General features: G+C 52.3%; 55 protein-coding genes. 33 read left to right on the top strand and 22 right to left on the bottom strand.

What is annotated here, in order from left to right:
- Window positions 1-555: 555 nt before the first annotated feature.
- The 3 genes from ACYVGR_RS30595 to ACYVGR_RS30585 all read left to right on the top strand — a co-directional run bounded on the left by ACYVGR_RS30595 (window position 556) and on the right by ACYVGR_RS30585 (window position 3707).
- Window positions 556-1341 (top strand): Fic family protein, encoded by a 786-nt coding sequence (locus ACYVGR_RS30595; RefSeq protein WP_460963765.1) that lies wholly within the window; start codon window positions 556-558, stop codon window positions 1339-1341.
- 81 nt (window positions 1342-1422) lie between these two features.
- Complete coding sequence (locus ACYVGR_RS30590) at window positions 1423-2622, top strand: tyrosine-type recombinase/integrase (protein ID WP_460963764.1); 1200 nt, start codon at window positions 1423-1425, stop codon at window positions 2620-2622.
- A gap of 464 nt (window positions 2623-3086) precedes the next feature.
- On the top strand, window positions 3087-3707 hold the full coding sequence (locus ACYVGR_RS30585) for a hypothetical protein (RefSeq protein WP_460963763.1): 621 nt from the start codon (window positions 3087-3089) through the stop codon (window positions 3705-3707).
- A 106-nt stretch (window positions 3708-3813) separates the two neighbouring features.
- Here ACYVGR_RS30585 and ACYVGR_RS30580 read toward each other — a convergent pair whose 3' ends face one another.
- Entirely contained in the window at window positions 3814-8946 is a 5133-nt protein-coding gene (locus tag ACYVGR_RS30580) for an Eco57I restriction-modification methylase domain-containing protein (protein WP_460963762.1), read from the bottom strand.
- A 382-nt stretch (window positions 8947-9328) separates the two neighbouring features.
- Here ACYVGR_RS30580 and ACYVGR_RS30575 point away from each other — a divergent pair, with 382 nt between their 5' ends.
- Window positions 9329-9604: a hypothetical protein gene (locus ACYVGR_RS30575; RefSeq protein WP_297369816.1), complete on the top strand. Its 276-nt coding sequence runs from the start codon at window positions 9329-9331 to the stop codon at window positions 9602-9604.
- 14 nt (window positions 9605-9618) lie between these two features.
- Here ACYVGR_RS30575 and ACYVGR_RS30570 read toward each other — a convergent pair whose 3' ends face one another.
- The 6 genes from ACYVGR_RS30570 to ACYVGR_RS30545 all read right to left on the bottom strand — a co-directional run bounded on the left by ACYVGR_RS30570 (window position 9619) and on the right by ACYVGR_RS30545 (window position 16148).
- Window positions 9619-10128: a hypothetical protein gene (locus tag ACYVGR_RS30570; RefSeq protein WP_460963761.1), complete on the bottom strand. Its 510-nt coding sequence runs from the start codon at window positions 10126-10128 to the stop codon at window positions 9619-9621.
- A 95-nt stretch (window positions 10129-10223) separates the two neighbouring features.
- Entirely contained in the window at window positions 10224-10439 is a 216-nt protein-coding gene (locus ACYVGR_RS30565) for a hypothetical protein (RefSeq protein ID WP_460963760.1), read from the bottom strand.
- 412 nt (window positions 10440-10851) lie between these two features.
- Entirely contained in the window at window positions 10852-12864 is a 2013-nt protein-coding gene (locus ACYVGR_RS30560) for a heavy metal translocating P-type ATPase (RefSeq protein ID WP_460963759.1), read from the bottom strand.
- Window positions 12865-12871: 7 nt separating this feature from the next.
- Window positions 12872-13498 carry a hypothetical protein gene (locus ACYVGR_RS30555; RefSeq protein ID WP_460963758.1) on the bottom strand — a complete coding sequence of 209 codons (627 nt, stop codon included), beginning with the start codon at window positions 13496-13498 and terminating at the stop codon, window positions 12872-12874.
- 14 nt (window positions 13499-13512) lie between these two features.
- The gene (locus ACYVGR_RS30550; RefSeq protein ID WP_460963757.1) at window positions 13513-15720 is read right to left on the bottom strand and encodes a TonB-dependent receptor; all 2208 of its coding nucleotides are present in this window, start codon (window positions 15718-15720) and stop codon (window positions 13513-13515) included.
- A 71-nt stretch (window positions 15721-15791) separates the two neighbouring features.
- Window positions 15792-16148 carry a hypothetical protein gene (locus tag ACYVGR_RS30545; protein ID WP_460963756.1) on the bottom strand — a complete coding sequence of 119 codons (357 nt, stop codon included), beginning with the start codon at window positions 16146-16148 and terminating at the stop codon, window positions 15792-15794.
- 702 nt (window positions 16149-16850) lie between these two features.
- Between ACYVGR_RS30545 and ACYVGR_RS30540 the strand changes: the two genes are divergently transcribed.
- Entirely contained in the window at window positions 16851-17909 is a 1059-nt protein-coding gene (locus tag ACYVGR_RS30540; protein ID WP_460963755.1) for a sialidase family protein, read from the top strand.
- Window positions 17910-17970: 61 nt separating this feature from the next.
- Here ACYVGR_RS30540 and ACYVGR_RS30535 read toward each other — a convergent pair whose 3' ends face one another.
- Complete coding sequence (locus ACYVGR_RS30535; RefSeq protein ID WP_460963754.1) at window positions 17971-18339, bottom strand: four-helix bundle copper-binding protein; 369 nt, start codon at window positions 18337-18339, stop codon at window positions 17971-17973.
- Window positions 18340-18518: 179 nt separating this feature from the next.
- On the opposite strand from ACYVGR_RS30535, the gene ACYVGR_RS30530 reads away from it, so the two are divergent.
- The 16 genes from ACYVGR_RS30530 to ACYVGR_RS30455 all read left to right on the top strand — a co-directional run bounded on the left by ACYVGR_RS30530 (window position 18519) and on the right by ACYVGR_RS30455 (window position 34790).
- Entirely contained in the window at window positions 18519-18965 is a 447-nt protein-coding gene (locus tag ACYVGR_RS30530) for a hypothetical protein (RefSeq protein ID WP_460963753.1), read from the top strand.
- Window positions 18966-19191: 226 nt separating this feature from the next.
- Window positions 19192-20283, top strand: a complete 1092-nt coding sequence (locus tag ACYVGR_RS30525) for a YncE family protein (protein WP_460963752.1) — start codon at window positions 19192-19194, stop codon at window positions 20281-20283.
- Window positions 20284-20296: 13 nt separating this feature from the next.
- On the top strand, window positions 20297-21160 hold the full coding sequence (locus ACYVGR_RS30520) for a DUF2911 domain-containing protein (RefSeq protein ID WP_460963751.1): 864 nt from the start codon (window positions 20297-20299) through the stop codon (window positions 21158-21160).
- A 3-nt stretch (window positions 21161-21163) separates the two neighbouring features.
- Window positions 21164-21823 carry a class I SAM-dependent methyltransferase gene (locus ACYVGR_RS30515; protein WP_460963750.1) on the top strand — a complete coding sequence of 220 codons (660 nt, stop codon included), beginning with the start codon at window positions 21164-21166 and terminating at the stop codon, window positions 21821-21823.
- A gap of 20 nt (window positions 21824-21843) precedes the next feature.
- Window positions 21844-22287, top strand: a complete 444-nt coding sequence (locus ACYVGR_RS30510) for a 5-fold beta-flower protein (RefSeq protein ID WP_460963749.1) — start codon at window positions 21844-21846, stop codon at window positions 22285-22287.
- A 70-nt stretch (window positions 22288-22357) separates the two neighbouring features.
- A complete protein-coding gene (locus tag ACYVGR_RS30505; protein WP_460963748.1) occupies window positions 22358-23074 on the top strand; it encodes a DUF2231 domain-containing protein in 717 nt (238 codons plus the stop codon).
- A 6-nt stretch (window positions 23075-23080) separates the two neighbouring features.
- A complete protein-coding gene (locus ACYVGR_RS30500) occupies window positions 23081-23860 on the top strand; it encodes a hypothetical protein (protein ID WP_460963747.1) in 780 nt (259 codons plus the stop codon).
- 38 nt (window positions 23861-23898) lie between these two features.
- Window positions 23899-24375: a DUF3347 domain-containing protein gene (locus ACYVGR_RS30495; protein WP_460963746.1), complete on the top strand. Its 477-nt coding sequence runs from the start codon at window positions 23899-23901 to the stop codon at window positions 24373-24375.
- A gap of 54 nt (window positions 24376-24429) precedes the next feature.
- On the top strand, window positions 24430-24996 hold the full coding sequence (locus ACYVGR_RS30490; RefSeq protein WP_297369287.1) for a helix-turn-helix domain-containing protein: 567 nt from the start codon (window positions 24430-24432) through the stop codon (window positions 24994-24996).
- Between the two features lie 229 nt (window positions 24997-25225).
- Window positions 25226-25456, top strand: coding sequence for a heavy-metal-associated domain-containing protein (locus ACYVGR_RS30485; protein WP_012931250.1), 231 nt, complete (start codon window positions 25226-25228; stop codon window positions 25454-25456).
- Window positions 25457-25575: 119 nt separating this feature from the next.
- Complete coding sequence (locus tag ACYVGR_RS30480) at window positions 25576-26979, top strand: efflux RND transporter permease subunit (RefSeq protein ID WP_460963745.1); 1404 nt, start codon at window positions 25576-25578, stop codon at window positions 26977-26979.
- A 4-nt stretch (window positions 26980-26983) separates the two neighbouring features.
- Window positions 26984-28927 (top strand): efflux RND transporter permease subunit, encoded by a 1944-nt coding sequence (locus ACYVGR_RS30475; protein ID WP_297369311.1) that lies wholly within the window; start codon window positions 26984-26986, stop codon window positions 28925-28927.
- Window positions 28914-30239, top strand: a complete 1326-nt coding sequence (locus ACYVGR_RS30470; protein WP_460963744.1) for a TolC family protein — start codon at window positions 28914-28916, stop codon at window positions 30237-30239. Before ACYVGR_RS30475 ends, ACYVGR_RS30470 begins: the two co-directional genes overlap by 14 nt.
- Window positions 30217-31674 (top strand): efflux RND transporter periplasmic adaptor subunit, encoded by a 1458-nt coding sequence (locus ACYVGR_RS30465; RefSeq protein ID WP_297369294.1) that lies wholly within the window; start codon window positions 30217-30219, stop codon window positions 31672-31674. Before ACYVGR_RS30470 ends, ACYVGR_RS30465 begins: the two co-directional genes overlap by 23 nt.
- Window position 31675: 1 nt before the next feature.
- Complete coding sequence (locus ACYVGR_RS30460; protein WP_460963743.1) at window positions 31676-33544, top strand: efflux RND transporter periplasmic adaptor subunit; 1869 nt, start codon at window positions 31676-31678, stop codon at window positions 33542-33544.
- A gap of 37 nt (window positions 33545-33581) precedes the next feature.
- A complete protein-coding gene (locus ACYVGR_RS30455) occupies window positions 33582-34790 on the top strand; it encodes a glycosyltransferase family 61 protein (RefSeq protein ID WP_460963742.1) in 1209 nt (402 codons plus the stop codon).
- Between the two features lie 410 nt (window positions 34791-35200).
- On the opposite strand, the gene ACYVGR_RS30450 is transcribed toward ACYVGR_RS30455, so the two are convergent.
- From ACYVGR_RS30450 to ACYVGR_RS30440, 3 genes are all read right to left on the bottom strand, one after another.
- Complete coding sequence (locus tag ACYVGR_RS30450) at window positions 35201-35812, bottom strand: transposase (protein ID WP_460963741.1); 612 nt, start codon at window positions 35810-35812, stop codon at window positions 35201-35203.
- A 48-nt stretch (window positions 35813-35860) separates the two neighbouring features.
- Window positions 35861-36322 carry an IS110 family transposase gene (locus ACYVGR_RS30445; RefSeq protein ID WP_460963740.1) on the bottom strand — a complete coding sequence of 154 codons (462 nt, stop codon included), beginning with the start codon at window positions 36320-36322 and terminating at the stop codon, window positions 35861-35863.
- Window positions 36323-36977: 655 nt separating this feature from the next.
- Window positions 36978-37583 (bottom strand): YceI family protein, encoded by a 606-nt coding sequence (locus ACYVGR_RS30440; protein WP_460963739.1) that lies wholly within the window; start codon window positions 37581-37583, stop codon window positions 36978-36980.
- A 114-nt stretch (window positions 37584-37697) separates the two neighbouring features.
- Between ACYVGR_RS30440 and ACYVGR_RS30435 the strand changes: the two genes are divergently transcribed.
- The 6 genes from ACYVGR_RS30435 (at window position 37698) to ACYVGR_RS30410 (ending at window position 42202) form a co-directional block, all read left to right on the top strand.
- A complete protein-coding gene (locus ACYVGR_RS30435) occupies window positions 37698-38084 on the top strand; it encodes a hypothetical protein (protein WP_460963738.1) in 387 nt (128 codons plus the stop codon).
- Between the two features lie 96 nt (window positions 38085-38180).
- Entirely contained in the window at window positions 38181-39404 is a 1224-nt protein-coding gene (locus ACYVGR_RS30430) for a di-heme oxidoredictase family protein (RefSeq protein WP_460963737.1), read from the top strand.
- A gap of 34 nt (window positions 39405-39438) precedes the next feature.
- Window positions 39439-39912: a QcrA and Rieske domain-containing protein gene (locus ACYVGR_RS30425; RefSeq protein ID WP_460963736.1), complete on the top strand. Its 474-nt coding sequence runs from the start codon at window positions 39439-39441 to the stop codon at window positions 39910-39912.
- Window positions 39912-41252, top strand: a complete 1341-nt coding sequence (locus ACYVGR_RS30420) for a hypothetical protein (RefSeq protein WP_460963735.1) — start codon at window positions 39912-39914, stop codon at window positions 41250-41252. The genes ACYVGR_RS30425 and ACYVGR_RS30420 overlap by 1 nt, the downstream gene beginning before the upstream one ends.
- Window positions 41253-41340: 88 nt before the next feature.
- On the top strand, window positions 41341-41718 hold the full coding sequence (locus ACYVGR_RS30415; RefSeq protein ID WP_460963734.1) for a hypothetical protein: 378 nt from the start codon (window positions 41341-41343) through the stop codon (window positions 41716-41718).
- A gap of 259 nt (window positions 41719-41977) precedes the next feature.
- Window positions 41978-42202, top strand: a complete 225-nt coding sequence (locus ACYVGR_RS30410; RefSeq protein ID WP_460963733.1) for a hypothetical protein — start codon at window positions 41978-41980, stop codon at window positions 42200-42202.
- An 83-nt stretch (window positions 42203-42285) separates the two neighbouring features.
- On the opposite strand, the gene ACYVGR_RS30405 is transcribed toward ACYVGR_RS30410, so the two are convergent.
- From ACYVGR_RS30405 to ACYVGR_RS30355, 11 genes are all read right to left on the bottom strand, one after another.
- Entirely contained in the window at window positions 42286-44274 is a 1989-nt protein-coding gene (locus tag ACYVGR_RS30405; protein WP_460963732.1) for a heavy metal translocating P-type ATPase, read from the bottom strand.
- 6 nt (window positions 44275-44280) lie between these two features.
- Window positions 44281-44907 (bottom strand): hypothetical protein, encoded by a 627-nt coding sequence (locus ACYVGR_RS30400; protein ID WP_460963731.1) that lies wholly within the window; start codon window positions 44905-44907, stop codon window positions 44281-44283.
- A 33-nt stretch (window positions 44908-44940) separates the two neighbouring features.
- Entirely contained in the window at window positions 44941-45192 is a 252-nt protein-coding gene (locus tag ACYVGR_RS30395) for a hypothetical protein (RefSeq protein ID WP_460963730.1), read from the bottom strand.
- A gap of 348 nt (window positions 45193-45540) precedes the next feature.
- Window positions 45541-46140: a D-sedoheptulose 7-phosphate isomerase gene (lpcA, locus tag ACYVGR_RS30390; protein ID WP_460963729.1), complete on the bottom strand. Its 600-nt coding sequence runs from the start codon at window positions 46138-46140 to the stop codon at window positions 45541-45543.
- A gap of 35 nt (window positions 46141-46175) precedes the next feature.
- Window positions 46176-46829, bottom strand: coding sequence for a DUF1345 domain-containing protein (locus ACYVGR_RS30385; protein WP_460963728.1), 654 nt, complete (start codon window positions 46827-46829; stop codon window positions 46176-46178).
- A gap of 8 nt (window positions 46830-46837) precedes the next feature.
- Window positions 46838-47218, bottom strand: a complete 381-nt coding sequence (locus tag ACYVGR_RS30380) for a SpoIIAA family protein (RefSeq protein WP_460963727.1) — start codon at window positions 47216-47218, stop codon at window positions 46838-46840.
- Between the two features lie 29 nt (window positions 47219-47247).
- Window positions 47248-48015, bottom strand: coding sequence for a ZIP family metal transporter (locus tag ACYVGR_RS30375; RefSeq protein ID WP_460963726.1), 768 nt, complete (start codon window positions 48013-48015; stop codon window positions 47248-47250).
- A gap of 36 nt (window positions 48016-48051) precedes the next feature.
- Window positions 48052-48402 (bottom strand): hypothetical protein, encoded by a 351-nt coding sequence (locus ACYVGR_RS30370; RefSeq protein WP_460963725.1) that lies wholly within the window; start codon window positions 48400-48402, stop codon window positions 48052-48054.
- Complete coding sequence (locus ACYVGR_RS30365) at window positions 48392-49657, bottom strand: efflux RND transporter periplasmic adaptor subunit (protein ID WP_460963724.1); 1266 nt, start codon at window positions 49655-49657, stop codon at window positions 48392-48394. Before ACYVGR_RS30365 ends, ACYVGR_RS30370 begins: the two co-directional genes overlap by 11 nt.
- The gene (locus tag ACYVGR_RS30360) at window positions 49657-54111 is read right to left on the bottom strand and encodes a CusA/CzcA family heavy metal efflux RND transporter (RefSeq protein ID WP_460963723.1); all 4455 of its coding nucleotides are present in this window, start codon (window positions 54109-54111) and stop codon (window positions 49657-49659) included. Before ACYVGR_RS30360 ends, ACYVGR_RS30365 begins: the two co-directional genes overlap by 1 nt.
- A gap of 109 nt (window positions 54112-54220) precedes the next feature.
- Entirely contained in the window at window positions 54221-54499 is a 279-nt protein-coding gene (locus ACYVGR_RS30355; RefSeq protein WP_460963722.1) for a DUF6660 family protein, read from the bottom strand.
- 260 nt (window positions 54500-54759) lie between these two features.
- Here ACYVGR_RS30355 and ACYVGR_RS30350 point away from each other — a divergent pair, with 260 nt between their 5' ends.
- The 6 genes from ACYVGR_RS30350 (at window position 54760) to ACYVGR_RS30325 (ending at window position 57671) form a co-directional block, all read left to right on the top strand.
- Entirely contained in the window at window positions 54760-54999 is a 240-nt protein-coding gene (locus ACYVGR_RS30350) for a transposase (protein WP_460963721.1), read from the top strand.
- A complete protein-coding gene (locus ACYVGR_RS30345) occupies window positions 54899-55288 on the top strand; it encodes a transposase (protein WP_460963720.1) in 390 nt (129 codons plus the stop codon). Before ACYVGR_RS30350 ends, ACYVGR_RS30345 begins: the two co-directional genes overlap by 101 nt.
- Window positions 55289-55597: 309 nt before the next feature.
- Window positions 55598-55837 (top strand): hypothetical protein, encoded by a 240-nt coding sequence (locus ACYVGR_RS30340; protein ID WP_460963719.1) that lies wholly within the window; start codon window positions 55598-55600, stop codon window positions 55835-55837.
- 238 nt (window positions 55838-56075) lie between these two features.
- Window positions 56076-56333, top strand: coding sequence for a transposase (locus ACYVGR_RS30335; RefSeq protein WP_460963718.1), 258 nt, complete (start codon window positions 56076-56078; stop codon window positions 56331-56333).
- A 240-nt stretch (window positions 56334-56573) separates the two neighbouring features.
- Entirely contained in the window at window positions 56574-57281 is a 708-nt protein-coding gene (locus tag ACYVGR_RS30330; protein ID WP_460963717.1) for a low molecular weight phosphatase family protein, read from the top strand.
- Window positions 57282-57344: 63 nt separating this feature from the next.
- Entirely contained in the window at window positions 57345-57671 is a 327-nt protein-coding gene (locus tag ACYVGR_RS30325; protein ID WP_460963716.1) for an ArsR/SmtB family transcription factor, read from the top strand.

Raw genomic sequence — 57671 nt, 5'->3', positions numbered from 1 at the left:
TGAGAATTGACATAATAAATCTATCCCCTAACATTGGAGAAATAATTGGGTGTTAGTTTTAACGCTTTGTGTCGTAAATCTTGCGTGCTTAGTGTCGCCAGCTATAACGAATAATAGAACCACGATACTGATTCATTGAATTAGCTAACTGAGTCTTCTTGCTTGGCAAACAGCTCATGCCAGTTCATGGAGGGCCAGGCCGGTGAATGACGATTTCGGCGTTTCCCTAACCGGTGTTCAAGCCCGGCTTGCTCAAGCCACCTCCGTGCTAGGGGCCACAGGGTGGCCCAATCCGTTTCGATAAACAATGCACAATAACCCGTTTCATAAATAATAAGAAGACAAATTTGTTCACCATTACACAAAGGATTATTTGTGTAAATTGGTGAATTCCATTAATGTTGTAAGTTGCAACCCGTATCAGGTATGATACTGAATGCGACATTCCCACAGTAAATGAGGCACTTTGGAATTCACTTTAGCCAATGTTCAATACTCGTTGCACTTTAAGACGTACTGATACCTGTACATCGACACTTGTTCACGTTTGTCTCTATGCCCTCATCCCAATCATCGAGCCTGACCTTACCCGCCTTGCTGAGCTGGTATCGTGACCTGACCAGAGACTCGCTTCCGGTGGGTAGTCACTACGGGTTGATTCACATCTATCACTCGGTCGCTATTGATGGCTGTAGTCTGACGCTTGCCGAAAGTCTGGCCTTGCTGGGGAAAGGGGCAACCACCGACTCGAAACCAGCCCCCCATCATTGGATGCTGCTCGATTATCAGCAAGCCCAGCAACAGATGCTGGCCTGGGCCGCCGACCGGGAACCCTTGAATCGCGCTCGGCTTCAATCCATTGCCGCAACTCTGATGCGACGGACGGGTGGGCCCCTTCACACATTACTGGGTAGTTATGACTCCAGCCAGGGCGAATTCCGGCTGGCCAGCCCCATGACGGCCCAGCGTAAGTTAATTGACGCGCAAAAACTACCCGCCGCCGTGGATAAACTGCTGAGACAGCTTAACACAGACCTGGCCGCCACGAAAACCATGCGTCAACTTTATGATCTTTCCTTTAAAGCGCACTACGACCTGCTCTGCCTACAGCCCTTTGGGGAGGGAAATGGCCGGGTAGCTCGCCTGCTTATGAATTACGTACAGCACTACCACAATCTACCCATTAGTTTAGTGTACGCCGTTGATCGTCAGGCCTACCGGCGGGCTTTGGATCAACCTCACGCGCCGTCCGTTGCCCCGCCCATCATGGACTTCATGTATACCCAACTCATCACCTATTTACAGGCTGAGTGTGAACGCATCACCCGGGAACCGTTCTAACGAGGGTCCTCCCGGTGGATAAGCTTGCCCCACCAAGATGTCCGCACTTGACCTATTTAATGACTATTGACTACCACTTGAATGCCACTACCTGCCAAACGTCCCGACGATCAGCCCCAATCACCGGCCTCCGCCCCGGGGAGCTATACTGTATCGCGCCTGATCGCCTATTTTGCCACTACGCTTTCGGCTTCCAGTAACTATCCCCGTCATGCCAGGGCCTATCTCGACTACTGCTTACAGCAGGGGTATGGCGTAGATCGGTTTAGCCTGGGTATATACACGGCTGGTTTTCGGCCCAATCGCATCTCGCCCCTGCGCAAGTTTCTTTTCTTTTATCAGCAACTGGGCTATCCGCTGATCGTGGCGGACCCGCCCAGAAAAGAGATCTCTCCCGCAGCCAACGAACTGATCCTGCGCTTTATTCGGGAGCACAAAGGATTGAAAGGGGAGCGTTCGAAACAGACCTATACCCAGGCATTGAATGCTTTTTTTCACTACATCGACGCGCAGCTGCAGCAGGGCCGGCAAGCCTCGCTGACGGGTATAACGGTCAATGACTACATTACCCAGCTCAACCAGCAGGGAAAGTCACCCTTCACCATCAACGTCTACCTGTCAACGGTGAAGCAACTTGCCGCCTGGTGCGTGCTCAAGCGAAAGGATCTGGCCCTTACCCCCGATCAGGTCGATGCCCTGCAGGAGGTGCAGGCCGTGAAAGGGTTTACCGTGGAGCGTCGCTTTTACAAAGAGAGCCTGGAAGCCGGGGAGCGAACCGACTTGCTGGCCTCGGCCGCCTCGCCCCGCGACCGGGCTATTCTGGCCCTGTTAAGCCTGGAGGGATTACGTACCGTTGAGATCACGCGTCTCCTATTGTCCGACGTGGATGTCGAGCGTCGCCTGCTTCATGTGCTGGGAAAAGGGAAAAGCACCAAAAAGCCCATTAAGCTTTTCGAGGCCTGCCTGGAGCCGCTGGCGGATTACCTGCGGAGTATCCAGCAGTGGCCGCTGCCCGAACAGGATCAGAAAACACCTTTATTTACTAATCTGACCACGGCTCAGATTCGCTACATAACCAACAAGCACCTGCGAATAAATGGGCTTAAAAAGAAAGGCATGTCGGCGCACAGTCTTCGGCATACGACGGCCCAACTCCTGCTGGATGAGGGCGTTGAGTTAGTGTACGTTCAGCAGCATCTGCGCCATGAATCCATTGAAACGACGCAGTTTTATACCTTGAAACAAACCCTGAAAACGTACTTTCAGAAACTTCCGAACTAGGCAAAGGCGTGTATATTCCTTAGGCCTTACTGAAGTGTTTTAACCAATTGATTCATTAGGAGGCCAGTATCATCAACAAGACCAACAGGAACGAACCCATTGTCGTCCCAACTAACAAATCCATCAGCGTTCTGGTCAATGGAGAGTACTGTTTTCGGCGCAGAAGGAGGAACATGAGGAGTATTCCGACCAGGCCGACCGCTAGTAATTTAATCACAAACTGGCTATTTGTCATACTTGCCCCTTGCTGCTAACTGACTGGATTTACTTGGGACGAAAATAGCCAATATTCATGTAGACCTGCCTTACCAGTCGTTTTTTGGCCCCTTACTCTCAATCGTTTTATCCCCTGTTACTACTAATTTGCGGTAGCCAATTTTGTATAACGGAACCAGATAAAAACAAAAATCAGCCCTTTAATTGTTACCTTGGTGAAACATTTCACCAGTTAACTATTTACTGTTATGGGCTTTATACGAATCTTCCGCGTACTGTTCGCCAATAGTTATATGCGACCGTTCGAACAGTCTTTTTTCTTTACTCTTTATGCACCCATGCTCAAGCCGTGGGTGCAACGCGTTGTGCAACGGGAGTACATGCAACCCTGGACCTTATTATTTGTCATCTGGGCAATAGCGATGGCCGCCTTGCCCACCATCACCTTTTTGTCATCGTTTCTTTTACAGGGACTCAGTCAGTTTACCAGTATACCTAGAGGGCTCATAACGACGGCCATCTTACTGGTTCAACTACTCATTGGAGGTATTGAAGTGTGGGGTATTTACTACATAACCCGGTTGCACCTCACCAAGTTATTTTACTGGCATCGGGGTAAATATCCGGATTGGCCGAATCGACCGATCTGGTTTCAAATGGATCGATACATGTTCCGACCGGAGGTGTTTGCGCTGGTCTTTGTTACGTTCTTCTGGCTACAGCTGGGAAATTTCATGCAGTATAATGACTTGCTAGCCCTTCAGAACGGCGGGTGGATTTCGTTGATTCAACTCTGGTTGCCGTGGGTAGGTGGGGCCGTATGGCCAATGGTATCTATTTTCTATCACCGTCAACTTCTGGAATTATAACGGTTTATCCAGGATGAATAAGTGAAGTAAAGTAAATCGACGTCAGCAAAAAGCCGCTTCCTAGCAGGGAACGGCTTTTTAATTGGCTAACAACAAATCGAACGCCTTAGACAGCTTCGATCACTTCGGTTTCCAGCTGTTTTTTCAATTCACCAACCAGCAGGCTTAACTGGGTCAACTGCTCCTGTTTTTTGAAGGGTTGATTCAAATTCTGACTAAAGGCTTCCTGTTGACTAATAGCCCGTTCCAGTTGTTTTTTTCCTACTTCGGGCGCGTCTAACGTTCGATTAATGGCCGCTCGCAGGGACGTACCTAATGCCCATCCGTAGTTAATCTGGCCCTTTAGATTTACCCCCCACTGGTAACTGATGGAGTAAATAGCGCGGCCTGTTTCCCGATCATGGCCGCTCCATTCGCCTTTCAACTGTATATCCAAGCCGTTTACCGTAAGCAGTCCTGAACTATACGCGCCGTTGGTGCGCCGGGCTGCGGATTTGATTTCGGAGAAATACTGCTCTAATGGTTCGCTCCAATCAGCTTTACTGGTAAACTGTTGACCATTAAACCCAATCGTTTTAATCATTCCCTCAGGTTCAACCTCATCGGTCGGCACGTCTACGAACTTATTTTTTATGATTTCGGCCTCCAAGCTCAATTTTGGCAAAAGCCCGTTTAAATGAACACTCGTGCGCCGGGCTTCTTCAATCATGGATTGTGCGTTCATTAAACCCCGTTGCCACGCCTTTTTCTGCTGATTCAGCCGCGTTAATTCGTGGTTTTTTGCCGTATAGAGCAAGGCGGTCTGAGAGCCGGATAAGGTAGCCATCATCTGTTCATAATTCATCGACGAAAAATCGTCGTCGTCCGATACATCGGCCATTGTTTCAACCGTAGCCCCGCCTTTTAGCACCTGGTTAATAAATTTTTGCTTCATGGCTAACCGTCCGTAACTCGTCGCGTCAAGGGTTTTTTCTACGCCATAGGTTAGTACCTCAACGCAACGTTTCCAGACGGCGAATAAATTACCCTGTCGGATAATTCGCCCGTTGCGCTGTTCAAAATCGGTGGGCCGGTTGGGAGCGTCTAAATGATGGATAGCGGCTAACCGTTCCTGCACGTTTACGCCAACGCCCATGCGTTCACTACTGCCCATCAGAACGCGAATCTGGCCGGTGCGAACGTTGGCAAAAATGGGCTCCCGTTTGTTTTTATCGGCGGGAACGATACAAATTTCCCCAGCGGGAATGCCCAAAAAGCGCAGTTTACAGGCAATTTCATCGAACAGATTAAATTGGGCAGGCGTCGCCACCGAACCAGCGGACCGGCCGGGCGTCGCCACGCCGGTTTCCTCGTCAGCCTCGCCAGCAAACAAGCTGGCTGACGACTTAAATACATCACAAAAAACTAACTGCGTTCCTTTAACGTCGCTGGTCTGGTGATAAATCCGGTGTATTTCTGCAACAGCCCGGTTCACTTTATTACCGGGTTCATCCTCGGCGGTGGGATCGATCAAGCGTATATCCAGCGTCGCTTTTTTAGCCTTGCCGTACATCACTAACGGTATATGACTGTTCTCGCGCTTTTCTTTGCCGGTTAACTGCTCGAACCAGCGCAGGGTTTGCCGAATATCAAAAAGTTCAGCCCTAATGCCCGGCGTTTGGGGTAGCAATATACGGGTGAAGCCGGGATTGGCGGGGGTGGTTTCCGTAGCGGGTTGCGGGGTTAATACCGGCAAAAAGTCGCCGGTTTTAAACTCGTGTACATCATCGGCCAATACAACGTCTACCGACTGCCGGTATAAGGCTGACAATTGGGCAACGTTCATAAACTGCGCCAGTCGTTCTACGGTCTTAAACTGCCCCGACGTACTTAATTCAAAAACGGGCACCACTTTACAGAATGTTCCACAAAACTGGTCAAAGGTGGCTAGTTGCAATTTTTCCAGCCGGTCGCTGGCTATGTAGCGTAACATCGTCCAGGCTTCGGCCATAGTGTTTGAAATAGGGGTTCCCGTTGCCAGAATGACCCGCCCATTTTTATTTAGAATGGTCCGGCATTTGACCATGGCTTGAAAGGCATCCTGACTCCCGGCTGTATCGATGCCTTTAATTTGGTACCGGCTGGTTGTAAAGCCAAACCGTTTGTATTTGTGGGCTTCATCCAGAAACAGCGCATCAATTCCCAATTGAGAGAAATTAAGCATCTGATCTTTTTTACGACTGGCCTGTTCAAGCCGTTTGGCTTCTATTTTGGCTTTCCGTTTGTTGATTTGTTTAACGCGTTGCTTCCCGCTCCGGCGGTTGGCCCGACCCTCGGCGGAGGGGTCTCTATCGTCGTAGTCAATGCGGCTTAGTTCATCCCGAATTAATTCTTCTTCGATCGCCACATCATCCGGGATAAGCTTTAAGAACGACTGCGGAATAACAATGCCGTCGAACCGGTTAGTCGCTATCCGTTGCAGAAACCGTTTTCGGTTGGATGCCTGTAAGTCAGCCGGGGTTGGCTGGTAAACAATTGCGCCGGGGTACAGCGCGCGCCATGCCTTCGCAAAATCCTCGACGGTTGAATTTTGCACGGCAACGAGGGCTTTTGATGCTCTGCCAAGCCGTATCAATTCCATGGCGGTCGAAATGATCTCCCAGGTTTTACCAGTTCCGACCCAATGAGCAAATAGGCAATCCTCCTGTTTTCCCCGCTCCACGGCTTTAAACTGATGGTCACGTAAGGTAATTAACGGGGAGGCACCGGGATAATGGGCCATGGTCGGTTTGGCAAACTGGCGTTCGACGTAGCTATTAAACCGTTCGTTAAATGCGTTTTCTATGGCGGGGGCGTAATGCTCCCGCGCCCATTCGTTAAACTGTTCCTGCAAAACTTCCTGTTGCTGTACGGCGGCTGTCATGGCCTCAATGTCCTTGACCTCCTTTTTATTTCCGGCCTCATCCTGTACCGTCTTGGTAATGACAATACTACGCTGATTCAACGCCGCTTCGATTAAGTCAAGGGCGGTACGTTCTTTAGTACCCTGTGACTGATTGAGGGCGGAATACCCCGTTTGATTCGCCAAACTGTATTCGGCCCGTTGTGGACTATATACGAGTGTTAGTTTTACCGAAAGCAACGTCTGTATCCAGTCGGTTATACAAGCCAGTGGCAACCAGTTCGATCCTAATTGAAAACTAATCAACGATACCGGTAAACTAGGCGGTAGTATGGCTTGTAAGGCATCTACATTGGCCTGTAACTGCGGCTCATCCAGCAATCGGCCTTCCAATAGGGTTAGTTTCTCCCGAATATCCCCCGACAGATACGTACCGGCATCTAGTAACTCATCGGCCCGTTCAGGGTCAATAAAGGCTAGCGCGTTCGTTAAAAGGTAGGTACGTACTTCGCCAATAGGCTTGCCCGTTAGCGTACTGATATAATCCAGATCAATACGTCCGTGGTTAAATAAGGACAGACTTAATCCGTCCTCTACTAAATCAACGTGCGTAATGGTGGTAACGGCTCCAAAAACCCGTTCCCGCAAAATGGCCGATTCAACAATGACTGGTTTTCCGTGGGCATCCAGCTTTTGAATTTCAAGCGCCTGAACGCTTAAAAACTGACCGTCTACGGATTCAATCCAGTTTAGCGACCGATTGGCGGACAATCGCCCGTACGTGGTGACAAAGAACGTATAGTGGTCTTGTAGCTCCTGACGTAATGAATCACAAACGGAATCGCTCTGATTCTGTTCCGCCTTTAACAAATCAAAGAACAGGCGTTTTAGGGTCGAATAGGAACGGTATATACTCTGCTTGCTCCACATCCGGCCCCGAATTTTCACGGTTCCGCCCAAAGCGGGATTTATACGTTCCGTGCGTTCTTCGGGCAACTTTGCCCCTGTTTGACCAAACCGGCTGGCGGCCCCCTGTAATTGGTTACCTAATTGAGTTACGGCTTCATCCAGGCGGGTAGCCAGTTCGCTACTGCGTTCCAGAAATAACGTCTGGCGGTCGCCCCGGTAAAGCCCTCCCTTTCCTACTTCGCTGGCAAAGGTCATTTCCCCTAACATCCTATGGGGATTTTCAACGTAATATTGGTTGACCTGAATGCTTGGCATAACGGGGGGGTCGTCTTGGTCTTCTCCCTCGCTGGTCAGTGTTCGCAGCGTAGCCGTATTGACAAAGGGTTGGGCAAACGAGGTACGAGCCTGATTTTCGGGCCGCTTTTGAAATAGTAAAATATCCGTCGTTACTTCGGTGCTGGCGGTTTTATCAAAGGCGCAGGAGGGCAGACGAATGGCACCCAACAGTTCCATGCGCTGTTCATCCAGTTTAAGGCGAAAGGTTTTACTACCGGCATCCAGCGTGCCCATTGACGTAATGAAACAAACCAATCCACCGGGAACGACAAGCCGGGAGGCTTTACCGATAAAATAATTATGAATGTGAAACGGGCACCAATCCCGGTCCACAGCATCAAAAACAGGGTAATCCCCGAACGGCACATTTCCAATAATTAGATCGTACTTGCCTCGTTCCAGCGGGGCCACCTCTAAACCCGTTGCGTGGGTAATCACTTCGGGATAAAGCAGCGCTAAAATAGCGGCTGACAGGGGGTCTTTCTCGACGGCGGTAATCGTAGAGGCTTGCCGTAAATGATCGGGCATAGCCCCGATGAAATGACCTGTACCGGCGGCTGGCTCTAAAATTCGGCCTCCCTTAAAGCCTACTTTTTCCACTAACGCCCAAATTCGTTTAATGACCTCAATGCTGGTAAAGAATGCGTTTAAGGTGCTCTGCCCGGCCCGTTCCCGCTCCATAGGTGTCGTTAACGAATCGGCCTCCATTCGCAGATTCTTGTATTTCCGGTACCAGCGGTTTTGTTCTTCAGTCTGCACGTCCACGTCGGTAGCTTTGTGGGTAACCTCATCCCATATAGCCGATAAACTGCCCCATCCGCTAAAACCGGCCAATTCGTTACACTGCTCCGGTGTGGGTTGCTCCTGATTGGCAGTAAGCGACTTACAGAGGGCAATAGCCGCCAGATTAGCGCGTATCCGGCCTATTTCGCCCGTTGGGGCGGGTTCTTGCCGTAGGGTAAAGCGTTGAATTTGTGGCGAAACGATCTGGTTAACCGCTCGAACGGCAGGAACCAGTTCGGGTGCAACTTGTAGCAATACGTCAAATAAACTGAGTTGAACGGGTGCGCCCTGTTGCGAAGTTGCCGGGCGTTTGGCTTTGAGAGGTTTCATACGATTCTTAAGTGTTCTCTTTGTTGTTTAGCATATAAAAATACCGATATGCCGACCGAGAAAACCCCTAAGAACTTTTTACTAACTAACTAGAATACAACCCTTTACCCTGTTATATTAGGCCCGTAGGGCCTCTATTTCGAACGTATTCCGACTTGCCCATCCGGGCATCGTTTATTCTTCACTCATGAAGCTGGTGAAGTGATGTCGACAAAAGTTGATAAGCCTCGGGTTCATACGGGGATTATTCCGAGATTTAATCCACTGGAAGGAGCCTTGAAGGAAACCCAAAACAACTGCTGATAAACTCGTGCAGACCACGCCCTAACTACTCTGAACAGCCATCGCCAATTCATACGTTTACAACCCATAAAGGAACTGCATGAGAACGGATAGCGGAATCAAAAATGTCGTTAAGTTTCGGCTAACCGGAACGCCCGATGGCAATTTGTTGGTGAGTTTTTATCACCTGAATATCGCCAGCCAGGAGGCCGTCAATTGGCATATTGCCGAGCAACTGGTTGAGGGTAGGCTGATGGCTGAAGTCCTATATGAAGGAAATTTGCAGAATAATACCGCCTATTCAGCTGCGATTTACCGACTCCTTGAACGGGTCGAGGTATACGTCAACTGCGTCCGGATCGAACGGGTAAAGTAGGGCCATTTTGTGCATCATATTGACAGGTATACACCAGAACCACTATAGGCTAAATCAAGCAACACGTTATGATGAGTTTTGAAATAGGTCGGCCATTTCCGATCGATCGCTACCAGGCCACGGGGCAGGAATCGATTAAAGCCCTGATGACGGGCGGCTTGTTCGACATCCTGTTTTACTCGCTCAACCCCGTCGACGACCGCGCCTTGTTCAACCGAGGCCTGCTTCGGTACGGTCTCTACGAACGGGAGGGCCTTCCGTTTTTTCTGATCGAGTTCCCTGGCCACTTCAGCTTTGACGTTCCACTTAATATCCGTAAAATCGATTCGGATGCGGTCGCTGACTGGGTCAAGAGCGACGCTAACGGCTTGACGCTTTACTTGCTCAATGCCCACTCGAATATCATCGAAGGGATACGATTCATTGGTTTGCGGCCCGAGCTGATAGCCCAACTCCGGCAAGTCAGCCTTGAGCAGCTGGCCCGCTACCCGACGCCCCCTGCTGTCGAGGAGGGCTTTAATCACATCTACGCCCACACGAGCATTGACCAGATGGTGCGGGGCACGACGATGTTCTTACTCTAAACCGGACACCCCATGAATGCCAGATCGGTCAGTCATTATGCCTTATTTTCATCTGGCTGTTTGTCGAGTGAAGTTTTAAGGCGTTTCAGTACCTCAACTGAATTTTCATTACCTTGTCGTGTAGCTTCTATTGTGGTATTGATGGTCTTAGCCAGATTATCAGTCGATTCCCAAGCCGATATTTTATGATACGTAGCGGCCCATTGCTTACTGATAAACCAGCTTATAAGTGCTTCTTTATCTTCATTCATAATTCAAAGATAGTTACCCTGTTGTTGGTAGGTCTTCCCGGCGGGAAAGAAAACACCCTGGAGAGTATTCTTGCGGAGCTATAACCTTCTCGTCCCCTTTATGACCCATTTGCTTAGAAATACGTCAACTTACTAACCTTTTCGTCATTTGGGAGAAAAATCAGTCTCACAAACTCAGCTAAAATGTGAGATATTGATTTTGTTTAGTGAGATGACAATTTGAGACCGAGGCTCGAACAGAATGACTTTGCTAGGACAGCTACTTTACATATCTCTTTGAACGGGCATTTCAAGCGATAGACATTTAATGAATCAAATACCTACTTAAAGCCCCGGGCGAATATGCTTTACCAGATTCTAGGCATCAGGTCAAGCAAGTTTTCAACAGGTAAAAACTCGCTTGACCTGATGCCTAGAATTTCATGTTTTGAATCCGTACAGCGTTTAAAATAGCTAGCATGGCTACACCCACATCGGCAAACACGGCTTCCCACATAGTCGCTAACCCACCAGCGCCCAGCAGGAGTACAATAGCTTTGACGACCATTGACAAGGTGATGTTTTGCCAGACAATCCGGCGGGTAGCCCGGCCAATCTCGACTGCCATGGCGATTTTGGCTGGTTCGTCGTTCTGAATAATCACGTCGGCGGTTTCGATGGTGGCATCCGACCCGAGTCCGCCCATCGCCATTCCGACATCGGCCAGCGCAACCACCGGCGCGTCGTTCACGCCATCACCGACAAAAGCTAACTTTGCTTTTGGGTTAGTACCTTGTTCACCTTTTAACCGCTCGACCTCACGAACCTTGTCTTCAGGTAACAAATCGCCGTGCCATTCGTCTACGCCAACCTGTTTGGCAACTGCTTCCACAACAGCCGCTTTATCGCCCGACAGCATCACGGTGCGAATTCCATCGGCTTTCAGGCGTTTGACGGCATCAGCGGCATCGGCTTTTACTTCGTCGGCGATGGTGAAATAGCCTGCAAACGTTCCATTTATTGCCGTCATGACGATTGTAAACGGAATTTGTGTGAGGGCTTCATCAAAGGATACATTGAATTTGCGCAGTAGTTTAGCATTACCGGCTAACACCTCTTTTCCTTCGACGGTCCCTTTCAGCCCATGTCCGGAAATTTCCTCTACGTTTTCAACGGTCGCCGTTTCGTACCCCTTTTCCCCGACGTGGATACGGGCATAGTCAATGATGGCAGTGGCAACCGGGTGAGTCGATTTGCTTTCCAGCGCGGCTGTTAACCGGGCCAGTTCTGCTGCGTCCATGCCAACGGGTTTGACTTCCTGCACCTTAAAAACGCCTTTAGTTAACGTACCTGTTTTATCCATGACGACGGTTTTGACTTGTGTCATCAAGTCCAGAAACACAGAACCTTTGAACAGAATACCCTGCTTTGACCCGGCACCAATACCGCCGAAGTAACCCAGTGGAATAGAGATCACCAGCGCACACGGACAACCGATGACCAAAAAGACCAAACCCCGATACAACCAGTCGCGGAATTGATAGTCGGCAACGAAGAAATACGGGACAATCGTAATCAGTAAAGCCAGTGCACAGATAGCTGGGGTATAGATTTTGGCGAAGCGGGCAATGAATTCCTGGGTCTGCGCTTTCCGGCCTGTGGCCTGTTGCACCAGCTTCAGAATCCGAGACAGCTTGGAATCCTGATAGGGCGTCGTCACATCCATCTCGACTAACGACTGCCGGTTAATCATACCTGCCAGTACCGCTTCGCCTTTCTCAATGGTGCGGGGCACGCTTTCCCCCGTCAGGGCTGCCGTATCGAACGTACCTGAGGAAGAACGCATGGTGCCATCCAGCCCTACTTTTTCGCCTGCTTTAATCTGAATCACATCGCCAACGGCCACTGTTGCAGCTTTTACGGTTTGCGCCTGCCCGTTTTTGAGTACCGTTACCTCGTCGGGACGTACATCCAGCAGGGCTTTGATACTGCGACGCGCCCGCAGTACGGCGGCATCCTGAAACAACTCGCCGATGGTATAAAACAGCATGACAGCCACGCCTTCAGGATATTCGCGGATACCAAACGCGCCGAGCGTGGCCACGCCCATCAGGAAAAATTCGGTAAATACATCACCGTTCAGAATGCTACTCCAAGCCCGTTTTAGCACCGGCCAGCCAACGGGCAGGTAGGCCGCCACGTACCAGATAAGCCGGATAGGATCTTTAAACCAGCTTAATTTGACAGAATCCAGCGCAATGCCGCCCAGCAACAGCACCAGACTGATAGCAGCCGGGGCGTAGGTACGCCAGGTTTGTTCAGGGCCTTTTTTAGTCGGAGCTGCGTCGGCTGCGGGCGTGGTGCCTTCCTCGATCAGTTCCACATCATCATGGTTGTGACCGTCTTCGTCGTGCCGGTGCGCCGGACCGTTTTGATCGTGTGCCATAGTATGTTTAGAATTCAATAAAAAAGTTAAGTACTGCCAGCCCAAAAAGCGTCAGACCGGTAATCAGGTTTTCGTTATGTTCAAACCAATGTGGGTTAATCTGTTGTAAACTCCGTCGTCCTAGGGTCACCATCAGAAGCATCCCCGTTAAGGTAACCACGTTATAGATCAGTGCGACCAGCAGGACTACTTCCCAGCCTTTTGCCCCCGCACTAAGAAAATAGGCTTCAATTTCCAGGCAGGGCGATAGAAACATGGCTAGCCCCAGCGAAAAAAGCAGTGCTGAAAATGAACGTGCCTTACGTACCAATCCGGCTTCGATGTGGTCATGTACATGACGATGGCGCAGATGTTGCATCAAATACCATGCACCCAACGCGAGCAGGAGCAAAGGAATGGCCTTTTCCGACAGGTCGTGGTAATTCTCCGCCAACTGCCATCCCGCCAAACTTACCAATACGCCCAGCAGCGTTGTGCTGACGGTATGCGCCAGTCCCGCAATAGCTGTTATGATCAACGTTTGCTGAAGACTCCACCGTTCCGTTTGGCCGATGGTTACAAATGGAAGCCAATGGCTGGGAATCAATGCATGAAGCAGGCTAAGCGTCAAACTGCCCGTAACAAGTGCTTCCATGATTAGATTGAGCTTTACTGGAGAAATAATTTAAGCCCACCATTGGCCACGAATCCTTCTAAAGGGGCCCATACCTCCCGGAAGGAAGGTCGGTTGAGGGGAGGGAGAATGACAGCCTGGTAACGATCCTGACGGATATCAAGCATGTTTTCAAAGTTGACAAACACGCTAAAGTGCTTCCATCGGCGTTCACCCATGAGGCCCATCAGCCAGTAAGAACGCGAAGTCTCCCCAGTCGAAAGCGGTTTAGGACCAATGTAGTAGGCTTCCAGGCCCAACCGAAATTTACCTTCCAATTCGTACACCGCAACCAGGTTCACCCGGTGTTTGGCCGTTAGCGGAATGGCACTATTGAATTCGGCCCCGCTGTAACGTCTACGCGTATCCACCAAACTATACCCAGCATAAAGCTTAACAGCTTCATAGCTCAGGCGCAGATTGGTTTCCAACCCCCGACTGTCGATTGGCCCGTTGGCGTTGGTGAATTGATACCCGGCCGTACTTGGTCCCGATGTAATAATGGCTGGAATATCCAGCACCAGGGCATGATTCAGCTTGGTATAAAAGAAAAGCTGATTGATCGACACATCGATGATATCGAACAAGGTCGTACGATAATTCACATCAAAATTACCCCCAATGGACGTTTCCGCCTGAGCTGTAGCTTGATCAATCGGGCGTACGTTGCGAAAGGCGACGCTTTCGGCATCTTCGGTAAAGATGGTCGGTGCTTTATAACCCACCCCCCCACCAAGCCGGGAGGTCAAACGGTCGGACAGTTTGAACAGGGCTGACACCCTTGGCAGCGCAAAGAAGCCGAATCGGTTGTGATAGTCTCCCCGCAATCCCGTTTCTAATGTAAGCCAGGGACGCACCGTGTAATTATTTTGGGCGAAGGCTCCCACCGTCACGTATTGGTGATTGCGTCCCAGGCTGGATGCCCCCTGCCCGGCCCCATCTTCGGTAAACTGTTCGGTCCAGAGATTGCCCCCTCCGATCCATTCCGACCGCGTACCGGTATGGGTGTAACTGGCTTCCGTGAAGCTGGCCACCTGGTGACCGGCAAAGCGATAATCGGGTTGCGAAATAACCCGGTTGAAGTAACTCACGCTGTTTTTTAGCGTCAGAATAGAACGTTCAAAACGCTTATCGAACTGGAGCTGTGAGGCCAGCCGATCCGAACGGTTACGCTCGAAATATTGATGGGTATTATCAGTTCGGCCATCAAGTACTTGCATATCTCCGCCGATGCGATTTTCCCAATTACCCATTGCCCCCACCGTCAGCATAGCCGTAGGATTGAGGTAGACATAAAGCCGGGGATTGACCGTATAGCGCTCGTAGTTAGGCAAAGCGGAAAATCCGGTTTTGCCGGGATCGTACTCGCGTTGGGTGTTGCGGGCCGTGAACATGGTTACGCCAATCTTTTCCCACTTCTGACCCCAAAAACCGCTCAGGTCGAGGCCCCGCGCCGTGGTGCCATTGAGCATAAAACTAAGCTCCCGTTCGGCGGTTGGTCGTTTGGTAATCAGGTTGACCAGGCCCGCAATGGCCCCGCCCCCGTAGAGCGTCGATGCCGAGCCTTTGATGACTTCGACCTGCCGCAGATTTAGCGGAGGAATTTGTAAAATGCTCAAGCCAGCGGCAAAGCCCGAATAGAGTGGCAAACCATCCTGTAAAATCTGGGTGTACCGTCCATCCAAGCCCTGAATGCGAATGTTCGCGTTCGCTGATACGGGCGAAGTTTGCTGTACCTGAATGCCAGTGCTTTCGTTAAGCTGCATTCGAATGTCACCCGGTCGCATATTCGCCTTTTCTTCCAGTTCTTCGCCGGTAATGGCTTCGATCCGGGTGGGAATGTCATCAATGCTGCGATTGCTGCGCGTCGAAGTCACCACGACTTCTTCGAGTTCTTCCCCTTCGACTTGCCGGAGTTTCACGACCAGGGAATCATTATCGGGAAGCGTCAGGCTATCGGTTTGGCTTTCATAGCCGACAAAGGAACAGGTGAATGCATAGCGCCCCGCTGTTGGTACGGCCAGCACCAGCCGCCCGGAGGTATCCGCAGCGGCCCCGATCCGGCCAGGATTCAGCAGGGCGGTTGCCCCGATCAAGGGTTTGTGGGTTTGGGCATCCTGAATTAAAACGCGCAGGGAGCTTTGCCCCCAGGCTATAAGTATTGTGGAGAGTGTCAACCAGAGTGACACAATGAGCGATTTCATGAAAGAGATGTTTTTAGTTAGCAATAGTCGCCCGGCCAGTCAGAGGCCGACCAGAACGAACAAAAAGAGAGCTAACCCAAACGGGGAGGTTGCCAAATCCGCCCCGGTACATCGAGCGTATGCGGAGCCTGGTAAGAAGTCAGCACTGCCAGAATGAGGGGTGAAATGGCCATGATTGCACCGATTAATTGCGGAGCTTGCGGCAGGGTGCAGCCTGGACAGGTAGCACAGAGGCAGAAGGGCGAACAACCGGCATCATGGCGATGATCGTCTGCGGGTAAAGTTTGTTCAGTGGTGGACTCATCGGAGCAAAAAGCTTCGCAGGGTAGCCCCGAAAGCACCAGCACATATATTGCCCATATAATCCGCCACAATTTCACGGCGCGAAGATACGAACGATAGCCGGAAAGGAACGGTATTCTGTTCACATGTATACGCTCGTTTACTTGTGTGCAAAGGTACTAGCTTACGTTCTTCGCTAAGTAAATCTTCATTCACTTATTCTCTTAAAACGCTCCAACATGGGACCAGTAGGAGTTTACGTATCAATAAATAGGGCGTTAAATTGAAAGCCTTGTCAGACTTAAATGGAAATAACTTTTACGTTATAATTCAACAGAAAGTAGGTTAGGCAATAAGTTGAGTAACTAGTAGACAGTTAGTTGCTAAAGCATACTTCAAACCATACGTTTGGGTTTGCCGTTGAACCAAATTGACATGTACGTCTTAAAATCGACGTTTTCGTGAACGATTTCTAGTGTTAGATAATAGTAACACAACTTATTCATTGATAGTAAGTTAACGAGTTCATTAAAAGCATCCGTTATTCGCAACGGTACGGTCCGCCGCCGCAGGCCCGGCATTTATCGGGAGAAAATGGCCGGTTGAGTAGGAGGGGAGCCAGTCCGAATATCATTATGGGTAGCGTGAAATAGGCTCAGGCAACCCATTCAGAAGCCATACGAGTGGGTTTCGAGCTATTTAATCTCTACATGAAGTAAATCGTTAATGTGCTTCGATAGTCACTTGATTTCAACTACTTAAAGAGGTGTCGTGGTAACATTCCATTATATATCAGGCTAGAATCGCTTTATCATATTCGTAAATTCATTTGCTTGTTCCTCTCTGTTATGCGCAATCTATTATTTTTTCTATTGCAGCTATGGGTTCTCTCCGCAACTTGTCAGCCCTCAACTCCTCAAAAAGTCGCGTCTGGCCATCTACCCGTTATTATAGCTGATACAAAAGGGGCAATGCATCTGGTGTACGGCCAAGACTCAACCATCTTTTACGCTATGGCCAAAAGCCAAACGGCATCCTTTAACGCGCCAAGTAAGGTAGCGACCCTTCCCAATTTAGTGGCCGGGGCCAAGCGTGGCCCACAACTGGCTATCACGGATCAGTTTATTGTGATAACCGCCGTTAACCGGCAAGGTGATATTTATGCGTACTCACTCAACCGAGCTACAAATCAGTGGTCTCCAGCCATACAGGTTAATGATGTACCCGAGATCGCCAAAGAAGGCTTTCAAGCCATCGCTGGTAGTGGCAATGGCTTGTTCCATGCCGCCTGGCTTGACCTGCGTGACGATAAGAAGAATAAAATTGTCGGAGCCTCTTCCCGGGATGGGGGGCGCACCTGGTCCAAAAATCAGGTTATCTATAGATCGCCTGATGGCACCGTTTGCGAGTGCTGTAAGGTTTCACTTGCCGCTAAAAATAATGATGTATATGTACAGTTCCGCAATTGGCTGGGCGGTTCACGTGACTTACATCTGATTCACTCGACGGATGGTGGCAAGACCTACGCTCCTGCCCAAAAACTGGGTACGGGCACCTGGAAATTAACGGCTTGTCCGATGGATGGGGGCGCGGTCGTTCTTTCAGCAGCAGGTCAGCCCATTACTGCCTGGCGACGTGAAGATAACTTATATACATGTTTACCCGGTGAGCCAGAGCAATCAATTACCACGGGTCGTAACATAACCTTAGCTGCTGGAACAGCACAACCCGTATTAGCTTGGGATGAGGGAGGCATCATTTGGGTCAAATCAGCGGCTAATCCAACACTCCAGGTTGGTAAAGGTCAGATGCCCAGTATTGCCGTTGCGGGTCAAACCGTAATGTGCGTCTGGGAGTCAGAGGGGCAGGTGATGATGGCTACAACTACTTTACACGCTAAGCCGTAAGCATGAACTGGCAAGCTCCACTAGGTTTTAACCCGATGGAGCTTGTTCGCTTTACGATTTATTAAGCCGCCATTGCGTGGGCACCCTGAGCCATTTTACGGCATTGCTCAGCGCATTTCCGACAAGCTTCGGCGCACTGTCGGCAATGATCCATGTGGTCAGCATGTTTTCCGCACTCGGTAGCACAGGCTTCACAAAGGTGGGCGCAAAGCTGACAGACATCAGCTGCATGGGGACTACCACTGGCCATGAAGGTGACGGCCATATAACAAATCCTGGCGCAATCGCGATCGAGTCGAATGCAGTTGACCATCATTTTTACATCCACTTCGCCTAAACAGGCGTCGGCGCAGGCATCACAGCTTACGGCGCAGTCCTGGCAGGCGTCGATACATTCCTGAAAATGTTGGGGGGCTAAGGCAGTTTCCATACAAACAGACGTTTTGGTTATCAGTTAGAGTAACTGATTCAACGTCGATAGGTTGAGTGGATTAATCCCGTTCGCTAAGGATACGGTTCACTTCTATAAATTTTGTAAAGGCTACACGGAATCCTGTAAATCATCTGTTTAGAAAAGCAATTACCTTTGTTTCGGTAATCGTGTATTCAATGCCAAAATCCCTACATACCCGTCTATTTTGCTGCTGGCTGGCCCTTCTGGTTTTGGTAAGCAGCATGGGCTTTGGTATGGTGGAACACTGGTGTCAGATGCGCGGCCACTCGAAGACCCTGCTGGCAGTTCAGAGAAATTGTCCCAAACACTGTCTGGCTGACGAACCATCAGTTCCGGCAACGGGCGAACCGGTCGTTAAAAGGGTACCCTGCTGTAAGACAACGCTCAGCTATGAACACCTCGATGTGAGCAGCTTCGTGGCCGACTATCACCCGCATCAGGCTCCCCAGCCAGCAGATTTTCTACCCAATCCCCAATTTCAGCTTCTGCTGGCGGCTCTGCTGCCCTTCTCTTCGGCTGAACCCATTTCTTCGTTTGCCGACACCCCACTCCATCGAACGGGTCGGTTTCGTCTGACCTCCCTCTGTACCTGGCTTATTTGAGCCAACGATTCATGTCGCTACTCGCTGGCGGACGGATTTGAACGTCCCGGTCAGCGGTTTTTTTGTGCGACTCTGTTAAGCGGGGTTCCCTGCTCATGCGACCAGCGGCTATACCGGCCGAGGTGCTCCTTATGTTTTGATCCTGTCTAAGCTGAGCGGTTTCTATGCTAAGGAACCTAGCCTTCGGTCAGCTGTCAGACATCATTTTCACAACCTATCTTTTCCAATGAACAACCAAACTCCCGGACGGGCGCTGGCTATAGCGGCCTTATTGATGCTGGGCTTATCAGCCTGCAACATGCACGACATGTCGTCCATGCAACCCGAACTAAACATTAATTACCCCGCTGCCTACGTCGTCAATGCTGAGGGGAACAGCCTGTCAGTTATTGATCTGGCTGGTCAGCAGGTGAAAGAAACGATCTCCTTTGGCGAAGCCTCAGGCGGCCACAGTACGATGTCAATGACCGACATGATCATGTGGCCACATCACATCTACCTATCCCCCGATGGCAGCAAACTCGGCGTTGGGGTACCGGGTATGGACCTCAGCGCCGGTCATGCGGGTGGCACATCAGGCATGACCGGTCGGGTGCTGGTGGTAGACCCTAAAACGGGCGCGACGACGGTCAACCAGCAAACACCGGTGATGAACCATAACGCCGTGTTTTCGCCCGACGGCTCCGAAATATGGACCTCCCAGATGGATGATGCCGGCAAGGTATTGGTGTATAATGCAGCTACGATGGCATTGAAGAATACCCTCGCGGTAGGCATGGAACCAGCCGAAGTAACGATGTCGGCAAACGGTCAATACGCATTCGTGGCCAATGGCATGAGCAATACGGTCACGGTCATCAAGGTCGCCGACAAGTCGGTTACCAAGACGATTCCGGTTGGCGATGACCCGGTTGGCGCGTGGCCCGGAGCCGATGGCAGGATGTATGTAGATAATGAAAAAGGCCAAAGCATCAGCGTGATCGACGTAGCGACCTTAACCGTTGTGGAAACGATTAAGCTGGGTTTCACGCCTGGCTACGCAGCGTACCATGCCACCCGTAACGAACTCTGGGTCAGCCAGGCCGGAACAGGTAATAAGGTCTCTATTTTCGAGCGTATGAATGGTAGCTGGATGAAGATGAGTGAAGTTCAGACGGGCCTCGACGCGCACGCCATTGCCTTCACCAAAGATGGCGCAACCGCTTACGTCACCAATCAGGGGGCGGCTACGGTATCCGTGGTGGACGTTGCTAAACGCAGCAAAATCAAAGACATCTCGGTGGGTAAAAAGCCCAACGGCATTGTCCTCAAATACTAAACCCATTCGCGCCATGATCGCACTGACCAAAACAATTGCTACGCTTATCCTATTGACAGGTATGTTTACGCAAGCGACCCTTGCACAACTGAGCTTACCAGAACCCTCCCCATCAGCAACGGTCAAACAAAAGGTTGGCTTTACAGACCTGACCATCGACTATTCGCGCCCGGCAGTGAAGGGCCGAACAGTTTTTGGCAAGCTGGTCCCCTATGGCGAGTTGTGGCGCACCGGCGCGTCGGATGCCACCATCCTGACCATTACCGATCCGATGACCGTAGCCGGTAAACTCCTACCTGCTGGCAAATATTCGCTCTTCACCATCCCAACCCGCACCGAATGGACGGTAATCCTGAACTCGTATACGGAAGGGCATGGCACGGCGGGGTACGAAGCGAAGAACGATGTGCTGCGGTTTACGGTCAAACCTGATTCATCCGTGCGGTTTTATGAGTCGTTCACCATCGAGGTGCAGGATTTGGTAAAGAATCAGGCCAATCTGTACCTGACATGGGCCAATACGTCGGTGCATTTTCCGCTCGTGAGCAACGCTGACGAGCGCATTACGGCGGACATCCTAAAACGCACGGCAGCCGCTACCGATGAGGAGTCGGGCGTATTTTACCAGTCGGCCCTGTATTATTTCGACACAAACAAGGATGCCAAACAGGCCTTGACGTGGGCCACCAAAGCGGCTACCGGCAAACCGGCGTTCAATTACCTGCATCTGCAAGCCAAGTTGCTGGCGAAAACAGGCGATTACAAAGCGGCCATTGCTGCTGCCCGGAAGTCAGCAGAATTATCCGCCGAGAAGAAGTTTACCGAGTACGTTACACTCAATAATCAGCTCATTGCTGAGTGGGAAAAGAAATTGTAAACCATGAAACCGGCTACTGCTTCGTACAAACCCGCCTTGCGCTGGAACGGCTTAACCCGGTATTATGACCGGCTAATGGCGCTAACCATGCAGGAAGAACACTTTCGGACGCTACTGCTTGAACCAATTCAGGACAGCAAGCCCAGGTACATCCTTGACGTGGGGTGTGGCACGGGTACACAGGCCATGTTATTGCATCGGCAGTTTCCTAGAGCTAGTGTGTTTGGGTTGGATGGTGATGAAACGGTTCTGGCTATTGCCCGGCAAAAACAGGCGGTGATGGGCTGGCCGGTCACGCTGGATCGAGGCCTGTCAACAGCAATGCCCTATCCCCAGGATAGCATGGACATCGTTACCTGTAGTCTTCTGCTGCACCATCTGTCTGATGCGGATAAACGGCAATCGATTTTGGAGATGCATCGGGTATTGTCACCGGGAGGTGTATTAATGCTGGCGGATTGGGGCAAGCCGGCCAATGAATTTATGAGGTTGTTGTTTTACGGTCTTCAGTTCTTTGACGGGTTCGATACAACCAGAGCTAACGTAGAGGGACGACTACCGAATAGGCTCTACAGTGGGGGTTTTCGTCAGATTACTCAGACCAGTCAAGTCAACACGCTTTTTGGAACACTGGCTTTGCACTACGCAGTAAAGCCAGCCTAATTGCTTAAACAACGAATAGTATGAAAACCAAACAAACCGTAATGCTGATGCTGGCCTTGTTCATGGCCCTGCCTTCACTCTTGTTCGCCCAATCGGCCAACTACAAACAGCCAATGACTATTTCTGCCACTGGACAGATTAAAGATGGGGCGGGCAAAGCCGTTGGCACCATTTCAAAAGACCGGATGATTATGGATGCTACCGGTAAAAAAATTGCCTTCGTAGATGGTCAAGGCAACCTTGTGGATGCGAAAACGGGCAAGAAAATGGGAAGAATAGGCAAAGATGGCAAAACATACATGGATGCCAACGGCGATTTGATGTTCACCATTAAGGACAATGCCGACAATACATGCGACATTTTCGACGCCAAAGGTACTAAAATCGGCAATGTGCACGACAGCTATAAAGGGTCGGCCTGTGCGCTGCATTGCTTTCAGGCCGGGCATACGCACATGAAGTAAGCCAGGCAAGTTCCTCCGGTTGGCATCCCAATACCCGTTGATGTAGGCTACCCATTTATCACCTGAAACAATGAAGCAAATTCGGACACTATGGTTGATTTCCGCTCTTCTGTTACTGATTCAACCCGGTTTTGGACATGGTGGAAAACACAAGAAGAAAGCCGCAACCGACTCAACCCGTCGCGATTCGAGCATGAGCCATCATCAGTCGATGAATCATGCAGGTATGGTTGCCGATAGTATGCACATGGATGAGGTTCAGGCGATGGCACCTATGCCTGCTCCACTGGACGCTTATCCGACGTATCACCCGATGATCGTCCACGTGCCTATCAGTATGCTACTGCTGGCCGCGTTGTTACAGCTGGTAGTTTTACTAAAACCATCGGGGCCGCTCAATTGGATAACGCTGCTGGTCGCTGCCGTTGGAACGGTGGGGGCGTATGTAGCGGGCACGTATGTGCACCCGCATACGGACGGCTTGAGCGATGCGGCACAACTAGCTTTAGAAACCCACGAAACCTACGCAGATTATACGATCTGGCTGGGGCTGGCGGGAACGTTACTTAAAGGCATAACGCTCTGGCGACCCCTGAAGTGGCTGGAAGGCGTAGCGGCCCTTGCTTTGGTCGGGGCGGGCATTGCTGTCGGATTGGCCGGCCATCAGGGGGGCGCGTTGACGTACCTCTACGGTATTGGCCCACGGGGGGCATACCTCGAACAGCATGAGGGGGAACCCGCCGATGGCAACCGGCACGAACATAAACAGTCACAGAAAGTCGAATAAGCTGGTATGAATCGAACCTGGCATCTGCGCATTCGTAAAACCCACCGGTATCTGGGGCTGTTCATCGGCATTCAGTTCCTGCTGTGGACACTGGGCGGACTGTATTTCAGTTGGTCAAACCTCGACGATATTCACGGTGACCATCTGAAACGGGCCACGACGGGATTTCCCGTCTCCCAATCGCTGGTTTCGCCTTCCGTTCCCATGAACGCGTTACAGCAGATGGGCATGACTTCCGTTCTGACGGTGACCCTGATCGAGGTACTCAACCGGCCTTTCTACCAGCTAAGCTATCTGATGCAGCATGGAAACGGTCATGTCATGACTCACACCCAACTGGCAGACGCGAAGACCGGTCAATTGCGGGGTGAGCTAACGCAAACCGAGGCTACTGCCCTGGCCCGGCAACGATTTAGTGGCCCCTCCGACGTTGAGCGGGTTGAGTACCTGACAACGACCAGCGGGCACCACGAGTACCGTGAAAAGCCGCTGCCCGCCTATGCCATTACGTTCCGGCAACCGGCTCACGCGACGGTATATGTTGCGGCACAACTGGGTACGGTGCAAACCGTGCGAACCGACCCCTGGCGCATTTTTGATATGCTCTGGATGCTCCACACGATGGATTACGAAGGGCGTGACGACATTAATAATGGTCTGCTTCGGGCCTTCTCTATACTCGGATTGCTGACAATCTCGTCGGGGTTTGCGCTGTATTTCGTTTCGTCTCCCCAGTTAAGGCGGAAGCCGAAACAAGGACGAAAATCGTTACCAACCACCTTGTAATCAATCAAATACTTTACCAAGTAAATTCTAGATAACCAATGAAAACGATTCGATTAACCATGGCCGTCCTGGGCCTGTCATTAGTCTCACTGGCTGCTTCTGCCCAAACGACGACACCGGCACTCACCGCTTATTACAGGGTGAAAGATGCCCTCGTCGCGACCGATGCCGGGAAAGCCAAAACGGGTGCAACCACGTTGGTCGATGCGCTGGGGAAGGTCGATGCTGCCAAGCTATCCGTTACCGATAAGAAAGCCTTGGTGACGGCGAAAAGTAAAGCCGCTGCCATTAGCAAGTCGACGGATGTAAACGCACAACGGGAGCAGTTCGAGGCCCTCTCAATGAGCATGATTGCCCTGGCAAAAGCCACTAAGCCCGCTAAAACATACGTCCAGTTTTGCCCGATGGCCGCTGAGGGTAAGGGCGCCTCATGGCTCAGTTCTACCCGTGAGGTACGAAATCCATACTACGGTGACAAGATGCTGAAGTGTGGGTCAGTAAAAGAAGAAATATAGTGTTACACCACCCGGAGACGATCTAACGGATTGTCTCCGGGGAACTTACTGCTGATGGCTCTACAGGAACTCTATATTAAAAACATGGTATGCGACCGCTGTATCTGGGTCGTGCGCACCGAATTGGAACGATTGGGCTATTCGGTCACGCAGGTCGAGTTGGGGCGGGTTCTACTGGAGGAGTCTTCTGCTGATCTGACGACAATTACCGCCATGCTGGAGCGGCATGGGTTTGCTTTATTAACCGATAAAACGACCCGCGTGGTTAACCAGGTCAAAACCCTGATTATCGAACTGATCCAAAGCGGGCACATCGCTGGGTTACGAACGACGTTGTCTGATTATTTAGCCGACCATGTTGGTTTGGACTACGCGCACCTGAGCCATCTGTTTTCCACAACGGAGAATTTAACTATCGAAAAGTTCTGGATACTTCAGCGGGTCGAGCGGGCCAAAGAACTGTTGAGCTACAACGAAATTTCCATCAGCGACATCGCCAAACAGTTAGGGTACAGTAGTGTGGCTTATCTGACGAATCAGTTCAAGCAGGTAACCGGCCTGACACCCGCTGCCTACCGGAATCAGCATACGACCGACCGAAACCCATTGGACTGGATATAAAGCGATCGGATCGACTACACACGTTAAACGCACTGAACTGTCGGCTAATACACTATGATGCGCATCGGAAAGCAAAGCAGACTTTGACGGGGGCCCAGGTAAACCAGTAAAACCTGCTTCAAGGGCACACGAACTAAAATCTTGCAAGCGCGTGCGGGAATTGTATAACGGCTCCGTACCGCTTCATGACGACCTTTGCCGGGTAATTTAGACAAACCTGGAAATGGTCATGGAAACGATAAAACTGAAAACAAATATTAAGTGTGGGGGCTGCGTGGCCACGGTAACGCCTTTTTTAAACGAATCCGTTGGCGCAGGCAACTGGCAGGTCGATACGCAGAATCCCGATAAAGTGCTGACGGTGCAGACGGAAGCGGTCCAACGTCTCGGCGTTACGGCCGATACCGTCAAAGCAGCCGTACAGCAGGCAGGCTACAAAGCCGAAGTGTTACCCCAATAAGCTGGGAAACCCTTCGACCTTGAAAGCCGCCACGAACAGGCGGCTTTTTTTATAAGCTGCCCACGGATGAAACACTAAAACGCGCCGGGTCGTACAGACCGACAAACCGGCCAATCGGTATGATTGAAGGATTGATAAAATTTTCGCTCCGTAACCGCTTCATGGTACTGCTGCTGGCATCGGGCCTGTTTGGTTGGGGCGTGTACTCGGTAAAGACGGGAAAGATTGACGCGATTCCTGACCTGTCGGAGAATCAGGTGATTGTTTTTACCGAGTGGATGGGCCGCTCTCCGCAGCTCATCGAAGACCAGATTACGTATCCGCTCGTGACGAACCTACAGGGTTTGCCGCAGGTGAAATACGTGCGGGGTACGTCCATGTTCGGCATGAGCTTCGTCTACGTGATCTTTAACGATGATACAGAGGTGTATTGGGCCAGAGAACGGGTGCTAGAACGGCTCAACTATGCCGCCCGGCTGCTGCCCGGAGGTGTTTCGCCAACCCTTGGCCCCGATGGCACCGGCGTGGGACATATTCTCTGGTACACGTTAGAAGCACCCGGCATGGACCTGGGCGAACAGCGGGCCGTGCAGGACTGGTACGTCAAGTTTGGCCTGCAAAACGTACCGGGTGTCGCTGAAATTGCCTCATTCGGCGGTTTTCAGAAGCAGTACCAGGTTACACTGGATCCCAACAAGCTGACCTATTATGGCCTGTCCGTACCGCAGGTCATCGGGGCTATCCGGGCCAACAATAACGAAGCCGGGGGCCGTAAATTTGAATTGAGCGGTATCGGCTACATCATCAAGACGACAGGCTATTTGCAATCCGTTGAGCAGATTCAGAACATTCCACTGAAGACCGTCAGCACCGTCCCTGTGCGTGTGGCCGACGTGGCAACGGTCCAGATGACGGGGGAGACCCGATTAGGCATTTTTGACCTCAACGGGCAGGGCGAAGCGGTGGGCGGGATCGTGGTGATGCGCTACGGCGAGAATGCTGATGAGGTCATTGGCAACGTCAAGCAGAAAATGGAAGAAGTCGCGAAGGGCCTGCCCGAAGGGGTCAAGTTCAATATCGTCTATGACCGAAGCGGGCTGATTCAGGAGTCGGTCGCCTCCATTCAGCATACATTGATTGAGGAAATGATTGTGGTCTCGCTGGTGGTGATTCTATTTCTGCTGCACTGGCGGTCAGCCGTCAGTATCATCATTCAAATTCCGATTACCATTGCCACGAGCTTTATTCTGCTCAACGCCTTCGACATTTCCTCAAACATCATGTCCCTAACAGGCATTGCCCTGGCGATTGGCGTGATCGTCGATAACGGTATTATCATGGCCGAAAATGCGTACAAGAATTTAGCCGTTCGGCAGGCTGAGTTAACGGCAACACGTAACGGGGAGCCTGCTGTTCCGCCATCCGGCACGGTCAACGACACACCATCGGCCACCAATGGCCATGGGAAAGGTGACTACATCAATGGACAACCGGTCCCTGAACCCACCCCACAAACGCGCTAACATCATGTGGAAAAAGATAAAAAGTTGGTTCGGTTACGGCCCTAAAAACTATGTAGAGATCCCTGACGAAGAACGGCTGGCAATTATTGAACGGTCGAGTATTCAGGTGTCAAGGGGCGTATTTTATTCGACCATCATCATCATTACCTCATTTTTACCAGTATTTCTGCTGACCGGCCAGGAAGGCAAGTTGTTTCACCCGCTGGCCTGGACGAAGACATTTATCCTGCTGGTAGATGCGTTTTTAGTCGTTACGCTGGCTCCCGTAATGCTTTCGCTGTTCATGAAAGGCCGTTTCAAAGATGACCATGCCAACCCCATCAACCGCTTTCTGGAACGGATTTATGAACCCATTATCCGCTGGGTAATGCGCTGGCGCAAGACGACCATCGGTATTAACCTGCTGGCACTGGCCATCAGCGTACCCATGCTGATGAGCCTCGGCTCGGAGTTCATGCCGCCCCTGGATGAGCAGTCAATTCTATTTATGCCCGTGACCCTGCCCGACGTATCGAACGCCGAAGCCAAGCGGATTTTGCAGGTGCAGGACAAACTCATCAAATCGGTCCCGGAAGTGGCTAAAGTGCTGGGCAAGGCGGGGCGGGCCTCGACAGCGACCGATAACTCGCCCATCAGCATGATTGAAACCATTATCATGCTCAAGCCCAAGGCCCAATGGCGGGAAGGCATTACCAAGAAAGACCTCATTAACGAACTGGACGCCAAACTTCAGATTCCGGGTGTGGTCAACGGCTGGACACAGCCCATCATCAACCGCATCAATATGCTATCCACAGGTATCCGTACCGACGTAGGCATTAAGGTACACGGGCAGTCACTCGACAGTATTTACGCGGTTTCGGAACAGGTTAAAGCGGCGTTAAACGGAGTGCCCGGCATAAAAGATCTGTATGTAGAGCCCGTGACAGGCGGTAAGTACCTGACCGTCGATGTGAACCGGGAGGCGCTGGGCCGCTACGGACTGAATGTGGATGACGTCAACAACGTGGTCGAATCGGCCATTGGCGGTTCTCCCATCGGGCAGACGATCGAAGGTCGCCGCCGTTTTTCCATCAATGTACGGCTGGCGCAGGATTACCGCAACAGCGTCGAGCGAATCCGGCGCATTCCGATTGCCACGGCTGCTTTTGGTACGGTTCCGCTTTCGGCGATAGCCACGGTCAAGTTTGAGAACGGCCCACCGATGATAACGTCGGATAACGCGCTTCTCAGGGGTGCGGTGATGTTCAACGTGCGGGACCGCGATCTGGGCGGTACCGTTGAAGAAGCCATTGCCAAAGTGAATCGGGATCTGAAGTTACCCAATGGTTATTTTCTGGAGTGGAGCGGGCAATATGAAAACCTCATCCGAGGCCGTCAAACCCTGCTGCTCATTGCGCCCATCGTCCTGGTAGTCATATTCCTTTCCCTGTACTTAGCCTTTGGCTCAGCGCGGGAAGCGTTTCTGAGTCTCATTACCATTCCCTTCGCCTTGATCGGCGGGGCCTACATGGTGTACTTCTACGGCGTAAATCTATCGGTGGCCGTAGCGGTGGGTTTCATTGCCCTGTTTGGCATTGCGGTTGAAACGGGCGTAGTGATGGTTATTTACCTCAACGACGCCATGAAACAACTCGTGGCCAAGCGGGGAAACTCCCGCGAAACCATCAGCCGGGAGGAGCTTCGGGAGTACGTGATCAACGGAGCAGCCAAGCGGCTGAGACCCAAAATCATGACCGTATCGGTAGCGCTGTTTGGTCTGGTGCCGGTGCTATGGGCAGGTGGTGTAGGCAGCGACGTAATGTTACCGATTGTCCTGCCGATGATTGGAGGTGTGCTGACCTCTTCTACACATATACTGCTCGTCACCCCCCTCATCTTCCTGATGACCAAGGAGTATGAATTACGCAAATTTGGTAAACTCGACGTATTAGATGCATCGCATTAATCCCATACCGATTCTTTGTCTATTGCTGGCGGGTCAGGGCTACACTCAGACAGTCGGGCAACCAATACCGGCTCCCCGAACGGGCCAGAATGAGACCGACCCCGCCGTGCGACGGACCGTGCCGGTGCTGCCGCTGGATACTGTGCTGATCCGCATTGACCAGCGTAACCCGCTGCTGAAACCGTACGGAAGCCGGGCTGCTGCGGCCCGTGCCTACGCCGAGGGAGCCCGTAGCTGGATGGCCCCGATGGTGGGCGTGGGTACGTTCATGGCTCCTTATCCGGCGCAGATGATTATGGACGAGCGAGACAAAGGCTTTGGCATGGTCTCAGTCGAGCAGGATATTCCCAACCGGGCCAAGCAGCGGGCCACTCAAGTCTTTCAGCAGTCGAAAGCCGCCGTTGAGGAGGCCGGACGGGGCGTAACGCTCAACCGGCTGCGCTCGGATGCCAAACAACTCTACTTCGATTGGCTCGTGCTGGAAAAACGGCTGACGGTACTGGCCGAAAACCGGCGTATTCTGCAACTGATGAAAAAGCTGGCTGACATCCGCTACCCCTACCAGCAGGGCAGCTTAGGTAACGTCTATAAAGCGGAAGGACGGCTCTACGAGCTGGATAACATGGTGACGATGACCGAGGCCGATATTGAGCGCAAACGCATTGGGTTGAACACGTTGATGAACCGGCCCACAGTTGAGGCATTCCGACCGGATACTACCCTACGGCCGACCGAACCGCAACAGGCTCTGCCTACCACGGAAGATATTGGCCAGGTACGTTCAGACATCCGTCGCATGGACCGGCAGATACTGAGTATGCAGGCAGGTATCGAAGCGCAGAAAGCGCAGGCCCGCCCCGACTTTCGCATCCGCTTCGATCACATGCAGCCCTTCTCCGGGGTCAAGAGCATGATGCCCACCCAGTTTACGCTCATGGGTATGATTTCGATTCCGGTTGTGCCTTGGGCCTCACGAATGTACAAAGCCGAAATTAAAGGCATGCAGCAGGATATCGAAGCTATGCGCTATGAGCGGGAAGGCATGCTCATCGAAACGCAAGGCATGGTCGCCCAGATGCTGACTGACATACGGAACATGCGAACGCAGGTAGACAACTACGAACGACGGGTAATTCCAACCCTGCGCAAAAATTACGACACCCAGCTGATTGCTTACGAACAGAACAAAGGAGAATTACCCGTCGTCATTGATGCCTGGGAAACACTAAATATGACGCAGATGGATTACCTGACGCGCCTACAGGACTATTACCGCATGATTCTGAGCTATGAACGGGAACTGGAGAAATAACAGGCATTTAGGGTTAACAGCCCGGTTATTGGTGCTGGCCTTGATAGTCTTTGCAGGCTGCAAAAGCGGCAATGAGACGAACGAATCCAATCAATCCGGCGGACCGGCGACCGGTGTTCATGCGGAACACGACCGGGCTGCTGACGAAGTAGCGTACACCTGTCCGATGCACCCGCAAATAGTGCGGAACAAACCCGGTACCTGCCCGATTTGCGGCATGGATTTGGTCAAAAAAGTGAGCGCGGGGGGGGATAGCCTCGTGGTTAATGCCGACCTAGAAGCGTTGCTGCAATCAACCAACTCGGTCGTTGTCGCCAACATTACCACGGTTCATCCCGAACGGCGTGATGAAGCCGTAGTGGTGCAGGCCAATGGAGTTGTGACATATGACACGCGTCGGCTCTACACCATTCCTGCCCGGTTTGGTGGGCGGGTGGAGAAGCTGTACGTACGTTTCAATTACCAGCCGATTCGCAAAGGGCAAAAACTGCTCGAACTCTATAGTCCCGATATTGTGACGGCCCAGCGCGAACTGCTCTACCTGCTCGATGCCGACGCGGGTAACGCGCCATTGATTGCGTCAGCGAAGCAAAAACTTCGGCTGCTGGGTGTCACAGACGGGCAAATTGCCGACCTCGTCCGCACGCGCAAGCCCAGTTACTCACTGGCTGTGTTTAGCCCTTACGACGGCTACGTCGTAGAAGAGTCAACCGGTTCACCATCGGCAGCCACGCCTGCATCAGGCGGCATGGCAACAGGCGGGTCGAGTACAGGCATGGGCAGCGGTGGGGGCATGAACGGCGTAGGAGCTACGGCGGGAACGGATGAAGTCACGTTCTCTGCCCCAACTCCGGCACCGGATGGTGGCGCTGTCGGTGGGTCGCTGTTACTTCGGGAAGGACAGTACGTCCAAACCGGTCAAACTCTGTTCCGGGTGGTCAATGCCAGCCGCCTGTGGGCTGAGTTCCGTCTGTACGCCCGCGATGCGGCCGGTATCAAGCCCGGTGATGCGTTGACCATCTCGTTTGATCAAACGGGCCAGCCAGCACGTCCGGCGCAGGTAAGTTTCGTGGTTCCGTTCGTGGAAAACGGGAATCCTTTTGTTACGGTACGAGCCTACCTGCCGGGTAGTAATTCGGTGAGGGTGGGCCAATTAGCCCGGGCAAACATTCGTCGGGGTGCTACCGGCCAGCATGCCAACGATGAGCTTTGGTTGCCCGCAACGGCCGTGCTGGATCTGGGCAATGAGCAGGTTGCGTTCGTGCAGCAGGAAAGGCCGGGAGTTTTTAGACCCATCCGTGTCCAGACAGGGGCTCAGGTAGGTGGGTTCGTGGTCATCAGGAGTGGCGTGACGAAACAACAGGCCGTGGCCCGGAATGCCCAGTTTTTAATTGATAGTGAAAGCTTCGTTAACGTAGCCCAGGCTACCCAATAATATGATACGACGATGGCTATACGGATCGGCGGGTCTGTTAATACTGTTTACTGCTTCCTGCCAACCGGGAGGTACGTCCTCGACTACAGCGGATGATTCGACGCAAATTGCCGCCAGCGACCATGACCACTCAGGACATAATCACGGCCCTGACGCGGAGGGAGGTACAACCTATACCTGCCCAATGCACCCACAGATTGTACAATCGGCACCGGGTACGTGTCCTATTTGTAGTATGGATCTGGTCGCTGTTGTAAAAACGGGTGCCAAAGCCGCAGAAATCATGCTTAGCGCCAGTCAGATGCAGTTGGCCAATGTAACGGTGCAACCCGTATCGTCGGGCATCATTGGTAACAGTACCGTCTTAAACGCCCGGTTAGCAGCCGATCAGCAGCAAACGGATGTCATCAGTAGCCGGGTGGCTGGCCGAATTGAGCGGCTGTACGTAAAGGAAACTGGCCAGACCATCCGTAAGGGTCAGGTACTGTACGAAATCTACAGCGAACTCCTGCTTACCCAGCAACAGGAATATTTGATTGCGCTGCAACAGGAGCAGGAAATGGGTAACGGCGAAGCGTCAAACGCATCCGGGCGGTATAGTCAGTTTCGCCAGGCCGCCGAGCAGAAGCTCCGGCTTTACGGCATGACCGCCGGGCAGATTGCCGCTTTAGGCAAAACGAAGAAGGTACTGCCCCGTATTCCGTTCGTAGCTTCGGCAGGGGGTACGGTTACCGAGATTGCGGCCAGTGAAGGGCAGTACGTCGGTGAAGGGGCGTTACTCTACCGGTTGGTTAATCTCGGCCAGCTGTGGGTCGAGGCTGAGCTTTACGCCGGAGAAGCGAAGTACGTGAAAGTCGGCGACCGGGTATCTGTGCGAGTAATCGGGTACGAAGGGGACGTAACGGCGCGGGTTGCCTTCATCAGCCCCGAATACCAGGCGGGCAGTCAGGTACTCATTATGCGCGCCGTCTTGGCCAACCCGGGTGGGCGGTATCAACCCGGTCAACAGGCTCAGGTGCTGCTCCGGCATGGGGTACAGCGCGGGCTGACGCTGCCCGTTGATGCAGTCGTTCGGGGGGGAGAGGGCGCTGTCGTGTTTGTGCAAACAGGGCCGGGTACGTTCCAGCCGCGCCGGGTGCAAACCGGTACTGAAACCGATCAGCGGGTGGTCATCACCAACGGACTCAACGGCGACGAGACCATAGCCATGTCAGGAGCCTACCTGCTATACAGTGAGTTGATTCTTAAAAAAGGGGTGAACCCGTTTACTAAACAGCCAGACGACGATGGCGTTAAATCGACCCCAAACGCCGAGACAAACCCAGCACCGGTTGCCAATCGCCAAGCGGAAGCAACCCCAGTCAGCCAATCCGGGAAGCCGGTAGCAGATCTCTCATCTGGCAAACCAACGGGTATTGTTGCACCGGACACCTTCAAAAAGCAGTTAACGGGTGTGTATGAAGCCTCGTTAAAATTGACTGAAGCGTTGATAGGCTCTAATAGTGTAAGCACAAAAGTTGCGGCAACTGGGGTCGAAAAGGCACTTTCAGGGGTGGATATGAAGCAGCTGTCCGGTCAGGCCCATACCGACTGGATGACATACCTGAATGCCATGAACGCGGCTCTGAAAACGATTCGTGGTTCGGGCGATCTAGGCAAGCAACGCGCGGCCTACGCTCAGTTTGAGGACGGTTTGTACCGAAGCGTGAAGACGTTTGGCATTACGGATAAACCGGTGTACCGCCAATACTGCCCGATGGCCCTGAATAACAAGGGCAGTTACTGGCTCAGCGACAAAAAGCCCATCCGCAACCCCTTTTTCGGCGATCAGATGCTGACCTGCGGAGAAACGAAGGAAGAACTCAATTAATCAGTTACGTCAGACTACTTGCTTAAACGCAATTTCTATGGCTCTACCTCTATCCATCCTTGCATCCCGGTTTCAGTCCATAAATAGAAAACTCAGACACTTTCCCGCCAAACTGGTCAAGCTGGTAATAGGCAAAGGGTCCCGTTGGTATTATCACCGATTGGGGTGTCAGTTTTTAGATAAACCACAAACAGCCTATCAGCTTGAACCGTATCAGCGCCTTACTTACCCCGCTAACGCACTGTCCCTCTCTGAGATCGCCGACCTGAACAATCCTGTGAAGGTGTATTTCACCGCAAATCAGTCAGAAACTGAACCTGTTTCAGTATGGCTTTTAGGACAGTTCAACGGAGCGCTTCGGCAACTTCCGTATGGGGGTATCCGCAGTCGGAAGTATGTTTTTTGTACGGATATCAACACGGATGACTTCTTTCGAAACGTCCTTCACCGAAAAAAGCGCCAACAAGTCAGCACTACGACCTTAATTGCCCCCTGGAGTCATTACCTGGATGGCATTGTCTGGGGCGGCTATTTTGACTTCGTGATGTTAGTAGCGGGAAAGTTATGCCGGATTAAAGAAGCCATTCCTGAAACTACGTTCAACGAAGCCATCGTTGCTTACCCATTATTTAACACCGCCTACGAGCGTGAGTATCTTTCCTTACTGGATATAGATCCGGGTCGTATCGTGGACACCCGCACGACGCAGGTACGTTTCGAGCAATGTGTGCTGGCGAATACCGGCCATTGGTTTTATCCAAACAAGGCAGACATCGACGCGCTCCGCAAACACATCTTATCTAAACTTCCTCCACCAACTGGAAAACGCAGTCGGGTATACATTGGCCGCGCGGGGCGGCGGCGAGTGCTCAACGAGCCTGATTTGATCGACTTGCTGCGACGCTATAACATTGAGGTGATTGAAGACAAGCCGCGTTCAGTAACTGAACAGGTGGCTATCTACCAAAACGCCGAGTTTATAATTGGCCCACATGGGGCCTCGTTTGTCAACATCCTCTGGTGCCAACCTGGTACACATTTGTTCGAGTTGTTTGCCCCGACCTATTTCCCCGATTTCTATCGAAACATATCTGAGCAACTGGGCCTACGCTATTCGGCCTACTTTCACGGCTCGGCAGCAACAGGGGGGTGGGCTGAAGGATTAGAAGACGATGTATATGTGTCGGTGGATGAGCTGGAGCGGTGCCTGAAAAAGATTTTTAACTATGGCATAGCGTACAACTGATCTTATCAGGCGATTGTCTGGCAGATAGTACGGATCACATTGCTTGGCTAAACTTTTCAGAATGCTCGAAAGTGCAGCTTTTTTCGATTTTGTCTAGTACGCCACTTAGTTCTCATTGCCACAATTCGTGTAGTTACCACCAATGCCTGGCTTAACAGTCTTCTCTGACTGAGCGTCTAGTTCATAGGTCAGTAGAAGGTTATCAGTTGTCTTAAGGCAAAGCTAAGTAGTTCATATTCCTGCCTGCCGTTTTCCACCCCCGGGTAGTTCTGCGGAAAGGGAGATAATTCGTCATTTGGAAGAAAAATCAGTCTGCTCCGGCAGCCCGGTCACAAACTCAGCTAAAATGTGAGATTTTGATTTTGATTAGTGGTACTGTCTTTGGAAGCAAGAAAAGCTGTATAATTTTTTTAAGATTCCACTAAAATCCTCACATTCGTATTCTCAAGCACGACTCCTTGGAGTTGATGCAGCGTAGCTCCTATCATGGGATCTACTATTTTTTGTCCCTCGCTCGTGTAATCTGACTGGTAGGACTGGTCTTTTTTCCACAGACTATAATTAATGGTGAGCAGCTTGCGTTGGACAGCTACATACCCTTTCATTTTAATGTGGGTCCGTTCATAGACTCGTTCAAATAAGCCTCTAAAAGGGCGTTGCTCGTAGCGCACTACCGATAGGGACGGCATATACAAGGCCCGTCGGATCCGAGCATTACCTCGTTTACTAATATGAGTTTTACCCACCCGTTTACCGCTATGGTTCTCGACCACATCATAGCCCGCATAGCTGACTAATTGACGATGGTTCTCGAACAAAGCGAATTCATTGGTTTCGGTAAGGAGGTTGGCAACAGTCAACATACCCATCCCTTTAATCTGACAAATTTGATCCACCTTACGCTGCCAATCGGGATTCTGGGCAATAGCTTTTTCAATCAGTTTGATGCACTCGCTTAACTGCTGATCAAGTTGATCCCGAAATTTTTTCAACTGTTTTTTGACTTCGCTGGCTTGATACATGCCTGTCTCCAAGGCAATCAATTGATTATTCAACTGCACCTTAAGCTCTTATAATTGAGTGTGTTGTCGAGTTATTTGCCGTAGTTTATACATGGCTTCGCTGATCGGAGTCCAGGCTTCCAATAGCTGTTGACAAGCCATAGTGGCTAATCCTTGGGCATCCACTCCATCAGTCTTGGTTTTGATGCCTAACGCTTTGAGATAATGAGCTGCTTTTTGGGGTAAGATCACACTTACCTGGGCTTGTTGATGATGCAAAGCCAGGGCCACTTGTTCATGATATACCCCAGTGGCTTCCATCAAATACTGAACAAGTAGCTGACGGTCTTTACAATGATGAGTAGCCCATTGCAGGAAACTGGTGATCCCTTTGGGTGAATTGCTAAACGAATGAGTCGCTTTGATTTTGATGCGTTGTGCTTGATCAACTGTGCTAACACAGGCATAAAAGGTTTCTTTACCCATGTCCAAGCCGACTCCATATTTGAGGGCATTGAAAGAAGCATCCATAACAGGCTTCGATTAGGTGAAAAATATCAATAAGCCACTGACCTTTCCGAATTGCTCACATGATTGATGATCGTAGTCAGGCTACGTCATGGGTACTGTCCAAGTTAACAGAAAGAAGGTGAGTAGGGCAAACCCACGAATGCTATGTCGTCCAACAAGGACGCATTTGAGATGACAAATCGCTTCTTCTACTCACCAATGGCATACACTGAAATTGCACTTTTATTTATTATCCTGCTTGGTGTCAAAGATATGTGAGATGACAATTTGAGACTGAAGCTTATAGCGAATGAATTTGCTAGGACAACTCTGTAACCATCTCTTTAAATGGGCGTTTCACGAAATGAATAAGATAACCCTTACTATGCTTTGCTGATTTTGCTTTAACGCGGTTGGTAGATCTGAGTACGTGCATACCGGTCAGTAGCTTTGATGTCGATACCAGGAGTGGGATAGTCAATTCCTATGTGAAGCTGAATGGGGTCATGTTCAGCTACAGGTATCATCCAAGGTTCATGGATTTAGCTCGTAGGACAAGCGGCCAGTTCGGCATGGATGAGTTTATGCGACTGAATTTGAGCGACGAGGAGTATGCCTACAACAAGTGGTCAATCGAACCGCTGTAGCACTTCTAGCCAACCAGTAAATAAACTACTCACTGGTTGGCTAGAAGTTTCAGTTCAATATCAAAATCATCGTAGATCGCTTTGTCGCCAAGGGCGTCAAAGAAAGATGTTGAGCCGTACTTTATGTCGTATTTGGTTCGGTCCAGCGTTACCTTGCCCTCGGCTTCCACCGTGGCTCCATTTTGCTTCACCCGAATGGGAAACGTTACAAAATTGGTAATTCCTTTAATGCGCATATTACCCATCACCTGATAAGTAGTGGCCCCCTTGGGCGTCACCTTCGTGATCGTAAAGGAGGAGGTCGGATGCTTACCTGTCGAAAAGAAATCGTCGGACTTCAGGTGGTTGATCAGTTTGGCATTGTAGGTCGGATCAGTTAAGTCGGAGCAGACGATGCTATTCATATCGAACGTAAATTGGCCACCCGTCAGCTTGCCACCATCAAATGTCAGCACACCCTCGTTGAATTTCAACGTACCAGTATGTTCACCTGTCACCTTCCTGGCCTTCCAGTTCAGGCTGCTTTTCGATACATCCACTTTGTAGGTGTCCGCGTATATTGTTTGTTTACTACGCGCGGACATTGTGCCGACGATGAAGAGTAGAATCGCGGCCAGTTGGTAAGGAATTTTCATGTCAGAAAAGATAAAGGCATCCTGATTGGGGAGTGTAGGTTAACGTAGAAACGGAACCGAAATTGTACTTATCCGTATTTTCCGTAGATTGCACCCAAAGGCCTCAAACGCAACTTGTTAGCACGTGCGCCCATACAGCAACGAATTGCTCGGCTCCTGCTGGGACTACTCATGTTGATGCAAATCAACTCAGTAGTGTTTCGTCATGCCCACCGTCTGGCCAACGGACAGATTGTTACGCACGCGCATCCATACAACCTATTTGCTAAGTCGTGTCCGCTATCGGCTAACCCGCACACGACCCACGAATTGCTTCTGCTGGATGCGGTTAGCAATGCGGCTTTCGTACCCACATTTGCGCTACTGGTCGCCTTTCTACTGCTGCCCCTGCGTTTTATCATCCATTCCATTCCTGTCGTGCCTACATCTAAGGTACGAACAATATATCTGGCCAGGCCCACGCTACGCGGCCCGCCCTCCCTGCTCTCTTTCCGGTATTAAAAGACCCCGCTGGTCTGGTTCTGGCAATGAGTAGCCACTGGTTCATGACGACCGGGGTGTACTATGCCACTGTATTCACCTTTTCCCTGCTTTTTAATGAAGAAGATAACACTACTGTATCTGGTGCTGTCGGTAATTGTGTTCGTGGCAGTAGCCTGCGAGGCCCTATTGCCAGCAGCTCCCGCTGACGATGCCCTGCTCGACGGGCCAATTGCCGAGCTAACCCCGGAACAGAATGCCCTGTTTGCGCTGGGCGATGCCGCGTTCAACCGCGACATTTTCACCCCGGCCACTGGCCTAGGGCCTATTTTCGTTGCCAGTTCCTGCGGCTCCTGCCATGCCGGTGATGGGAAGGGAACGCCCTTCACCACCCTCACCCGCTTCGGGCAGCACGACGATACGGGTAATCGGTTTATGGGGCAGGGTGGCCCCCAACTGCAAAACCGGGCCATTCCGGGCCATGCCGCCGAATTACTACCTGCGGGTGCGCCCTTCTCTAAGTTTACCCCACCCGCCAATACCGGACTGGGCCTGCTGGCCGCCCTTTCCGACGAGCAGATTCTGGCAAATGCCGACCCGACCGACCGGGACGGGGACGGTATTTCGGGCGTACCCAACTGGATTCATGCTCCCCATTACTTCAAACCGCAGTGGTTCCATAAAGAACAAAATGACAGGTACGTTGGACGATTCGGCAAGAAGGCGGCAGCGATTGACCTGTTGCATCAGACCGTCAACGCATACAAACAGGACATGGGCATTACCTCCGAGTTTGATTCCGACGATCCGATTAATTACAATGTATCCGGGCAGGCTGGCGACGGCGTAGATGACCCCGAGGTATCGTCGGCAAAGGTCAATGCGGTGGTATTTTACCTGCGAACATTAAAAGTGCCCCTGCAACGTACCCCCGCCGACCCGATGGTAGTGGCGGGTAAGCAACTGTTTATAAGCTTGGATTGCGGCAAATGCCACACGCCCAACTGGAAAACAGGGCAATCGGATGTAGCCGCGCTGGCCAACCGGACTTTCTCACCCTACACCGACCTGCTGCTGCACGATATGGGCGCGGGCCTTGACGACGGCTACACCGAAGGGATAGCTAAAACTGCCGAATGGAAGACACCCGCCCTGTGGGGCCTAGGCCTGTCGCAAAATTCCCAGGGGGGGCGGGTATTCCTGCTCCACGATGGTCGCGCTCACTCCGTAGACGAGGCCATCCGGCTGCACGGCGGGGAAGCCAGCCGGAGCGTGGAAAAGTACGCCAAACTGGCTGAAGCCGAACGCGGTAAGCTGCTTCGTTTCTTAGACACTCTCTAACCTCACCTGGCTCGCCAGTCCGAGCCTTTCTCTTATGAAAAAAGAAGTAACATTAAACCGACAGGACTTCCTGCGGCAGGCGGTCCTGAAAACCTGCGGTATGGCCTGCCTGAGTACATCAGTGCTGACGGCCGCCCTGACGAGCTGTGCGAGCGTCTATTACGCGCAGGCCCCCCGCATCAAAGGCTGGGCAATTCAGATCAGCAAGAAAGAATTTGACCTTGATCCCAACGGCAAACGGCAACGCCCGTTTATGGTGGTCGAGATGAAGAATCAGACCCATCCGATTTACCTGCGCCGGGTTGGGGGTGACAACTACACGGCGGTATTGATGCAATGCACCCATCAGGGCAACGACTTAAACGCGCACGATGGCTACCTGTCGTGCCCGGCCCACGGCAGCGAATACGACACCGATGGGCGGGTAACAGAAGGCCCCGCCGAGGATAGCCTGAAGCGATACAACGTGACGACCGACGAACAGTATATCTACATCAATATCGCCTGATGACGAAAACACTCTATTTTCTGATTGGGTCTGTACTGATGCAGGTGGCGGCTTATGCACAGCCTGACGCTGCCCGACCCGTTTCGACCTCGGTTACAATTACTTCGGCGGTGACCGTGACCAAGCCGATACCCGCGGATTCGACCCCCATGCCCAAAGCATTTGCCGACTTGTTTTACCGGGATTCGACGCTTCGCAAGGGTAAACAGGAGAAGGGAGCACTCAAGATCAACATGGATGCTACGTATGACCGCCCTTTTCTCACGTCAACGAAGGCTCCTGTGTCGATTGGTGGCTATCTGGAAGCCAACACCCAGTATATGCAGACCAATGGCAAGACTGATGGCCTTTCGTTTCAGGCCCGCCGGATGACCATCTTCCTGGCATCGAGCATCAACCGGCGGATCAAGTTTCTCTCCGAGATCGAGTTCGAGGACGGTACGAAGGAAATCAACATCGAGTTTGCCGCGATGGACATCGAACTGACTCCGTTGCTGAACCTGCGCGGGGGTATCATCATGAACCCGATTGGTTCCTTCAACCAAAACCACGATGGCCCTAAGTGGGAATTCATTGACCGACCTATTTCGTCGGTGACGATTATTCCCTCCACCTGGAGCAATGTGGGATTTGGCTTATATGGCAAGAAATACACCGCCAACTGGGTGTGGGCTTACGAAGCATACCTGACCAACGGCTTCGACGATCAGATCATTGCCAACGGCCAGAACCGAACGTTTCTGCCTACCACCAAAGCCAACCGCGACCGCTTCGATGAGAGCTTCAATGGGGTGCCCTTAGTCACGCTCAAAACGGCCTTCAAACGACGAAAATTGGGCGAAATCGGCTTATCGTGGATGGGAGGGGTGTACAATAAATTCCAGATTGATGGACTGATACTCGATCAACGTCGGCGGGTCGATGTGTGGGCACTGGATTTTAACACGACCCTGCCTACGGGTACGTTCATCAACAGCGAATTCGTGTGGGCCAGCATCAACGTCCCCGCCACCTACACCCAGCAATTTGGCCGGATGCAGCAGGGGGGCTGGATTGACATCGTGCATCCGTTGGTGAAGAAGACCATGTTTGGCTGGAAAAAAGCGGTCGTCAACGCGGCCCTGCGCGTGGAGCGGGTTGATTACAACGTGGGTACGTTCGCCGAAACGGGTGATCCCCTGCGGGATGATCTGTGGGCTATCGTGCCGGGCCTGAGCTTCCGCCCGTCGCCCACGACGGTGATTCGAGCCAACTACCGCTACCACTGGCAAACAGATTTACTGGGCAACCCCCCCGCCCGAACAGCCGGATTTCAGTTTGGCTTTTCAACGTACTTCTAACTCGTTGGGGGTTATAAACTGCCTGTTATAAACCACACCATACTTATTCTCAACGTCCTGGCTATGTGTACTCCTAAACCCCGTTGCCATGAAACTGCTGTGCTGTCTCGCGCTGTCCCTGAGTATTGGATACGCTCAACCACGTCCGGTTATACGGGCGCACCACCGCCATTGGTGCGAACAACCGACCCTTAATCTCCGCTGGCTAAACCAGATGATCCAAAATGCTCAATCCTGGGCACCATATCATTACGGCTGGGAAGTGCATCAGGCCCGCTATCGGGAACAGGAAGTATTTGTGTTGCATCTGTGCCGCTATTGCGGCAGTAGCCGGGGCTTTTTACTGTATAATCACCACGGTGAGCTAATCGGGCGGGGTGAGGGAGCCGACTCAATTTGGATTGCGACACTGACAAACGACCGGCTACTGACTATCCATCCGGGGCGGTTTTTGATCAGTCGGTAAGCGTCAGGGCCATCAAGCTATTATAAGAGGATGGCCCTGACGCTTGCTGTGCGGCTATAAACCGTCCTGGTGTTTTTGGCCCATAAAGTCTACAGCAACTACGTATTGACCAGCACCTGTGAAGGTCTGCACTATATCTCATAATCAATAGCAGAGGTGCCAGGTGTTCTTAATGACTTATTAATTTGGAGAGACGAACATTGACCAGATCAGACAGTTCTTAAAGGAGTATTTAGTATTCACTATATCAATGTCAAGTATGGCACATGAACATCATAAAGAGGCCGCTTATCACTTCCGTAAAGCGGCCGAGTATCACGAGAAAGCCCAGCAACTTCACGAAGCAGGCGATCACGAAAAAGAGGCCCACGAGGCTTATGTGGGCTATGGTCATCACAATTTAGCCGATCAGCATGCACAGGCGGCTGCGGAACATCACGCCGAGACCCACGACACTAGCGGCCACAGCGATCCAGTGGCCTGATTGGCATGAGTAGATTTCATAGCTCTGAAACAAAGAAACATCCCGTAACCTATAGGCTGCGGGGTGTTTCTTTGTTTCAGAGCTTATTTAAACTTGAGGTTCTGTACCCGCACGGCGTTTAAAATCGCCAGCATCGCTACGCCCACGTCGGCAAAAACGGCCTCCCACATGGTGGCTAATCCGCCCGCACCAAGTACTAGCACAATGGCTTTGACGACCATTGACATCGTGATGTTCTGCCAGACAATCCGGCGGGTTGCGCGGCCAATTTCAATGGCGATGGCAATTTTAGCCGGTTCGTCGTTCTGGATAATTACGTCGGCGGTTTCAATAGTGGCATCGGAACCGAGGCCACCCATCGCCATACCCACGTCAGCGAGGGCAACCACCGGCGCATCGTTCACCCCGTCGCCCACGAAAGCCAGCTTTGCTTTTGAATTACCGGCTAAATCAGCCTTGAGCCGTTCGACCTGAGCGACTTTATCTTCGGGTAGCAGATCGCCGTGCCACTCGTCTACGCCGACCTGTTTGGCAACAATCTCGACCACGGCTGCTTTGTCACCCGATAGCATCACCGTTCGGATGCCGTCCGCTTTCAACCGTTTTACCGCGTCGGCGGCATCGGGTTTTACCTCATCGGCAATGGTAAAGTATCCCGCAAATTTGCCGTCGATTGCGGTCATGACGATAGTGAACGGAATTTGGGTCAGGGCCTCGTCGAAGCTGACGTTAAACTTACGAAGCAGCTTGGCATTACCTGCCAGCATTTCTTTCCCTTCCACCATCCCTTTCAGGCCATGACCAGCAATTTCTTCAACCCCTTCAACTGATACCATTTCGTGGCCGGTATCTGCATGGTCAATGATTGCTGTAGCCACCGGGTGAGTCGATTTGCTTTCCAAAGCCGCCGTAAGCCGGGTTAATTCTTTCGCGTCGATGCCGCTAGGCTTTACCTCCTGGACCTTGAAGACGCCTTTGGTGAGTGTACCCGTCTTATCCATAACGACCGTTTTGAGCTGGGTTATCAGATCTAAAAATACGGACCCTTTAAATAGAATACCCTGTTTTGATCCAGCCCCAATGCCCCCGAAATAGCCCAGCGGAATGGAAATCACCAGCGCACAGGGACAGCCAATCACTAAAAACACCAGCCCCCGGTAGAGCCAGTCGGCAAAGCGGTAGTCTGTAACAAAAAAGTACGGAACTACTGTAATTAGCACCGCTAGCAAACAAATGATCGGCGTGTAAATCTTGGCGAAGCGGGCAATAAACTCTTGGGTCTGCGCTTTGCGGCCCGTCGCCTGCTGAACAAGCTTTAAAATTCGGGAGAGTTTGGAATCCTGGTAGGGCGTGGTTACGTCCATCTCCACCAGCGACTGCCGGTTGATCATACCCGCCAGCACAGCTTCTCCTTTCTCAATGGTGCGCGGAACGCTTTCACCCGTCAGAGCCGCCGTATCAAACGTACCCGTGGTTGAGCGCATTGTTCCATCTAATCCCACCTTTTCGCCCGGTTTGATTTGAATCACATCACCAATGGTCACCGTCGCAGCTTTGACTACCTGTGTTTGCCCGTTTTTAAGCACCGTTACCTCGTCGGGCCGCACATCGAGCAGAGCTTTGATCGAACGACGCGCCCGCAACACGGCTGCATCCTGAAATAATTCGCCGATGGTGTAGAACAGCATCACGGCGACACCTTCAGGATATTCGCGGATACCAAACGCGCCGAGCGTGGCCACGCCCATCAGAAAAAATTCGGTGAACACATCACCCCGGATACTACTGCTCCACGCCCGGCGCAGCACCGGCCAGCCAACGGGCAGGTAAGCTACTACGTACCAGATTAGTCGAACCGGGTCGCGGAACCAACTCAATTTGAAATAGTCCAGCGCAATGCCACCCAGCAGTAACACCAAACTGATTGCAGCCGGGGCATAGGTACGCCAAGTCTGATCAGGCCCTTTCTTGGCCGGGGCCGCGTCGGCCGCCGGAGTTGTTCCTTCTTCGATTAATTCGACGTCATCCTGTTCGTCGTGGTCATGCCCTTCATGGTCGTGATCGTGTGCCATAATTTATCAGAATTCGATGAAAAAATTAAATACAGCCAGCCCGACGAGCGTCAGGCCGGTAATCAGGTTTTCGTGATGCTCAAACCAGTGCGGGTTCACATAGCTTAACCCCCGGCGACCAATCGTCACCATCAGCAGCATTCCCGACAGGGTGATGCTATTGTAGATAAGAGCCACCAGCCCAACCGCTCCCCATCCTTTTGCCCCCGCGCTGAGAAAGTACGTTTCGATCTCCAGACAGGGCGACAGAAACATCGCCAGTCCTAGCGACAACAGTAGCGCCGAAAACGACCGGGCTTTCCGGGTGCCTTGGGCGTCGAGGTGATCATGTACGTGCCTGTGGCGCAGATGCTGCATTAGATACCATAAACCTAACGCCAGAAGCAGCAAGGGAATGGCCCGCTCCGACAGGTCGTGGTAATTCTCCGCCAACTGCCAGCCCGCCAGACTAACCAGCACCCCCAGCAGCGTCGTGCTGATGGTGTGAGCCAGTCCCGCAATGGCTGTTACGGTCAGTGTCTGCCGCAGGCTCCAGCGTTCCGTTTGGCCGATGGTCACAAACGGGAGCCAATGGCTAGGAATCAGGGCGTGTAGAAGACTCAGTGTCAAGCTACCAATAAAAAGTGCATCCATAGTTCTGCAACATTCGATAAGCGCAATGGTTGTTCAGTCGCGTTCTCGTCTCGCTGTGTAAAGCATTTGCCGGGAAATAGGGATAACGGCCTTCTTTTGCCCTATCGTCAAGACGGGCCTGCCTGCCTGACCAGGTACAGTGCCATTAGTCGGACGCCTGGTCAGTTTCGTCTGTTTCCTGACGATGCCGGACAAGATAGCCAGCCAATACAGACACCACCCCAGCAAGCCCAGCGTAAACGCGACCCCAATCACGAGCTCTATGATAAGAATAGTATGATACATGGTTTCTTTAAAGTATAAAATAAGTGGGCGATACGGTTGGTTGTCCGGCCATAGCCCCGCCCGTTAATTGGTTTAAACTCACTTCGATCCCATTAGCGATGGCCGTCATCGGCGTGTCGGTAGGCCGGATCTCAAACGGGTCCTGTAGTTGAATGGCACTTTTTTCGATTAAAAAGAAAGCGGACCTATCAGCGTTACGGAGGCCGCGTTGCCGCGCTCACTCAGGGTAAAAGCCGTCTCCCGCCTGATCGAAGCAAATGCCTTCTCCCAGCGGCCCGCAGCCGATCCGGTTTGTGAGGGGTGTTGGGTTTATTGATTAGTCTTGTGTTTGGTCATCGGTTACCTGAACTAGCAAGACCGTTTGACGGGGATTACCAGCGTTTCAATCAGCAGAATCAGGATGTGAATGATCTTGCCGTGAACTTCCTGAATCCGGTCGGCATAACCGAAGTGAGGCACGCGAATTTCAACGTCGGCCAGACCCGCCAGCTTGCCCCCGTCCTTGCCCGTCAGCAGAACAACCGACATGCCTTGCTGCCGGGCCGCTTCGACGGCCCATACCACATTGGCGGAATTGCCGCTTGTACTTAGGCCGAGCAGCACATCGCCCGGATGGCCCAAGCCTTCGATAAAGCGCGAAAACACGAACTCGTAGCCGTAATCGTTGCCTACGCAGGTCAGATGACTTACATCCGCAATGGCCAGACCCGCCAGACCTGAGCGGTCGTTACGGAAGCGGCCGGATAATTCCTCGGCGAAGTGCATGGCATCGCAGAGCGAACCGCCGTTGCCACAGCTAAGAATCATGTGTCCCCCGTTCAGAGCATCCGCCATAAGCCGGGCGGCTTTTTCAATCGCAGTCAGATTATTGTCATTGGCCATAAAGGCGCTGAGCACCGCCTGGGCTTCGCTCAGTTCTTGCTGGATTAGGTGCTGGATAGTCTTCATACAGAGTAGAACGGTTAATGGATGAATGGGCCAGCCTACAACAGACCGGAAACGGTGTTGATGGTCAGGGCAATGATGAGCGTATTAAACGCGAAGGACAAAACACCATGTAATAGGGTCAACCGCCGGAGCGGTTTGGCGGTAATGGCTACGTCAGAAACCTGAAACGTCATACCGACCACGAACGAATAGTAGGCGAAATCGACGTAATCGGGTGGCTCCTCACCGGGAAAGTCAAGACCACCTACCCGTTCCGTTTCGTCGGGGTTATAGTAGAGGTGAGCGTAATGCAGTGTAAAAATGCTATGCGTCAGCATCCATGAGCTAACCAAGGTCAGCCCGGACAGAATCACGTGCCGCGTCGCTTCGGAAGCTGATAGCCCCTTAACCGAACCCAGCAGAAAGACTACAGCCAGCAGACTGACCAAAGCTGCGCCCACCGTAAACAGAAAGATAGCCGGTCGGCTTTCATCTTCCTGCTGAGCCGTCTGCCGGGCATCGGCCCTGCCGATGATCAGCCAGATTAGTACCAGCACGGTCAGGGCGTAGGCCAGCCAGCCCAGCAGGAACCGGGCTTGCCAGGTCAAACTTCCTGCCGTCAGCAACCAAACTATACCACCGACAGTGAGGGCAATCAGGGACCGGGACAGGGCCGTTAGCCTGGGCTGGTATGATTTAGTTTTTTCCATAGTAGATATTAATTTATCCGTGGGATAGCTAATTTATTATCGTCAAACCACTGCCAGGCTGATTCTCTCTGGTCAAGTGAGAAGCTGCGAAGTTCCGCCCGGAAGACGGTTTGCATGACTGGCGTGATGAACGCTATATTGTCAGGTGTACCCACCAGCGCGATGCGGGCAAAATCCGCTGTGACCGTCAGGTCAAACTGCAAATCCCGCCAGAGCTGGTCTGGTTGCCAGCCCCGGAAATACTCCATCTCCCAATACAGCCGGGCTTCATCGGAACTGTGCAGCGTCGTATCCAGCAACGGACGGAGTTCATAGTAATCCTCCGCCGTAATTAAGTCAGCCACCCGAAGGGCCAGCCGACCAGGCTGGTTCAGTAGAATCTTGTACATAATCCACTAGTGATTTGGGACAAAAGCCATCAGGCGACCATGCCTAGGATTAAAAACAACAGGAAACCCGCAAAGAACGTAGCCGTCATCCAGGGCTTCTCCAGTCCTTCATGCGCTTCGACCAGCAGTTCTTCCGTGACCAGAAACAGCAGAGCCGCCAGTCCAAAGGACAAAACGATGTCCAGCCCCGTTTCGGGCAGGTTGTGCAGCAGCGTGCCCCCCCCCACCGTGCTGGCAAAAAACAGTACTGACAGGCTCAGCAAGAGCCGGATAATGCGGGACCGGGACACACCGTCTTCGGTCAGCGAAGTAGCCGTAGCCAGGCCCAACGATAGCACTTCGACACCCAGCGCAAAGGCCAACAGAATGCCTTCTTTTGCCCCGGCAGCAAAGCCGATCCCCAGTAGCAGCCCGTCGATGAAAATATCTACCCCGATGGCCAGCAGAAACGCTACGGGTAAGGAAGCGGCTTGCTGGGGGGCCGTACCATCCGAAGTCAGTGCGAGAGCCGGGTTTTCGGTCGTTTCCGGGGCGGATTCAGTGAACCGCCGAATCAACAGCATCAAGCCGATACCCGCGCTAAAGCCGATGACCGTCAGCAGGGGATCGTGCAGCCGTACTACGTCGGGCAGAATCTCAACCGCCACCACAGAAAAGACCACGCCAGCCGCAAAGTGCAGAATGGCCGAACGTACCTGAACCCCGAACGGGATAAACAGGGCCAGCAGCCCCCCGCCCGTCAGGGCAAGAGTTGGCAGCAGCGCATAAGTAATGATCTGTTGAAACAGAGGGGTCATAGCAGCATCAGGTAAGCACTTACTATAGGTTTCATCTCAGTCAGGATTTAGTGTGTAATACACCCGGATGGAGAAATCAAACGCTTCCCCGTGGGTTTCGATACCAAGAGTCAGGCTTTCCCAAACCGCAAACGTGCGCCCGATCCGGGCTTCGCCCGGTCTCTCCGGCAGCGTATAGGTATACACTTCCTCACTCCAAAGCACCAAACCCGATTCATCGGCAATAGATAACGACAGGGCCGGGTAGTGGTCAAAGCTTAGCTCATTTTCCGATACCAGCCGATCCACCCGCACGCTACGAATGGCATCGCGGGCGTGCAGGTGAACCTTGTTACCGGTTGGCGTGAGCAAGACCGAATCGGTTCGTTCCAGGCTGTTAGTGTCCATGTCCGCCTCCTTCATCGCCCCCAGCACTGGCCGACAGAATATCGTAGGCACCCGCCAAAACTACCTGCGCATCAGCCGCTACGTCCGTTGGCAGGGTTACGGCCCGGTAGCCGTTCTGGGCCGCGCCCGCCCGCACCGGCACGGGCCGGAAGCGGTAGTGAACCAGCCCTTCGTGGTCTTCTTTTCCCGCAAACACAAAAATCTGGCTGCTGTTGCCCGACTGCACCACCGCCGGTTCGGGCAGGGCCGGTTCGGTGGCCGCGCCCGTCTCGATAACGGCTTTAACAAACGTGCCGGGCCGTAACGTACCTACTGCCGGATTATCCAAACTCGCATAGACCTTCACTGTCCGGTCAGCATTGACTTCGCGGTTGATGAGTTTGATGCGTCCCGTGCGTTCGCCCGACGCACCGACCACCGAAAACCGCACCCGCTGCCCAACCTGCATCCTGGCCAGGTCGCCCTCGAACACCGTCAGTTCGGCCAGCAGACCAGCCGCGTTTGTCAGTTCAAACAGCACATCATTGGCCGCCACGTAGCTGCCCCGGTTCACGTTGACCTTCGTAAGCGTACCGCCAATGGGCGCACGGACGCTCATGGTGCGGGTGATGGTTTCGGGGGTCAGTTTGGCCGAGTTCAGGCCCAGGATAGCCAATTGCTGACGAAGTCCGCCCAGTCGCGCCCTGAGCGTACCTAACTGAGCCGTAGCCTGTTGCAGCGTTTTAAGTGCCCCTACGTTTTCCTTACTCAGCTCACGCTGCCGCTCGTATTCCTGCTGCTGATACGTTAGCTGGCTCTGCGTTTCCAGATACTCCTGCTGGATGCGGATAAACTCCGGATTTTCCAGCACGGCCAGCGTTTGTCCCTGCCGAACGGGCGTACCGGCTAACAGATTCGCCGATTTAAGAATACCGCCGTAGGGCGACGATACGGACACCTGCTGACCGGGCGGCACCGTCAGCGAACCGTTGACGCGGATCAACTGGCTCATTTGCCGCTGCTCCAGGCGACCCAGCTTCACGCCAACGGTCTGGTACTGGGCTTCGGTCAGTTCGATCAAACCTGCTTCCTCTTCTTCGGCACCCTCGGCGGGTTGCCCGGTCTTTGGTTCGGCTTCGTGACTGCCCGCTGCTTTGGTGGTTACGTCTTTAGCAGCCCCGCCTTTGGTGGCCCCGTCGGATGATTTCTTACAGCCCGTTATGGTCAGCAACGAAAGTAGCAGAATAGCGCTGATAATCAGATGGATTTGTTTCATTAGTCGATTCGTCCCAACAGAAAGTCGAGGTTGATTAAGGTTTGATTTAAGTCATTGAGAGCCGCTAAGTAGCCGGTCTGAATCTCGCTGACGGTTCTGAGGTTTTGTAACAGTTCGACGTATCCGATTTCGCCCGCTCGGTAAGCTTTGGTGACCTGCTCCCGAATCAGTGTCGCCTGGGGCAGGGCCGATTCGCGGTAATAGGCCAAGGCCTGCCGGTCTTTCTGGTAAGTCTGTATCGTGGTAGCTACCTCGCCTGCCAGGCTACGCTCGCGGGCCGTGCGCTGGGCCTCAGCGCGTTGCTGACCGATGCGGGCCGCTGCTACGCGGGCTTTAAGCGGTTTGGTAAACAGGGGAATCGAGACGCCAACCTGCCCGTAGGTGAAGCGGTTGCCGAAACCGTAGAAACGATCACCGGCCCCGTCAGGCAAGGTCTGAAACCCCTGTAACGACTGGTTGGTGAGACCCACCGTGAAGTCGGGTTTAAGCCGGGCGGCTTCCACGTCGGTTTCGCGCCGGGCCACCTCGATCTGATCACCCAACAGGGCCAGTTCGGGATTTTGCGCCAGCATTGACGAGTCAACAATGGGCAGGATGCGCTCGGTCAACGGCACATCGGGAACGGTTGGCGAGGCAGAACTGGCCAGTAGCGTTTGCAACTGCCGGGCTAGAATTTGCGCGTCCAAGGCGTTTTGGTTCAGAGCCGTTTGGGCCTGTCGGCGTTGCACCTCGGCGGCTGTCTGTTCCAATAGCGTCCCTTCTCCCGTGCGCCGACGTACCTCGGCCCCCCGCGCAATGGCCGCAAATAAACTATCCTGGCTACGCAAGAAACCAGCCTGCGACTGCACGTACCAAAGTTGGTAGTAGGTCGCCTTCACCTGCCTGGCCAAATCGGCGCGGGTCAGGCGGCCTTCGGCTTCGGCCCCGGCGGTGCGGGCATCGGCCAGTGAGCGCAGCCCCCGCACTAAGACCGGGCTGGGCAACCGCTGACCGATGGTAAACGATTGGTCGATGTAGCGGCTGTTATACTGGCCGAAGGTGGTGGAAATATCAGTTTTGCCCACGTCGCCCGCCGTGGCCCGCAGACTTTGCTGGTAGCCTACATTGAGTTGCGACACCCGCAGTTGAGGGTTGTTACTGCCTGCCTGTTGCAGTGCCTGCGCTAAGGAAAGACTGCCCCCGTTGCCCGTCTGGGTCTGATTTGGTCGGGCCACGCTTGGCTGGGCTGTAACCTGTGCCTGTGTCGCTATAGCCCATAAAGGGCTCAGGCCAATCAACCCGAACAGCAGCCAGTTGGCCACTGAAACCGCCACCGGTTTTGCGTCAGGTTTAGGCTGACCGAATTTCTTGCCGAACCGCCGTTCAATCATCACGTACAGCACCGGCAACACAAACAGTGTCAGCAGCGTAGCCGTAATCAGCCCGCCAATGACCACCGTGGCTAACGGCTTTTGCACTTCTGCTCCCGCCGAACTTGATAAAGCCATGGGCAGAAAGCCCAGCGAAGCAACTGTCGCCGTCATCAGCACAGGCCGCAGCCGCACGGCCGTTCCGGCATAAATCACCTTGACCAAATTGGTTTCGCCCGCCAGCCGCAGCCGGTTGAACTCGCCGATGAGCACGATACCGTTCAGCACCGCCACCCCGAAGAGAGCGATGAATCCCACGCCCGCCGAGATGCTGAACGGCATACCGCGCAGCCACAGGGCCAGAATGCCCCCGATAGCCGCAAGGGGGATAGCCGAGAAAATCAGCAGTGATTGCCGGGCCGAGCCGAACGTGAGAAACAACAGCCCGAAGATCAGAGCTAAGGACACCGGCACGGCGATGGAGAGCCGGGCGCGGGCTTCGATAAGGTTCTCGAATTGCCCCCCGTAGGTGACGTAATAGCCGGTCGGAAACTTGATCTGGCCAATTATTTTTTGCTGGAGTTCCAGCACCACGCTCTCTACGTCACGTCCCCGCACGTTGAAGGCGACGGTGAGTCGCCGTTTGGCATCCTCACGCTGAATCTGATTGGGTCCTGGCCGCAGTTCCACACTGGCCAACTGCGAGAGCGGCACCGCCGGGCCATCAGGCACGGGGATGGTCAGGTTACGCACGTCTTCGATGCTGCTTCGCCCGCTCTGGGCCAGCCGCACGGTGAGGTCAAACCGCCGTTCGCCTTCGTAAACCAGGCCCGCGCTTTGGCCCGCAAAAGCCGCCGACACGGTCTGGTTCACCTCGTCCACGCTCAGGCCATAGCGGGCCAGGGCCTCGCGGTCTACCTGCACCACAATCTGGGGCAAACCCGACACCTGCTCCACGTACACATCCGTTGCCCCCGACACCTTACTGACCAGGCCATTGACCTGCCCCGCCAGCCGGGTGAGTTCGGCCAGGTCTTCACCAAAAATCTTGATGGCTACGTCCTGTTTGGCTCCTGAGATCAGTTCATTGAAACGCATCTGAATGGGTTGCTGAAAGCCAAACTCCACCCCTGGAATGACTTTAAGGGCTTCGGCCATTTTCGTCGCTAATTCGTTCTGGCTGGTTGCCGAAGTCCACTCAGCCTGAGGTCTAAGGATCACCATCAAATCGGTTGCTTCGATGGGCATGGGATCGGTAGGGATCTCGCCCGCGCCGGTTTTACCGATCACCTCGCGCACTTCGGGAAACTGTTTCTTCAGCAATGCACTGGCCTGCAACACCTTGTCGATGGTCTGGCTCAGTGAACTGCCCGTGCGCACCCGGACTTCCACGGCGAAATCACCCTCGTTAAGGTTGGGAATAAATTCGCCCCCCAGCGAGGTAAAGAGCCAAACCGCTCCCACTAACAGCGCGACTGACATCCCCAGTACCAGGGCTTTCATCCGCATGACTCCGCGCAAAGCGGGTTCGTATCCCCGGTGGAAAAAGGCCATCATCCGGTCGGAAATCGTTTGTTTATGGGCTAAATTTTTGCTCAGAAACAGGGCCGACATCATCGGTACATAAGTCAGCGAAAGAATGAACGCGCCCGCAATAGCAAAGGCCACCACCTGCGCCATCGGCCCAAACATTTTGCCCTCAATCCCGACTAAGGCCAAAATCGGCAGGTAAACGATCAGGATAATGACCTCGCCAAAAGCGGCCGAGTCCCGTATCCGGCTCGCGGATTCATAGACTTCCTCGTCCATCTGTTCCTGGGTGAGCCGTGATAATTTGATGAGTCCCAGATGATGCAGCGATGCTTCCACGATGATCACCGCGCCGTCCACGATCAGGCCGAAGTCGATGGCACCGAGGCTCATCAGGTTGCCCGACACGCCAAAGAAGTTCATCAGGCTGATGGCAAAAAGCATAGCCAGCGGAATCACCGACGCGACAATCAACCCCGCCCGCAGATTGCCCAAAAACAGGATTAGCACGAAAATAACAATCAACGCGCCTTCGATGAGGTTTTTGGTGACGGTGCCGATGGCCCGACCCACCAGTTCAGAGCGGTCCAGAAAGGCGTGCACGTCCACGCCTTCGGGCAGCGTCCGCCGAATCTGTTCCATTCTCGTTTTTACCTTCCCGATCACCGTATTGGCGTTTTCGCCCTTGAGCATCAGCACCAATGCGCCCACCGCTTCGCCCTCCCCGTTGCGGGTCAGGGCACCGTAGCGCACCGCCGACCCAAACTGCACGGTAGCCACGTCGCGAATCAGCACCGGAGTACGGCCCTCCGTGCGCCGAACCACTATCCGGCCGATATCATCCAGGTTGGTCACCAAGCCTTCGGTACGGATGAAGTAGGCATTGGGCTTTTTGTCGATATAGGCACCGCCTGTGTTCTGGTTGTTGCGCGAAAGGGCCGTAAACAAATCGCCGATGCTTAGTCCGTAAGAACGTAGCCGATCCGGGTCGATGGCAATTTCGTATTGCTTGAGCAAACCCCCGAAACTGCTCACATCGGCTACGCCGGGCGTACCCAGCAATTGCCGCCGCACGACCCAATCCTGAATGGAGCGCAGTTCGGTAGGCGAGTAGCGCTTCTCAAAGCCGGGTTTGGCGTAAATCACGTATTGGTAAATTTCACCAAGACCCGTCGAAACGGGGCCGATGGCGGGTTCACCGGTGCCAGCAGGAATCTGGCTGCGGGCTTCGTTCAGGCGTTCGCTGATTTGCTGCCGCGCCCAATAGACATCGGTTTTATCGGTAAAAACAATAGTGACGACTGACAGTCCGAAGCGCGATAGTGAGCGAATCTCGACGATATCGGGAATGGTGGCCATCGTTTGCTCGATGGGAAAAGTAACGAGCCGCTCGATTTCCTGAGCCGCCAGTGCAGGGCTTCGGGTAATGACCTGCACCTGGTTGTTGGTGATGTCGGGCAGGGCATCAATGGGCAATCGGGTCAGCGAATAACCACCCCACACGATGAGCGCGAGGGTAAAGAGCCCGATAATGAGCTTATTCTGAATAGAAAATCGGATGATGCGATCCAGCATAATCGTGTCTGAACTAATGGACAATAGGAAGATGCCGAATGCACACAAACCGCCTACTTACGCCTTATAAGGGCATAGTAAAGCAGTCCATCGCAAACGGCGAGGGTGTTCAGACCCGAAGTTGAGGGGGTTGCCAGATGGCAGTAATCGGATCGAACGGATGATCCGAAGCGTAGCCAAACGCGGCTACGGCAATTGATACGATCTTGACCGAATGAGTGGGTGAGTACTGGAATCGGGGCGAAATGGTAATGGTAGCAGCACAGCAGGCGCAGGTACAAAAAGGAGTGCAGGCATCATGCTCGTGATGATGGCCGGTATTCGACTCCGTAATCGAGGCCGACAGAATCATAGCTATCCCTGACTCCCCAACAGGGATCAGCGGCATATCTGCACAGGGCCAAAGAGACAAACCCAGGAGATAAACGGACAATATGAGGGTAAACCACTTCACAACCCCAAAGGTACGGTAAAAGTTTATGCAACAGGTAGTCAAAAAGGAAACCCGTACGCTACATTAAGTTGGACAGATAGTGAACTATTCGACGCGAATCGAGAAGGAACTTTCTCAAAAAAGGAGCTTGGCTGTTGCACAACTTTGCCAGTGCATAAAATACCTGGATAGGTTGAGTTTTTGTATCTTCAGTCATGCAAGGAAGAAAACACGACCGCGAGAAAATCATCACCCCTTTCCAGCTTTCCAGCCGCATCCCCAAAGATAATTTCTACCGTCGGCTGAAGGAGACTCTCGATCTGAGGTTCTTGTATGAACATACTAAAGCCTGTTATGGCTCAACTGGCAATCCATCGATTGACCCCGTGGTCTTCTTCAAGTTCATGCTCATTGGCTATCTGGAGAATATCAATTCTGATAGAAAAGCTGATTGAGCATTGCTCCATGCGCATGGATATGCTGTATTTCCTGGGCTACAACATTGATGAGTCACTTCCTTGGCACTCCACTCTGAGCCGGACCCGCCAACTTTATCCAGAATCACTTTTTGAGTTACTATTTAATAAAGTATTCAGCTTATGTGTGGCCCACAATATGACCGGCTGCGGTAGCCGGTCGGCGGATCGCTATCGACTCGGCTCCTGTCAAAGCGAACGCGTCGATGGAAACACTCTTAGAAAAACAGCCCCAGCGATCTGGGCCCAAATTACTACCCCAAGCTGAAGATCAAAACGGACCAGTACATTCGACCCTCTAAACTCAGCTCCCGTCAGACAGCCTCGGTAATCTCGGCTGCCGATCATCAGTTAAGAAGACTAGCCAAGCGCCAGCAGAATCTGCAAAGTGCGCCCACTACCCTGGGGGCTGGTAACGAAAAGGCAAAGTTACTGAGCAACCGCAACGGCGGACCGTAAAACTCATTACAGTCCTACCGACCCCGATGCCCGCATCTCCATCAAGCCGGGTAAAGCCCGCAAACTCAATTATAATTGTAGTCTGGCAGTTGATACCGCTGAAGGCGTCATTAGTAATGTGCAGGCCGATTTTGCCGATGGTCGAGACAGCCTGTGCTTACCTGATATTACGCTGAAACTTCAGCAACGGTTAGCCGCCAATGAGCTGCGCTTAGAAGAGCTACTGGCTGATACAGGATACTCCAATGGCGGTAACTACGCCTTACTGGAGGGGTGGAAAATTACGGACGGTCCGCCGTTGCGGATGGATACCTGTTTTTGGCAAGTACAAGCTACAGATCGAAGGCTTTCCTTATGATCCTGAAGGCGATTACTTTACTTGTTCCGCTGGCAAGCGACTGCCTTTCAAGACCTTTGCCACCCATGCTGAAACTGGTTTGTTGAAAGTTTACCGGGCAGATTACCAGGATTGCAAACCGTGTCCCCTCAAACCCACTTGTGTCCCCAAAAGCCAATGCCGACAATTTATCCGGACGGCCTATGACCCCTTCTACCGTCGAGCCTTGGAGCGCCAGTAAAGTCGGCGGGGCAAGCGCATGAAAAAGCTTCGTCAACGGACGGTGGAACCTGTCTTATGTAGTCTGTTGGAGTACAATGGGTTACGCAAGATAAATGTACGGGGTAAGGCTGGGGCTCACAAAGTGATGCTGATGGCCGCAATTGCCTTCAATCTGAAGAAGTGTATGAAGTTCACTATCAAGTCCACTGTCAGCCAGGCCATAGCCTTAAAGGTGAACTGGTCATTGTCTTCTCAAGACACTTACTTAGGCTTTTGCCTGCTTTTTCTCAACTAATAAGGGCAGAAGGTGGTAGAAAATCTGATTCGCCATTTCAGACGCTGGAAAATCGTTGTGGGAAGCAGAGTTGTGCAACAGCCACGTGCGATTAAGGAGACACTTGGATGACTGATTAAGTCATAAGATACACAGTCGGGCGAGCGATTACTTATAAATTCCACACGAATAGCAAATTAATCGTAACTTTACGATGAAACCAATTTCGTGTTTGGAGATAACAATATATAACGCTGTACTATGAAGCTTTTCAGCCTATTACCATTATGGTTACTAACTACAACCGCTATTTTCTTGAGCAATGATCCCGACAAAAAAGTGGTATTGAATGGCTCTATAACGACCTACATCAACGGCATTAAGCAGGACTTTTCAAAAATACCCCAAGACCGCAAGACTGAATTGGACAAAATTGCGGAGTTTGTTCAACTCAAAGTCAACACTCAAGAGACTGTCCAACTAATTTACATCTGTACCCATAATTCCCGACGCAGTCATTTCGGCCAACTATGGGCAGCCACAGCCGCTGCTTATTATGGCGTTCCAGGCGTAAAAAGCTTCTCAGGTGGAACAGAAGTTAGTGCCTTCAATGAACGGGCAATAGCTGCCTGCAAAAGAGCGGGATTTGATATTAGCGAAGCATCAGAAGGACCGAACCCAATGTATGCTATTACTTACGCATCTGGTGCAGAACCCATTAAGGCGTTCTCCAAGAAATACGATGATGCCAGTAATCCCCAGAGCAATTTCCTGGCGATCATGACTTGCTCACAAGCCGATAAAGCATGTCCCATTGTGAAAGGCGCAGCCCTGCGGGTAGCGACGTCCTATGACGATCCCAAAGCTTTTGATGGCACACCCCAGGAAACCGCTAAATATGACGAGCGGTGCAAGCAAATTGCCACGGAAACCTTTTATGTTTTTTCCAAAGTAAAGATGAACCTTTAACCGGCTTATAGATTTTATCCATCGCAATATTGCAATGAATAAAAAACCTGTTACCTTTGGGACATGGGACTTACCAAAACCGAAATATTCACCGAGGAACAAAACCGCATTGCGGATCTGGCAAAGGCATTTGCTCATCCGGCACGGGTAGCCATTCTACAATTGCTGGTGGACAGGAAAGCGTGCGTCTGCGGTGATCTGGTGGACGAGCTGAATTTGGCCCAGGCAACCGTTTCACAACACCTAAAAGAACTAAAACGCATTGGCATCATTCAGGGCGAAATCAACCCGCCCCGCGTGTGCTATTGCATTAATCCCCCCGTATGGGATGAAGCTCAACGCGCATTCGGAGAATTGTTTGATACGTTTGTACCAGTGACCTGCTGCTGA

Source organism: Spirosoma litoris, assembly GCF_054776755.1.
Note: the sequence above shows the minus strand (reverse complement) of the source record. Positions and strands in the feature narration are given on the sequence as shown.

What these genes read in the sequence shown, in the direction of transcription:
- ACYVGR_RS30595 (WP_460963765.1), top strand. Translation starts at nt 556, where the DNA reads ATGCCCTCATCCCAATCATCGAGCCTGACCTTACCCGCCTTGCTGAGC.
- ACYVGR_RS30590 (WP_460963764.1), top strand. Translation starts at nt 1,423, where the DNA reads ATGCCACTACCTGCCAAACGTCCCGACGATCAGCCCCAATCACCGGCC.
- ACYVGR_RS30585 (WP_460963763.1), top strand. Translation starts at nt 3,087, where the DNA reads ATGGGCTTTATACGAATCTTCCGCGTACTGTTCGCCAATAGTTATATG.
- ACYVGR_RS30580 (WP_460963762.1), bottom strand. Translation starts at nt 8,946, where the DNA reads ATGAAACCTCTCAAAGCCAAACGCCCGGCAACTTCGCAACAGGGCGCA.
- ACYVGR_RS30575 (WP_297369816.1), top strand. Translation starts at nt 9,329, where the DNA reads ATGAGAACGGATAGCGGAATCAAAAATGTCGTTAAGTTTCGGCTAACC.
- ACYVGR_RS30565 (WP_460963760.1), bottom strand. Translation starts at nt 10,439, where the DNA reads ATGAATGAAGATAAAGAAGCACTTATAAGCTGGTTTATCAGTAAGCAA.
- ACYVGR_RS30560 (WP_460963759.1), bottom strand. Translation starts at nt 12,864, where the DNA reads ATGGCACACGATCAAAACGGTCCGGCGCACCGGCACGACGAAGACGGT.
- ACYVGR_RS30555 (WP_460963758.1), bottom strand. Translation starts at nt 13,498, where the DNA reads ATGGAAGCACTTGTTACGGGCAGTTTGACGCTTAGCCTGCTTCATGCA.
- ACYVGR_RS30550 (WP_460963757.1), bottom strand. Translation starts at nt 15,720, where the DNA reads ATGAAATCGCTCATTGTGTCACTCTGGTTGACACTCTCCACAATACTT.
- ACYVGR_RS30540 (WP_460963755.1), top strand. Translation starts at nt 16,851, where the DNA reads ATGCGCAATCTATTATTTTTTCTATTGCAGCTATGGGTTCTCTCCGCA.
- ACYVGR_RS30535 (WP_460963754.1), bottom strand. Translation starts at nt 18,339, where the DNA reads ATGGAAACTGCCTTAGCCCCCCAACATTTTCAGGAATGTATCGACGCC.
- ACYVGR_RS30530 (WP_460963753.1), top strand. Translation starts at nt 18,519, where the DNA reads ATGCCAAAATCCCTACATACCCGTCTATTTTGCTGCTGGCTGGCCCTT.
- ACYVGR_RS30525 (WP_460963752.1), top strand. Translation starts at nt 19,192, where the DNA reads ATGAACAACCAAACTCCCGGACGGGCGCTGGCTATAGCGGCCTTATTG.
- ACYVGR_RS30520 (WP_460963751.1), top strand. Translation starts at nt 20,297, where the DNA reads ATGATCGCACTGACCAAAACAATTGCTACGCTTATCCTATTGACAGGT.
- ACYVGR_RS30515 (WP_460963750.1), top strand. Translation starts at nt 21,164, where the DNA reads ATGAAACCGGCTACTGCTTCGTACAAACCCGCCTTGCGCTGGAACGGC.
- ACYVGR_RS30510 (WP_460963749.1), top strand. Translation starts at nt 21,844, where the DNA reads ATGAAAACCAAACAAACCGTAATGCTGATGCTGGCCTTGTTCATGGCC.
- ACYVGR_RS30505 (WP_460963748.1), top strand. Translation starts at nt 22,358, where the DNA reads ATGAAGCAAATTCGGACACTATGGTTGATTTCCGCTCTTCTGTTACTG.
- ACYVGR_RS30500 (WP_460963747.1), top strand. Translation starts at nt 23,081, where the DNA reads ATGAATCGAACCTGGCATCTGCGCATTCGTAAAACCCACCGGTATCTG.
- ACYVGR_RS30495 (WP_460963746.1), top strand. Translation starts at nt 23,899, where the DNA reads ATGAAAACGATTCGATTAACCATGGCCGTCCTGGGCCTGTCATTAGTC.
- ACYVGR_RS30490 (WP_297369287.1), top strand. Translation starts at nt 24,430, where the DNA reads ATGGCTCTACAGGAACTCTATATTAAAAACATGGTATGCGACCGCTGT.
- ACYVGR_RS30485 (WP_012931250.1), top strand. Translation starts at nt 25,226, where the DNA reads ATGGAAACGATAAAACTGAAAACAAATATTAAGTGTGGGGGCTGCGTG.
- ACYVGR_RS30480 (WP_460963745.1), top strand. Translation starts at nt 25,576, where the DNA reads ATGATTGAAGGATTGATAAAATTTTCGCTCCGTAACCGCTTCATGGTA.
- ACYVGR_RS30475 (WP_297369311.1), top strand. Translation starts at nt 26,984, where the DNA reads ATGTGGAAAAAGATAAAAAGTTGGTTCGGTTACGGCCCTAAAAACTAT.
- ACYVGR_RS30470 (WP_460963744.1), top strand. Translation starts at nt 28,914, where the DNA reads ATGCATCGCATTAATCCCATACCGATTCTTTGTCTATTGCTGGCGGGT.
- ACYVGR_RS30465 (WP_297369294.1), top strand. Translation starts at nt 30,217, where the DNA reads ATGAACGGGAACTGGAGAAATAACAGGCATTTAGGGTTAACAGCCCGG.
- ACYVGR_RS30460 (WP_460963743.1), top strand. Translation starts at nt 31,676, where the DNA reads ATGATACGACGATGGCTATACGGATCGGCGGGTCTGTTAATACTGTTT.
- ACYVGR_RS30455 (WP_460963742.1), top strand. Translation starts at nt 33,582, where the DNA reads ATGGCTCTACCTCTATCCATCCTTGCATCCCGGTTTCAGTCCATAAAT.
- ACYVGR_RS30450 (WP_460963741.1), bottom strand. Translation starts at nt 35,812, where the DNA reads ATGTATCAAGCCAGCGAAGTCAAAAAACAGTTGAAAAAATTTCGGGAT.
- ACYVGR_RS30445 (WP_460963740.1), bottom strand. Translation starts at nt 36,322, where the DNA reads ATGGATGCTTCTTTCAATGCCCTCAAATATGGAGTCGGCTTGGACATG.
- ACYVGR_RS30440 (WP_460963739.1), bottom strand. Translation starts at nt 37,583, where the DNA reads ATGAAAATTCCTTACCAACTGGCCGCGATTCTACTCTTCATCGTCGGC.
- ACYVGR_RS30430 (WP_460963737.1), top strand. Translation starts at nt 38,181, where the DNA reads ATGAAGAAGATAACACTACTGTATCTGGTGCTGTCGGTAATTGTGTTC.
- ACYVGR_RS30425 (WP_460963736.1), top strand. Translation starts at nt 39,439, where the DNA reads ATGAAAAAAGAAGTAACATTAAACCGACAGGACTTCCTGCGGCAGGCG.
- ACYVGR_RS30420 (WP_460963735.1), top strand. Translation starts at nt 39,912, where the DNA reads ATGACGAAAACACTCTATTTTCTGATTGGGTCTGTACTGATGCAGGTG.
- ACYVGR_RS30415 (WP_460963734.1), top strand. Translation starts at nt 41,341, where the DNA reads ATGAAACTGCTGTGCTGTCTCGCGCTGTCCCTGAGTATTGGATACGCT.
- ACYVGR_RS30410 (WP_460963733.1), top strand. Translation starts at nt 41,978, where the DNA reads ATGGCACATGAACATCATAAAGAGGCCGCTTATCACTTCCGTAAAGCG.
- ACYVGR_RS30405 (WP_460963732.1), bottom strand. Translation starts at nt 44,274, where the DNA reads ATGGCACACGATCACGACCATGAAGGGCATGACCACGACGAACAGGAT.
- ACYVGR_RS30400 (WP_460963731.1), bottom strand. Translation starts at nt 44,907, where the DNA reads ATGGATGCACTTTTTATTGGTAGCTTGACACTGAGTCTTCTACACGCC.
- ACYVGR_RS30395 (WP_460963730.1), bottom strand. Translation starts at nt 45,192, where the DNA reads ATGTATCATACTATTCTTATCATAGAGCTCGTGATTGGGGTCGCGTTT.
- lpcA (WP_460963729.1), bottom strand. Translation starts at nt 46,140, where the DNA reads ATGAAGACTATCCAGCACCTAATCCAGCAAGAACTGAGCGAAGCCCAG.
- ACYVGR_RS30385 (WP_460963728.1), bottom strand. Translation starts at nt 46,829, where the DNA reads ATGGAAAAAACTAAATCATACCAGCCCAGGCTAACGGCCCTGTCCCGG.
- ACYVGR_RS30380 (WP_460963727.1), bottom strand. Translation starts at nt 47,218, where the DNA reads ATGTACAAGATTCTACTGAACCAGCCTGGTCGGCTGGCCCTTCGGGTG.
- ACYVGR_RS30375 (WP_460963726.1), bottom strand. Translation starts at nt 48,015, where the DNA reads ATGACCCCTCTGTTTCAACAGATCATTACTTATGCGCTGCTGCCAACT.
- ACYVGR_RS30370 (WP_460963725.1), bottom strand. Translation starts at nt 48,402, where the DNA reads ATGGACACTAACAGCCTGGAACGAACCGATTCGGTCTTGCTCACGCCA.
- ACYVGR_RS30365 (WP_460963724.1), bottom strand. Translation starts at nt 49,657, where the DNA reads ATGAAACAAATCCATCTGATTATCAGCGCTATTCTGCTACTTTCGTTG.
- ACYVGR_RS30360 (WP_460963723.1), bottom strand. Translation starts at nt 54,111, where the DNA reads ATGCTGGATCGCATCATCCGATTTTCTATTCAGAATAAGCTCATTATC.
- ACYVGR_RS30355 (WP_460963722.1), bottom strand. Translation starts at nt 54,499, where the DNA reads ATGCCGCTGATCCCTGTTGGGGAGTCAGGGATAGCTATGATTCTGTCG.
- ACYVGR_RS30350 (WP_460963721.1), top strand. Translation starts at nt 54,760, where the DNA reads ATGCAAGGAAGAAAACACGACCGCGAGAAAATCATCACCCCTTTCCAG.
- ACYVGR_RS30345 (WP_460963720.1), top strand. Translation starts at nt 54,899, where the DNA reads ATGGCTCAACTGGCAATCCATCGATTGACCCCGTGGTCTTCTTCAAGT.
- ACYVGR_RS30335 (WP_460963718.1), top strand. Translation starts at nt 56,076, where the DNA reads ATGAAAAAGCTTCGTCAACGGACGGTGGAACCTGTCTTATGTAGTCTG.
- ACYVGR_RS30330 (WP_460963717.1), top strand. Translation starts at nt 56,574, where the DNA reads ATGAAGCTTTTCAGCCTATTACCATTATGGTTACTAACTACAACCGCT.
- ACYVGR_RS30325 (WP_460963716.1), top strand. Translation starts at nt 57,345, where the DNA reads ATGGGACTTACCAAAACCGAAATATTCACCGAGGAACAAAACCGCATT.